We start from the raw sequence: 57,129 nt of genomic DNA on the forward strand, positions 1-57,129 counted from the left end.
AGACGACCAGCAGGATCGCCGTCAGCGCCGGCGACTGCCTGGCGACGGTGAAGGCCAGCGCAACCCACACGAAGGAAAAGGCCGCGCGGGTGAGGTAGAGCTTGCGCAGCCAGGCGGCCGGCTGCAGAGGGGGTTGGATGATGTCGGACATGAAAGGGGGGAGGTAGGAGGAGGGGGCGCGCCTCGCACGAGGCGGGTGCAACGATTCTTCTGCGTTCCCCCGGACCACGGTATCGGTCGAATGACCGACACGCGCCGAACCGACGGCTGTGCGATGCTGTGCGCTCGCCCCCGCGATCCCATGCCCGAAGACACCACCCTCACCGCTTTCGACGCGGCCCGCGCGCTCGCCTTCATCGGCGACCTGAGCATGGGCCAGCCCATCGACCATTCGCTGCGCACCGCCTGGCTGGCCGGCATGATCGCGGCGCAGGCCGGCTGCAACGCGGCGCAGGCCGAGGTCGCGCAACACGTGGCGCTGCTGCGCTGGTCGGGCTGCACGGCGAACGCGCAGGAGTTCGCGGACTTCCTGGAAGACGACGTGCTGGGCCGGCGAGCCCTTCTGGCCTCCGCGCAACCGCGCCTGCGCCAACCCCACCAGGCGTCCATTCCCGGGGCCGTCGTGGCGATGGCCCAGATCCATTGCGAGATTGCCGGCGACATCGCGAACATGCTCGGCCTGGGGCCCGAGGCCGAAGCCGCGCTGCGCGCCGTCTTCGAGGCCTACGACGGCAGCGGCGTCCCCGGCCTGCTGCAGGGCGAGGGCGTGCCGCTGGCCACCTACGTCGTGGCCCTGGCGAGCGACCTCGAAATCTTCTGCCGTCTCTACGGGCTCGACGAAGCCCTCACGCTCGCGCGGGGGCGCGCCGACAGCCTCTACCCCGGTTTCCTGGTCGGTGCCTGCGCACCGCACGCTGCGGCATGGATGACGCGGCTGGATGCGTCGCCCGCGCCGTGGGCCGATGCCGCCGATCCGCCGGTGTCGATGCGCCGGCGCGTCGGGCTGGAACTCGTCGGCGACGTGAGCGACCTCAAGCTGCCCTGGATGACGGGCTACTCGCGGCGCGTGGCCCGGCTGGCGCGCGACTGTGGCGCCCAGCTGGGCATGAGCGAAGCGATGTGCCATCGCATCCACCGGGCCGGCCTGATCCACGGCATCGGGCGGGCCGCGGTGCCCAACGCCATCTGGAATGCGCCCGAGCCGCTGCCGGCCGCGTCGATGGAGCGCCTGCGGCTCGTGCCGTACTGGACGTCCCGCGCGGCGGGGCAGATCGACGGTCTCGCGGCAGAAGCGGAGATCGCCTCGTTCGCCTTCGAGCGGCGCGATGGCTCCGGCTACTTCCGTGGCCGCTCCGGCGCGTCGATGCCGCTCGAAGGGCAGGTCGTCGCGGCGGCCGAGCAGTGGGTGTCGCACCGCACCCGCCGCCCGTGGCGACCCGAACTGACCGACGCCCAGGCGCGCGATCGCATGCAGGCGGACGCCGAGGCCGGCCGCTTCGATGCGGAGGTTGTCGGCGCACTGCTCGCCTGCGCGATCTCGGGCACGCCTGCGAAGCCCGCGATGCCTGCGCAGGACGATGCGTCACTGTCCCAGCGCGAGCTGGACGTCCTGCGCTGCATCAGCCAGGGCGACAACACGAAGCAGGTCGCGCGTGCGCTGGGCATCAGTGCGAGCACGGTGCGCACGCACGTCGAACGCGTGTTTCGCAAACTCGGTTGCTCGACCCGCGCGGCCGCCACGCTGAAGGCCTCTGCCAGAGGCCTGCTGTAGCGGGCCGCGCTATCGTTCAAGCCGCCACTGGTTCTGCTCGGGCGGCCCGTGCAGGCGCTCCAGCATCGAGCTGCCCGCGCAGCATCTCCCACCGCACGCGCGCCGACACGATGCTTTCTTCCTTCACATGCCCGAAGCCGCGGATCTGTTCCGGCAGGCGTGCCAGCGACAGCGCGGTGTCGAAGTCGATGCGCTCGAAGCGCGCGAGCAGGTCTTCGACCATCGCGCGGTAGTCGGCCACGAGCTGGCGCTCCATGCGGCGCTCGGCGGTGCGGCCGAACGGATCGAGCGCCGTGCCGCGCAGGCCGCGCAGCTTCGCGAGCACGCGGAAGGCACCGAGCATCCACGGGCCGAAGCTGGTCTTCACCGCGCGGCCTTCGGCGTCGCGCCGGCCCAGCACCGGCGGTGCCAGGTGAAAGCGCAGCACCGGCTTGCCTTCGAACTGCTCGCCCAACTTCTCCATGAAGCGCGGGTCGGCATACAGGCGCGCCACCTCGTACTCGTCCTTGTAGGCCATGAGCTTGAACAGGCCCGAGGCCACGGCCTTGGCGAGCACCGTGCTGCCGCGCGTGCGCCGTTCGGCGTCGCGCACGCGTTCGACGAGGTCCGCGTAGCTGCGCGCATAGGCCGCGTTCTGGTAGGCCGTGAGGAACGCGGTGCGGTCGGCCACCAGCGCCTCGAAGCTCTGGGGCTTTTGCAGCGACACCACCTGCGCCGGCGCGGCCTGGCGCGTGACGGCCGCGAGGTCAAGCGCCGCCTTGCGGCCCCAGCGGAACGCAGCCTGGTTGGCCTTCACGGCCACGCCGTTGATCTCGATGGCCTTGTCGAGCGCCTGCGCCGACAGCGGCACAAACCCTTTCTGGAACGCGAAGCCCAGCAGGAACAGGTTGGCCGCGATGGCGTCGCCCATGAGGCGCGTGGCCAGTTGCGTGGCGTCGATGAAGTCGGCGCGGCCTTCCACCGATTCCTCGATGAGCGCACGCACCTGCGCGGCCGGGAACTGCCAGTCAGGCTGCTGCGCGAAATGCCCGGTCGGCTGCTCGAAGGTATTGACCAGCGCATAGGTGCGGCCCGGCCGCATGCGCGCAATGGCGTCGGGCGCGCCGGCCGTGAGCATGTCGCAGCCCAGGATCAGGTCGGCCTCGCCGGTGGGAATGCGCTGCGCCTTCAGCTGCGCCGCGTCGCGCGCGATGCGCACGTGCGACGTGACCGAGCCGTTCTTCTGCGACATGCCCGTCATGTCGAGCACGCTCACGCCCTTGCCTTCGAGGTGCGCCGCCATGCCGATCAGCGCGCCGATGGTGATCACGCCCGTGCCGCCGATGCCGGTGATCAGGATGTTGTGCATGCCTTCGAGCGCGAGCGGCACCGGCGCGGGCAGAGCAGGTTCTTCGGCGGCCTTCACGGCCACGGGCGCGTGCTTGCGCGGCTTCACGCCTTCGACCGTCACGAAGCTCGGGCAGAAGCCCTTGATGCACGACTCGTCGGCGTTGCACGCGCTCTGGTCCACGCTGCGCTTCAGGCCCAGGTCGGTTTGCTTCGGTAGCAGGGCGGTGCAGTTCGACTGCTCGCCGCAGTCGCCGCAGCCTTCGCACACCGCGTCGTTGATGAACACGCGCCGCGCGGCGGGCGGGAACTCGCCCTTCTTGCGGCGGCGGCGCTTCTCGGCCGCGCACACCTGGTCGTAGATCAGCACCGACACGCCTTCGAAGCCGCGCAGCTCGCGCTGCACCGCGTCCATGTCGTCGCGGTGGTGCACGCTCAGCGCAAAGAGGCCGTCGCGGTCGGGCGGCAGCAGGCTGCGGTCGGCCCAGCGCGTCGGGTCCTCGGCCACCAGCGCGATGCGCTTCACGCCTTCGGCCGCCACCTGGTGCGCGATGCGCGGCACGGTGATCGGCCCGTCGACCGGCTGCCCGCCCGTCATCGCGACCGCGTCGTTGTAGAGGATCTTGTAGGTGATGTTCACGCCCGCCGCCACGGCCGCGCGAATCGCCAGCGAACCCGAGTGGTAGTAGGTGCCGTCGCCGAGGTTCGCGAACACGTGCTTGCGCTTGGAGAACCACGCCTGCCCGAGCCAGGGCGCGCCTTCGCCGCCCATGTGCGTGGTGGTGCGGTTGTGCTCGGGGTAGATGGCGGTGGCCATCACATGGCAGCCGATGCCCGCGAGCGCCAGGCTGCCTTCGGGCACCTTGGTCGAGGTGTTGTGCGGGCAGCCCGCGCAGTACCAGGCCGGGCGCGAGGGCGTGGCCACGGCCTTGCCGAGCACCACGTCTTTCGCGTCGAGGATCGCCAGCCGCATGCGGATGCGGTCGCTGGTGTGAAAGCGTGCCACGCGCCCCGCGATGACGCGCGCGATCTGCGCCACCGAGAAGTCGGCCGTGGCCGGCAGCAGCCACTGGCCGCGCGGGTGCGCGCCCCATTCGCCCTGCTCGTCGAACTTGCCGATCACGCGCGGGCGCACGTTCTCGCGCCAGTTGTACAGGTGCTCCTTGAGTTGGTACTCGACGATCTGGCGCTTCTCTTCGACCACCAGGATTTCTTCGAGCCCGTCGGCAAACTCGCGGATCGAGTCGGGCTCCAGCGGCCAGGACATCGACACCTTGAACAGCCGGATGCCGATGCGCGCGGCCTCGTCGGCGTCGATGCCCAGTTCTTCCAGCGCTTCGAGCACGTCGCGGTACGACTTGCCCGAGGCCACGATGCCCAGCCGCGCCTGCGGCGAATCGATGGTCACGCGGTTCAGGCGGTTCTCGCGCGCGTAGGCGATGGCGGCGTAGATCTTGTAGTCCTGCATCAGCGCTTCCTGCTTGCGCGCCTGCACGCCGAGCGTGTCGGTCGACAGCCGCGCATGCACGCCGCCGGGCGGGAACGCGAAGTCTTTCGGCAGGCGCGTGTGCACGTCGAGCGCGCCCGCGGCAATGGAGCCCGACGACTCCACCGTGTCCGCCAGCGCCTTGAAGCCCACCGGCAGGCCGGCAAAGCGCGACATCGCAAAGCCGTGCAGGCCCAGCTCGATGTACTCCTCCACGCTCTGCGGGTAGAGCATGGGGATCATCGAGGCGGCGAACAGGTGGTCGCTCTGGTTGGGCAGGGTGGACGACGACGCGCCGTGGTCGTCGCCCGCCACCAGCAGGATGCCGCCCTGGGGCGAGGTGCCCGCGTGGCTCATGTGCTTGAACACGTCGCCGCAGCGGTCCACGCCGGGCGCCTTGCCGTACCACATGGCGAACACGCCATCGACCGCGCTCTCGCCGGTCAGGTGCACCTGCTGCGTGCCCCACACGGCGGTGGCGGCCAGCTCCTCGTTCACGCCGGGCAAAAATTTGACGGCGTTGGCTTCGAGCTGCGGCTGGGCTTTCCACAGCGCTTCGTCCAGGCCGCCGAGCGGCGAGCCGCGGTAGCCCGAGACAAAGCCCGCGGTGTTCAGGCCGGCCTGCTGGTCGCGCCATTTCTGCACGAGCATGAGGCGCACCAGCGCCTGGATGCCGCTCAGGTAGATCCGGCCTTCGGTGGCCGTGTATTTGTCGTCCAGCGCAACGCTGGCGAGTTCGTGGGTTGCCATGAGAAAAAAAGACTCCGGGTAGGACTCGTGGAATGCGGGCGTGGCCCCGGTAGAGGGCCGGCCCGCGAAACGCCTCGCCGGGGTTGCCGCCGAGACAGCGACGATTCTTTCGCACCCCGGCCCGAAAGTGCTTCTTCGTTTCGACGGGGAAACCCGCATTCCGGAAGAACCATCGCCGCCGCCGTCGATTCGCCGAAAGGCCTTCGGCCACGCGTCCACAACCGCGCAGGCCCGACAATGTCCGCCCGATCGACCGAGGACCCGATGAGACCCGACCTGGATTCGCTGGCGCTGTTCCTGCGCGCCATTGAGCACGGCAGCCTGTCCAAGGCGGCCGCCGAGAGCCACATGGTGCTGTCGGCCGCGAGCCGGCGCCTGGCCATCCTCGAGAGCCAGCTCGGCGTGGGGCTGCTCAACCGCACCTCGAAGGGCGTGACGCCCACGGGCGCGGGCGAGTCGCTGGCCATGCATGCGCGCCAGATCCTGCGCGACGTGGACCGCATGCGCGCCGACCTGTCGGACTACGCGCAGGGCGCCACCGGCCGCGTGCGGCTGCATGCCAACGCGTCGGCGATGGGCCAGTTCCTGCCCGACGACGTGGCGAGCTTTCGGCTGCGCTACCCCGAGATCCGCGTGAGCGTGGAAGAGCACCGCAGCGTCTACATCGTGCAAGCGATTCGCGACCGCCAGGCCGACGTGGGCGTGATCACCAGCGAGGCGGTCGACCCGGCGCTGCACTTCATTCCGTACCGCACCGACCGGCTCGTGGCCATCGTGCGCCAGAAGCACCCGTGGCGCGGGCGCGAGGTGTCGTTCGAAGAACTGCTCGACTTCGATTTCGTGGGGCTCGAAGACGACTCGGCCATCTCCCGCACCATGGAAGACGCCGCGATGAGCGCGCGCAAGGTGCTGCGCCTGCGCGTGCGCGTGAAGAGCTTCGAGGCCGTGTGCCGGATGATCGAAGCGGGGATGGGCGTGGGCATCCTGCCCGAGGGGGCGGCGGTGACTTACCGCAAGGAGATGAAGCTGCGCTTCATCAACCTCACCGATGCGTGGGCGTCACGCCGGATGTACCTGTGTACGCGGCAGGAGGCGTTGAGTTTTCCGCAGCGTCGGTTGGTGGATCATCTGCTGGCGCGAGGGATGCCCTGAGCGTCATTCGGGGCGACGCTCCCGCCGATGGGGCACCTTGCTCCGCGAATGTCCCCCGGCCTTCGGCCTCCTCCTTGATTTCGCTGCGCAAGGCACTCCATCGACGTGAGCGTGTTCAGCGCTGCTGCGGATTGGCACGGCGCTCGTAAGGCCCGCGTGCGGCGCATTGCGGAAGCTGCATTTGTTGGCGCTCGTCGGGACTTCGTGCCGCACGAAAGCGCCACTGCGCTGCGCTCTTCTCTAAAGTAGCTGCCCCTGTCACTCAAAACCCCAACAACGGGACTCGGAAGGCGCTACATACACAGCCGTTGAAATGTTGAAAGGCTGCTTGCCTCGCGGCAGGTTGTCGATGCGAAAGCAGCGATGCAAATGCGAGGTATCAAAAGGCGACGGCCGGGGTGTTACGAGCACCCCGACCGTCTAACCAAAGACGTGCAATCACCTTGGAAGGAACGCACAAAAATGGCTACCAAGACTATAGCCCGGCCTCGCACGCCGGTATCCCCCGCCGGAAGCGCCCACGAAGACCCGGCGAACCTCCTCGAAAACACACTCGCCCAACTCGAAGCCCTGCTGTGGGTCTGCCACGGGGAAGACATCGATTGGTGCAGCGGCGAAGGCCCCCGGCAATTGGACAACCTGCTTTGGCTTGCGGCGGAACTGGCGCGCAAGGCGGGGGAGTTGTTTCAGGCGAGTGAGAAGGCGCGGGGCGGAGCGCTTGAGGATGGCCATCGACGCTGACCTCAACACCGTCGAGATTCCCTGCGAGTCGGGCGTCATCAAGTTCGACTGGACGCGTGTCGCTCCACTCGCCAGCCAGCATCCGCTTGCATTTTCAAAGTTGAATGCGCCATGCAGTCGCAGCCGTTCATGGGCGCACTGGCAGCAGAACTCTGCGTGGAAATGCCAGATCGGCCGGCTTCAAATCCAGTACTTTGTCATTACCCAAAGCCATGGCCAATTCCTAATTCTGTTGTAAGTCAGGTTCTGGTCAGCTATCTTCGGCGCCTTGCCAACGAAGAAGAAAGCGCTGCAGAGATGAAATATGTCGATATTTCGGTCGCTCCAACTGCATCCACAGGCAAGCAAGGAAAAACTCAAGGGGGCGATCTGTTCCAGCAGGTCCGGCCCGCACTCAAGACATCGACGCCCCCTGCAGATGGGGCTGCAGGAAGTCAGAAGTCCTCCCCGACAGAGCGCGTGTTGTTCCTGCAGGAAAACTTGCGTCAGATCGGCAACGGCATTGAGGTCGCAGGCATCCGCCGCGCCCATCTCTTCCACGGCCAGCTCGGCATCACGCCGTGGATACTGACCAGCAATTTCTCTCCTCGCCTGCGTGAGAACGAAGCGAGCTTGAAGGACAAAGGGATGCTGCCTTCGGAAACGAAGGTGCTCAATGTCTACGAATGGCTGGTGGACATGAGCTCTCAGGGCTTGCTGACCCCGCTCGCTTCATCACGGCCATCACGTTCACCAGGCAGTTCATCTTCTGCCAGCGCTGCCAAGCCTTCGCTGCGAAAGGTCAGCCACCCCGCAGCCTGGGATTCGACACAGGTCGGATGTGAAGAGTTCGGGCTGGCGAACGGTCAGATCTTGATGCGAAAGACGTTCAAGTCGGGCCGAAGCGGCGCGGATCTTCAGGCCATCGAGTTGCGCGATGCGCAGGGCACTGCGGTCACCCACGCGACCGAGAGCGATTTTGTCTGCGCAATGATGGCCGCCAATCTGGAGGAAGACGTCACCTGGCACTTCCTCGTGGACAAGAACAAGATGTATCGCAAGCTCCGGCAAAGTACGGCGAGCCACCGGTTTCGCCACACTGTGAGCGCCTTCTTGCACAGCACCCATCGGCTTCCCAATGGGCAACTGAAAACCAGCTATCGGCACCTGTTCGAAGATGCGGACTCCTGCGACAGCCTGATCGTTGCCACGGAGGAGCAACATCGGGACTTGCTCGAGTCCGGTATGCCGGCGACGAAGCTGAACGTGATTCCGCACGCGTTGCCTGGTGTGCCCGAGATCGTGGAATCTGCTTCCTTGCAGGAGAAGCGGGTGATCTATCTGGCGCGCTACACGCCGGAGAAGCAGCATGAACTGCTTTTTCAGGTGTTCGAGCGCGTCCTCAAAAGGGTTCCGGACGCACAGTTGCACACCCACGGCGTGGGCCCTTTGCAAGCGACGCTCCAGGCCCGTGTCGACGCCTCCGGTCTGGCGGGGAGCATCCACATCCACGGCTATGCAAATGATGTTGCAACCCTCTTCAAGGAGTCGAGTCTCGGCGTGATGGCGTCCAACGAGGAGGGGTTCTCGTTGTTTGGATTGGAATGCCTGGCCCACGCACGTCCGTTGGTCGCCTTTTCCGTGAAGTACGGCCCGAAGGATTTGCTGGAAGGCAGGAATGCCGGCATCCTGATTCCCCCCGGGCACGTCGACGCGATGGCCGATGCGATCGTCGCGCTGCTGGAGGACCCCGAGAAAGCCTATGACCTTCGCTTCGGCGCTTTGACGTCCGCGGAGCGCTTCACTGCGGACAAGGTGGCGCAGCGATGGTCAAAATGGTGGGCCGATGTCCGTGAGATCGCACGTCATCGTGAAGCGAACACACTCACAGACGCGAGTTTCTGAGCAGTCGAGGCGCAGCAATCAAGTCTTGATGCGATCGACTCATGACGCTGTCAAGCAGCGGGCTTGAGCCGCGCTGATGAGTGCCTGCTTTGGAGATGCTGGAGTGTCTCTTGTGGGCCCATAGCAGAAGTACGCAAACCCACAAACCAGACGTTCGGTGAAGTGGATTTTTTGTGACACAGCCTAAGCCCTCTGTGTTCTCCGAGCGCGTCGCTCTTCAAAATGGCGTATGACGGATTGGACGTCTACTCGACTCTCGAGAAAAATTTTTGCAAATCCAAACGCGTCCTGCCGAAGCTCCGGCGTGCAAAGGAAGAGTACAAAATCGGCTGCATCCACAGTGGAGGCTTCGCCTATCGTCCTGATTTCTCTCAGCTGATGCTCAGTCAGCATCGAAAAAGACACGATTGAGCGTCCCTCTTCTGGGGTTAGCACACGCCCCAGTCTCAGCTGAACCATCTCCTTGGTGCTCTCATAGAAATCCGGCTGGCTGCTCATAATTTTCTGACCTGTCTTGCAAGGTAAAGCTTGCTTCCGGCGAAGCAACCCTTGGAGAGTGAGAGGCTCGTCATAACCACCGACCGCTCTTGGCCGATTCTTGCTAGTGGTTGCCCAACAAGATGCGGCCGCTGGAGCATTTACCAGACATTTTCTAGGGGTTGAAGATGGCCCGTACCTTTGCCGCGACAACATCGTCCTGTATTTCCTGAAGTAGCACCAAATTTCCTCGGTTTGACGCTACCGCCCAAGCTTCTATCAAGGCAAGCCCGAGAGGGAGGATAGTTCCCCCTGGAGGCTGTGAGCTCATCGCCTCAGCCAGAGTTTTCCCCCTTCGAGGATTGCCCTCCTCCACCGCAAATAGGCGCGGTGAGGCCGCCTGGGAGATAGGAATAAACACGCCGCCACGAAACACTGCGACCGAGTTTCGCTCCACCACATACACAGCTAGTTCTGGTCCAAGGTGGTAGACGCCATCCGCGTCCCTCAGCTGCAAGCCGTACTTGCCTGGGAGCAATCCTTGCTCAACGTCTCGCTGCATCCAGGACTCAGCCTTTCTGACCCAAGAGATTTGCTCCGTGAGGTCTACCACCACTGGGACAGGAGCCGCTTGGAGTCGAGCCGCCTCGACAACTTTCACCGACGCTTGCGCAAAGACGTTGGTATGCAATGCCAAGACGAGCACTGTCACTGCGCTGCAAATACTCCGGTTCATTGGTTAACCTCTTGTGAATGCGAAGAGAGCAATTCTCGAATGCGCCATGTGCACTCGCCTTAGCTTCAAGAAATGGACTGCGGAATTGAAAGTCCGGTTGTGGCCGACTGTAGCCGGTCATGCCGAGGCGTACGTTGAAACACGTCATCTCACGGACATGACACCGCCCCGCGTCGTAGACATTTCAGTTCAACAGCCATCTTTCCTGAGGAAGGCACCTGCGGGCGTCTCCGAGTTTCAGTTGCCCCGATATCTCGAACTCGCACACAACCGGAGTTTTTTCAGGCGCTTGGATATAGACGGACCTCACGTCCCCATCTTCCACTCGAACGCGAGCGAATAGCTGACCATTAGAAAACCAAACGCTCCTACATCCAGAGTACTGAGGCGGAACCGTGCTTGGATATATCAGGAGGGTTGTGCCATGAGTTTCTTGGACTTGAGCGTTGCTTGGTGGTGCACTCAACTCGCAGCTTTGTCTCCCGCCGTTGGGACTGGAGCACGCAACTAACAACAGCGCACCGCAAGCCGCCATGAATGCTCTAAGGAACATGTCTCTCCTTATCTGTTCTTTCGCCGTACTCGTCCACGACACTAGATCCCGCTAAGTCTGCTATCGGGCGAATTGAGCGCCACCAGCGAGCGTCCGGTCTTGGCCGACTGAAGCTGGTTGCAGCCGCTTGCCAGATGCGGGCGTCACCTGCTGCTACTCGGCATCCGCCTCATCGTCACGCTGCCACTGCTCGGTCTGCTCAATGCCAGCTTCACCTTCAACAAGAAAGTGATAGGAATGGTCGAATCTGAAGGCGTTCGATTGCTTCGCTGCTCTCCACGCAAGGGGCGAGTCGGCGTACTCAAAAGGAACATCCTCGGGCCGCGCGAGTTGAGCGGTAGCACGGCGAAATATTTTGCCGGTCACCTGAACATTGAATTCAAGCACCGCTCCCAACGTCCTCGGTTCGTAGTAGTCGCCACAAGCAGCAACCGCATCGGCAAAGTCCGCAAACGGGCGCCTCGCAACAATTTCGCGTTTGTCTTGGAAGACAGAAAGAAAGTACATCTTTGACGCGCAAGATCAGAATCAAGCTCACTGTAGTTGGGGGGCCGCGGCGTTAGTGGAGGGCGTTGGCGAAGGTCCGCTGTTGGCCGACTGGAGCCAGCAGCATGCTACCTTCCGGACCGATACGGCTCGTTGGAATCATAGATGGACGTACATCAGCTTCGCCGCCCGCACCGACCCGGTTGGTTGCCCGTTGTCGACGCCGCGCGTTGCACGGGCTGCGGCTGGTGCGTCGCCGCGTGCGACCTTCACCTTCTCAGTCTCGAAGTCGAGCAATGGAAGAAGTTGTCGACGCTTCAGGACGCGGATCGGTGCACGGGCTGCAGCGATTGCGCAGTGACTTGCCCTTTTCATGCGATCACCATGCGAAAGGGCTGAAACGCCCCCGGCGTCCGGCTCGCCGCCCAGGCACTCCGCAGACCCGGGCGCGTGAGCCGGACGGTCGCGGGTGTCACGCCCCGTTCGACCATCCCGAAGAAGTCTCTTCCCGAGGCCTCTCACCCCGGCTCAGCTTTGGGGCTTCGCGAATTCCTCTGCGCTCATCATCTCCAGGCCAACGAACGGAGCGTTGCCTTCGACCCATGCGTCGTGGCCCGGCGGAATGGTGTACGACATGCCTTCCTCGATGACGGTCTGCGAGCCGTCATTCATTTGCACGGTGACCCGGCCGGAAACCGCGTACCCGACGTGAGCCACCTGGCAACTGTCCGTGCCCACGACCGGCTTGATGCACTTCGACCAGCGCCACCCGGGCTCGAACTTGAAGCGTCCGAGCGTGTAGCCCTCGAGGCGGACCACTTCGACCCGGGTCTTCTCGGGCTCCCGAACCTCATCCGGTTCGTCATGGGATTTCGTCTGAAGCTTGCTGACGTTCATCGGGCTTGCCATCGCGACTCTCCTTGCGACACGAGTGAGCAAACAGTCCGCGGCAGTCTCGTGCCGAACCGCACGTGAACGATGGAATGGTAGTCCCGGGCCACGCGTGCAGTGATCTATTTCTTGCACGAAAGCGCCGCTCTTTCGAAGAGCGTCATGTGGCAGTTTGCGTAAGCCGGGTTACAGAAAATCTTCGTCCACCACCAGCGACAGCACGGACCAGCGCAGTCGTTGGGCCCAGTTCGATTCGGGCTCCCGGTGCAGCACCCAGCGACGTCCGTCGCGCAGGAAGCTCCATTGCAGGCCACCTCGCAGAGGTACCTCGCTCACGGTGAAGCTCGCGGGCATGCGCACGCGCTGGATCAGGTCGGCCAGCTCGCTGGCCAGCGCGGGGCTGTCGACGATCAGGCCCAGTTCGGTGTTGCAGTGCGCCGAGCGCCGGTCCATGTTCATCGACCCCACGTAGAACCAGCGCCGGTCGACCACCGCGAGCTTGGCGTGCAGGCGCCCGAGCGAGCCGCGGCCGCTGTCGGTGTCGCTCCAGGCCGGATGCGCTTCGCTGGCCGGCATCAGCTCATACAGCATGGCGCCCATCTGCAAGAGGGCGCTGCGGTAGCGCGCGTAGCCGTAGTGCACGAGCGGTTCGTCGGTGGTGGCGAGCGAATTGGTCATCAGCGACACGCGCGCGCCCTCGCGGCTCGCATGGCTCAGGGCCTCGATCATGCGGGGCATGGGCACGAAGTAGGGCGAGACGACGAGCACCTCGGAGCGCGCGGTCCGGAACAGGTCGAGGTTCGCGGCCATGACCGCGCCCTCGCGGCCTTGGGGCGCTGCGGCTTCTTCGACGTTGCCGCCGGCATCATCAGCGAAGCGGCCTGGCACCGCCGCGTCCGCAACCACGCGCACCTGCGCAGGCACCAGCGCGACGCGCCCCTGCGCCAGCTGCGTGCCGACCGGGCCGCGTCCCAGCGCATCGGGTTCGTCGGCAGGAGGCATGAAGCGCGCGAGGTCGTGCACCAGCGCGGCGAAGCGTTCGCGCGCAGGAGCCGCTGCCGGGGCGCTGTCGGCTGCGATGGCTTCGAAGGGGTACGACAGCGGTCCGTTCCAGAAGGCATCGAAGCTCGCCGACAGCGCGTGCACCGCCGGCCCGGCCAGCAGCGCGTCCATGTCGATGAAGTTCGCCGGCTTGCTGCGCCCGAAGTACTCGTCGGCGATGTTGCGTCCGCCGGTGATGGCGAAGCTGTTGTCGGCAATGAAGAGCTTGTTGTGCATGCGCCGGTTCACGCGGCCGATCTCGTGCAGCGACAGCAGCACGCGCGTGCGCAGGCCGCCGCTGCGCACCGGCAGCGGGTTGAAGACGCGCACCTCGACGTTGGCGTGCGCGGCCAGCCCGGCCAGCATCTCGTCGTCTCCGCCCGTGTACAGGTCGTCGACCAGCAGGCGCACGCGCACGCCGCGCTGCGCCGCGTCGCGCAGCTCGCGCAGGAACTGCCGCCCCGCGCTGTCCTGGGCCACCACGTAGTACTGTGCGTCGACGGTGTGTTGTGCGGCCTGCGCGAGTGCGATGCGTGCGTCGAAGGCCTGGTCGCCGCCCGGCAGCAGGCGCACGCCGGATGCATCGGGCATCGCGCTGTCCAGTGCCGGCAGCGACGCGGCGGCGATGCGCGCCAGGGGGCTGTCCCCGAGGTCGGTGCGCGCGTGCGACACGACACGGGGTACCTCGCCGGGCAATGCAGCGCAGCCCGCGAGCAGCGAGACGGCGAGCATGGCCGCGGCGCACAGCCAGCGGGCGAGCGCCGCATGCTGCAGCGCCAGGATGCACAAGCGGCACGCAAGGGGCTCCCATGCGGCACGCAGCGCGGCAAGAGATTGAGAGGTGTTCATGGCGGACCTCGGTGCATCGGATGCGAAGTGGCGATCGATGCAGGCAGTTTTCCGCGCGGCGCCCGCCGCAACCATTGCGCGCAGCGCCTAGTCCCCGGCGTGGCCATTCGACTAGGCCTTTGGTGTAGGTGCGCACGCTCGCTTCTTGGGGGGCTTTGCGCTAATCTGCATTCAGGACGGGGAGGGTCACCGTAGACGAGAGGCCTGTATGAAGGTTCTGCTGGTCGATGACCACGAGATCGTCTGGAACGGCACGCGCCTCCTGCTGGAGCGCATGGCCGCCGAGATCGAACCCGGCCGTCCCTTCCATTTCGACGCCGTGCGGGACGCCGAGCAGGCCTGCCAGCGCGACCCCACCGGCATCGATCTGCTGCTGCTCGACTACCACCTGCCCCAACTGTCCGGGCTGGCGGCGCTCAAAGCCGTGAAGGCGCATTTCGAGGCCACGCCCGTGTGCATGCAGTCGGCGGAAAGCTCGCCGCAGCGCGTGCGCGAGGTCATCGAGGCCGGCGCGGCCGGCTTCATCCCCAAGTCGTACCGGCTCGAGGACATGGAGGCCGCCCTGCGCGTGGTGTTGCGCCACAAGATCTACCTGCCGGCCGAGTTCGTGCTGGCCGACGACGTGACCCGCGCGCGCGACCCCGACGAGCTGCCGCGCGAGGACCTCGCCGGCTTCCTGCGCGTCGAGCTGTCGCCGCGCCAGCGCGAGGTGCTGGCGCTGGCGATGCGGGGCATGCCGGTCAAGCTGATCGCGCGCCAGCTGCTGATTGCCGAGGGCACCGTGAAGGTGCACCTGTCGATGGTCTACCGGGCGCTGGGCGCGCGCAACCGCACCGATGCCATGTGCCGCGTCTTCGACGCGCAGGCGGCATGGGCGCTCGAGGCTGCGTGAGCATGCCGGCCGCGCTGGACGAACTGGACGAGCGGCGCCTGCAGGTGGTCGCCGAGCAGGCCGTGGGCTTGCGCTGGCAGATCCTGCTCACCGCCGTCGTCGTCGCGGCCATCGTCTGGCGCGACGTGCCGACGCCCTGGGTGCTCGGCTGGTTCGCGGCGGTGATCGCCAGCCGCGAGTGGCGCGCCGCCGCGCTCGCGCGCATGGCCGCCGACCGCGCCCGCCCCATCGCCGCGCGGCTGCGCGCCACCGTGCACTGGAACGTGCTGATCGGCGCCTGCAACGGCTCCGCGGCGCTGTTCATGGCCCGGCTCGACCCGACGCTGGACGCGGTCCTCACGATGATTCTGGTGTCCTGGGGCGCGGGCGCCGTGTCGACCAGCGCGACCGTGATGCCCGCCTTCCTGGCCTACGCAGGGCTGCTCTTCGTGCCCACGGCCGCCATGTGGCTGGTGGCCGGCGGCTGGCTCGGCGGGGGCGTGGCCGCGCTGGTGCTGATGTTCTTCGGCGTGCAGACGCGTTTTGCCCGGCGCAACCTGCAGACCTTCGAGGAGTCGTTCGGCATCCGCGCCGAGAACCAGGCGCTGGCCACCTCGCTGGAGTTCGAGCGCGCGCAGCTGGCCATCGCGCGCGACCAGGCGGTGCGCGCCAACAACGACAAGAGCCGCTTCCTGGCCGGCGCCAGCCACGACCTGCGCCAGCCCCTGCAGGCGATGGCGCTCAACGTAGGGGCGCTGCGCCACGTGGCGATGGCGTCCGATGCGCGCGCGATCGTCGAGGTGGTCGACAGCAGCCTGGAGCAGCTGCGCGCCATGCTCGATGCGCTGCTCGACGTCTCGAAACTCGACGCCGGCGTGGTGGTGGCCCAGCCGCAGCGCGTGCAGATCGACCGGCTGTTGACCGCCGTGATGGCCAGCTTCGGCGCCGCGGCGGCGGCGCGCCGGGTCGGTCTGCACACCGACTGTCCGCCCAGCCTGGCGGTGCGCACCGACCCCGACCTGCTGCGCCGCATGCTGGCCAACCTCGTGGACAACGCGATCAAGTTCTCGCCCGCGGGCGGGCAGGTCGAGGTGCGGGTCCGCACGCAGGACCCATTGGATGCATCGGACGCCGAGGTCGAGCTGACCGTGCAGGACAGCGGCCCCGGCATCGCACCCGAGAACCACCGGCTCGTGTTCGAGGACCTGGTGCAGCTCCAGGCGTCGGGCTCCGGCACCACGCCTGCCGCGGGGCACGGCCTGGGCCTGGGCATCGTGCGGCGCATGGCCGAGCTGCTGGACGTGCCGGTCGAGCTCGAGTCCCGCCTCGGCGCGGGCGCCTGCTTTCGCCTGCGGCTGCCGCGCGCCGCGCCTGTCGGTGCCGACGGCTCCGGGGGGGAGGGCGCCGACGCGACGTGGAGCCTGGCCGGGCGCTGCGTGCTGGTGCTGGAGGACGATCCGATGGTGCGCGGCGCCTACCTCAACGCGCTGGGCGCGATGGGCTGCCGCGTGCTGTCCGCCGCCACGCTCGACGAGGCGCTGGCGCAGGTCGACGAGCCCGATGCGGTGGTGCTCGACTGCCGGCTCGGCGGCGGCGTCTCGGGCTTCGATGCCGCCGGGCGCCTGCGCGCGCAGCGCTCCGCACAGCCGGCGCTGCCCATCGTCATGGTCACGGCCGACACCGACCCGGCGGTGGTCGAGGCGGCGCGGCGTCAGGCGCTGCCGCTGCTGCGCAAACCTGTCGACGACCAGACGCTCGGCCGCGCGCTGGCCGCGGCCATCGAGCATTCCTGAATCCGCGATCCATTCCGCGAGGAGCCGAACATGAACGACGGTGGCCGCGACGATGAGGATGATCCCGGCGACCGCCTGCTCTCGCAGGGCGCCGAGGTGCTGGTGCGCGAGATCGCCGCGGCGCCGCCCGACGCGCTGCACTGCGATGTGCTGGTCATCGGCAGCGGCTACGGCGGCGCGGTGGCCGCGGCACGGCTGGCGGGCGCGCTGTCGCTGGACGCGGCGCCCGGCATTGCACCGGGCGCCGTGCCGATCAAGGTCTATGTGCTGGAGCGCGGCAGCGAATACCTGCCGGGCGAATTTCCGGCCACCTTCGCCGAGCTGCCGGGGCATGTGCGCTTCAGCATGCAGGACGGCCGGCCCGCGCGCGGCAACGCCTCGGGGCTGTTCGATCTGCGCCTGGGCGGCGAGGTGAACGCGCTGCTCGGCAACGGGCTGGGCGGTGGGTCGCTCATCAATGCGGCGGTGATGGAGCGCGCCACGCCCGATGCCTTCGAAGGCGGCGCCTGGCCCGGGGGCCTCGACCTTGCCGCGCTGGCGCAGGGCTACGGCAAGGCCGAGGCCATGCTGGCGCCGGAGCAGATCCCCGAGAGCGTATCGAAGCTCAACTCCCTGCTGAAGGCCGGCGCGCGGCTGCATGCGGCGAGCGGCAAGGCCCATGTCGCCATCGCCTTCGACGACGGCACGTGCACGCCGGCCCAGGTGGCGATGCACCGCTGCCTGCGCTGCGGCGACTGCGTGAGCGGCTGCAACCACCGCGCCAAGAAATCGCTGGACACCAACTACCTGGCGCTGGCCCATGCACGGGGCGCGCGCCTGTTCACCGGCGGCACCGCGCACCGCATCGCGGCCCTGCAGGGAGGCGGCGGCTATGCCGTCGAGTTCTTCTTCACCGACCGGCGCAAGGCGCGCACCGACAACGCCCGGCCCTACGTGGTGCGCGCGCGGCGGGTGGTGGTGGCCGCCGGCACGCTGGGTTCCACCGAGCTGCTGCTGCGCTCCAGGGGCCCGGGCCTGCCCGTCTCGCTGGCGGTGGGCCGCGGCTTCTCGGCCAACGGCGACATGATCGCGGTGGCGGCGGCGCAGAACGACGAAGCGCTGTCCAGCGCGCCCGAAGGCGAGGCGCCGGCACAGCGCGGCATCGGGCCGACCATCACCGGGTTGCTGCGCACCTGCGCGACACAGGGCGAGCGCCCGCTGGTGATCGAGGAGTTCGCCATTCCCGCGCCGCTGCGCCGCCTGCTGGCCGAAGTGGTGACCACCACCGACGCGCTGCAGGCGCTCGCGCACATGGACCTCGACCTGCACGCGCCGGACGAAGGGCGCGATCCGCTGGCCGTGGACGACGACATGCTGCGCCGCACGCCGGTCTACGGAATGATGGGCGACGACGGGGCGGCCGGCCAGGTCCGCTTCGTCGGTCATGACGGCGATGGCGCCGTGCTGGCCGACGCGCAGGTGCGCGTGGCATGGCCGAAGGTGGCCGCGCTGCCCGTGTTCGAGGCGCAGATGCGCGCCCTGCATGCGGCCCACGATGGCGCGGGCGGACTCGGCGGGCGCGTGCTGGCCAACCCGCTGTGGAAGCCGATACCGCCGTTCGGCAGCTTCGCCGACCTGGTCGGCCAGCTGGAGGGCGTGGGCTCGGTGCTGACCGTGCACCCGCTGGGCGGTTGCCGCATGGCCGACGGGTGCGAGCGCGGCGTGGTCGACAGCTGGGGCCGCGTCTACGACGGCGCTGCGGGTGCTTCTGCTGTGCCGTCGCTGCTGCCGGGCCTGGCGGTGCTCGACGGCTCGATCGTGCCGGTGTCGCTCGGCATCAACCCCTCGCTCACCATCGCCGCGCTGGCCGAGCGCGCGGTGCCCGTGCTGGCCGAGGACTGGGGCCTGGCGCTGGCCGGTTCGCCGCAGCCGCCGCCGTCGCAGCGCCCGTTGCGCCGCGACCTGACCCGTCCCCGCGCGCCCGCGCCCACGCGCGTCTCGCTGCGCGAGCGCATGACGGGCCGCGTGCACATCGACGGCCAGGCCTTCGCGCTGAGCGCCGAAGTCGAATTCGAGCCGTTCGACGTGCCGAGCCTGCGCGCGACGCCGCGCGTGCTGTCCCAGCCGGTGGTGGTCCTGCGCTTCGGCAAGGGCGACGACGCGCCCGTCGCGCATTGCACCGGCACCGCATCGATGCTGGTGCGCGAGAAGAGCGACAGCATCGAACGCATCCTGCGCAGCCACGGACTGGCCCGCAAGAAATTGCTGGCGCTGGTGCAAAGCCTGTTGGACGCGCGCGCCGCATCGGCCGGCGGCGCGATCGATGGGGACGATGCCGTCTTCGACGGCCCCGCGATGGCCGACCTGCTGGCGCTGTGCTCGCACCTGGGGCAGGTGCGCCTCATCGAGTACGACTGGACGGTGGCGCGGGTCGCGCACGGCGCGCCACTGAAGGAGGGCGACCGGCTGCGGCTCACCAAGCGCATCGCGTTCGTCGAAGGCGGCAACCCGTGGCGGCAGCTGAGCGAGGGCGAACTGCAGCTGCTCGGCCCCCATGCGCCGAAGCCGCTGGGCCGGCTGGTGCTGGACCCTTCCTACTTCGTCGAGACGCTGCAACCCCTGCTGCGCGTCGAGCACCAGCAGGACATGCCCAACCAGCTGGCGGACCTGGCCGAGCTGGCGCTGTGGGTGCTGCGCATCGTGCTGCAGGTTCACCTGCTGCACTTCGTGCCGCCGCCCGACTCGCCGCAGCGCGACTGGGAGCGCCTGCCGGGCGAGGTGTACGGCGTGCGGCCCGAGCCGGTCGAGCTCGTCACCGCGGCCGGCCCGGGCAGCGCGCCGCCGCGGCTGCTGTCGCGCTACCACCCGCCGGTGCGCCGCGCGGGCACGCGGCCCGTGATGCTGATCCACGGCTATGGCGCAAGCGGTTCCACCTTCGCGCACAGGAGCATTCCCGGCAACCTGGTGCACAGCCTGCTCGCGGCCGGGCGCGAGGTCTGGGTGCTCGACCTGCGCACCAGCATCGGATTTCCGAACCGGCCTCGGCGCTATTGGTCGTTCGACGAGGTGGCCGAGACCGACATTCCGGACGCCTTGCGCACCGTGCAGGCGGCGCATGCGACGCCCGACGAAGCGGCGCCCATCCAGGTCGACGTGGTGGCGCATTGCATCGGCGCCGCCATGTTCAGCGTGGCGGTGCTGCGCCTGCCGGGGCTGCATGCGTCCATCGGCGCGGTGGTGCTGTCGCAGGTGGGGCCACTGCTGCGCGCCACGGCCTTCAACCGCTTCCGGGGCTATGTGGCGGGCTACCTGCAGCAGTTCATCGGCATCGACGAGTTCGACACGCGACCCACGCTCACGCGCATGAAGCGCCTGCTTGTCGACGGCCTGCTGGCGACCTTTCCTTACCCCGATGACGACGGGGAGGCCGAGCGTCTGCGCGAGGTGCCGGGCTTCGCGGCCGTGCGGCATCGGGCCGACGCCATCTTCGGCCAGACCATGCGGCTGCACAACATCGGCAAGGACACGCTCGATGCGCTCGATTCGATCTACGGCTTCGTGAAGGTGCGCGGCCTCGCCCAGGTCGGCAACTATGCCCGCGAAGAGGTGCTGACCGATGCCGGCGGGCAGGGCCATGTGGTGGGCTTCGAGCAGGTCGGCCAGCGCTTCGGCTTTCCCGTGTTCATGCTGCACGGGCAGCGCAACGCGGTGTTCGACTGGCGCGGCTCGTACGACAGCTTCTGGCTGCTCAAGCGCGTGTTCGGCAAGGACGAAGGCCTGCCGCGGGAGCCTCCGCAGCTGCCGGAGCCGTCGGACGCTTCGAAGCCTTCCGGGGGCGACCTGTTCCTTGGTGAAGGTACCCCGCACCAGCTGCTGGTGCTCGGCGACTACGGCCACCAGGACACGCTGATCGGCGAGAAGGCCTGCACCGACGTGTTCCCGCACATCGTGCGGTTTCTCGAGGCCTTCGACCACAAGCCCGGCCGCGGCAACCCGGTGCCGCCCGACTGGCGGGCCAGCCTGCCGTGGACCGGCCCGTGGCTCGGCCTTGCGAGCCGGTCGGCGGACAACGCGGGCCGGCTGCATTGCCGGCTGGCGCTGCGTCCGCCGCCCGCGCATGTGTCGGCGCGCGCCGTGGTCTTCGTGCCCGCGTGGCGTCGCGACGGGCGCTGGTGCTTCGACTTCGCATGGATGGTGGGCCTGGAGACCACGCGCGAAAAGCTCCTGCAGGAGGCGGTGGAGATCGACCTGTTCGACGACCGGCTCGCCGACTACCAGGGCTTCGCGGTGCTGACGGCGCACGACGACCTGCCCATGGCGCGCGGCCCCCTCGAGGTGCTGGGCCGGAGGCTGTCGGCCGGGCTGTTCGCGCAGCCGCAGGACGAACCCATCGAGCCCATCCGCAAACAGGTGATGAAAACACTGGACGCGGCCACCGACGCGCAGCGCGAGCGCGCCGTGGTGCGCCTCGACCCCGCATGGACCGGCGCCGTGCAGCGCGAGGGCGAGCCCGCACAGGCCTCGCTGTGCTTCGTGCTCGCCAGTTGCCAGTACGTGCCGGGCCTGGTCGACCGGGTGCCCGCGCAGGCGTCGTACCGGCGGCTCGCGCAGCGGCTCGAGGTGCTCGCGCCGCCGCACAAGCCGCAACTGCTGGTGCTGGCAGGCGACCAGGTGTATGTCGACCAGACCGCCGGGCTCTTCGTGCCGGCGGGCGGCGACGACGTCGGCCAGGCCTATGCGCTCACCTTCAGGCTGGAGGCGCTGCGCCAGGTGATGGCCTCGCTGCCGACCTGTCCGCTGCTCGACGACCACGAGGTGATGGACGACTGGGAGCCGGGCCCCGACCCCTGTGGAACGCCGGCCGTGCGCGCCGCGCTCGACGGCTACGTCGCGCAGCAGCACAAGCTGGTGCGGGGCATCGGCCCGCAGCGTGACCCGCGTCCCTTCGACTACCGCATGGCGCCGGCCGGTTTTCCGTTCTACATGCTCGACACGCGCAGCACGCGACAGCGGCGGGCGCTGCGCACGGACGCGCAAGCCACGCCGCTGGACCAGGCGGCGATCCGCGCCGAGGCCGGCATGGGCGACCTGAAGAAGTGGCTCGAGGCTGCGCCCGCCGAACTGCCCAAGTTCATCGTGTCGCCGGTGGCGCTGTTCCCGATGCCGCGCGCGGCCGTCTTCGGCGACCCGGCGCAACGCCTGGGGATGGACGACTGGAGTGGCTACCCGGCCTCGCAGCGCGCGCTGCTCGAACTGCTGCGCGACACCACCGCGCGCCACGTGGTGGTGCTGTCGGGCGACCGCCACATGTCGAGCGTGTCGAGCCTCTGGCTGCAGGCGCCGGGCGGGCCGGTGGAGGTGATCTCGGTCGTGTCCTCGGGCCTGTATGCACCCTGGACCTTCGTCAATGCGCGGCCCGACGCGTTCTGGCTCGACGGCCAGGTCGAGCTCGGCGCCGTGCCGGGTGCCTTCGGCGCCACGATGGTCACGGCGGCCGTGGGCACCGGCAACGGCTTCGCCGTGCTGCAGGTGGAGCGCGGCGCCACCGGGCATTGGCGGATCGGCGTCACCCTCGATCTGGACAACGGGCTCACGCAATGCCTTCGCGACCTCGATCCGGCCGGCGGTGGCTGGACGGTGCAGGGGCCGGCGCGCTTCGCACGCAGGCAGCACCTGTGATCCGCGACAGCAGGCAGGCGAAACGGGCCCGCGAAATCGACAAGCCGTTTACAGGCACCGTACGCACGACACAGTGCCATACAAGCCACTGCACAGTTGCCTTCACAGTGCTCTTCCGCCGTCGCCGGCGCCGTTGCCACGGAGTTTGCGTAGGCCACCCACAACGCCCTTCGGCCACCTTGCCGAGGGGCCATCGGAGCACAAGCCGTGTCGTCGCAGAAAAAGAACGCCGCCTTCCTCGTCTCGACCTCGGGCCACCGCCTCCCGGCGTGGCCGTGGCGTGCAGGAAGAAGCAGGCCTCGTTCGCGTACGCCGGCTGGATCTGGCGCGCAGAAAAGTAGCGCTTTTTAGTTAATGCCATGTAACGCCATCGGGCGTTACCGACAGGCCAACCAGGCGCTTGGACGCACGCGCTCGGCTGAGCGCATGCCGACTGCGCGACGTCAGAGGGGCATGTCATGTTCACCCGTTACGCCATCCGCGCGCTGCTGTGCATCGCCGTCGTGCCGGCCATCTCCGAGGAGCCCGCACCCATCCATGGCCGCGTGTTCCTGAGCAAAGCCGAGGTCGAGAGCACCTTGATCGGCAAACCCATCGTCTCGAGCAATCTGTCGACCGGCATGGTCTCGCGCTGGCAGTTCTATACGGATGGCCGCGTCGACTTTGTCAACCAGAGCGGACCGGGCAAGGCGTCGGGCAAATGGGTTCTCAACGCCGACGGCTCGATGTGCGTGACGATGATTTCTCGAACCGGGTGCCGCTACTGGTTCAGGAACGAGAAAGACGGTGCCATTGCGAATGCCAGGACCAGGGAGCCGAATGCGCCGACCGTGGCCGAGATACGGTTCGAGTGATGGTGCGGGGCAGCGCCCTCAACGCCCTCAACGCGCCGGTGATGAAAGCGCACGCATCCAGCGTTCGCGCTCTTCGTCTTCCAGCGCCAGCAGGCTCTCTGGCGAACCGCCGCCGCCGACCACGCGAAGGTCTTGCAGCTGCTTGCGCACCTCGGGCGTGGCAAGCACCTGGGCCACGGCTTCCTGCAAGGTGCGATTGGACGCGACCTCCGAATTCGCGGGCGCCCAGAGGCTGAAGTGGTCGTAGGTCTTGAAACCGGCCAGGGGGGCGCTCGACGCCAGTGTTGGCCACGGCACACCTTCGAAGCTTTGCGGGTGCGCCGGGTCGGCGGTGGTGCCCAGCACACGCAACTGGCCGCGCCGTACGGCGACCGCCACGCCGTTCACGGGCGCGAACAGCAGGTCCACCGCATGCTCCTTGGTAATGACGTCCGAGTCGGGGTACATGCCCTTGAAGACCACGCGCTGCACGTCGACGCCGCTCGTTGCGCGGAACTGGCCGAAGGCGAGGTGGCCCGTCCAGCCGTCGTCGCCCGTGCCGATGCGCAGGCTGCCCGGGTGGGCCCGTGCGTAGGCCAGCAGGTCGTCCGTGCTGCGGATGCCCAGCGTGTCGGCCTTCGTGCTGTCGATGGCCAGCACCAGAGGCTCCGATGCCAGCAGCGTGACGGGGCGAAGGGAATGCATCAGCGCATCGATCGGCGCGGCCTGGTGCACGCCCTCGATGCCTCCGCGCGGCAGCCGCAACGCCGCGAGCAGGACCTTCTCGTTGCCGCCCTCCGTCATCAGCCGGCGATAGTCGGCCTCGGTGGCTGTCGGCACGTGATCGACCTGCACGCTGCGTCCCAGCAGGGTGGGCAAGTGGCTGGCCAGCATCTCGGCATAGTGGCCGCTGCGGCCACCGGGCGGAACCAGCACGGTGACGTGCAGCGCGGGCTGCGGCACGGCGGCAAGCCATTGCCCTGCATCGTTCATCAGGCCATAGCGTAATTCCCACGCGCCGCCCGTGGACGCGTTGCGCACCAGGGCGTCGACCACCCAATGGCGGCCCACGCGGTGGAACTGCCGGATGATCGGCCGTTCGTCCTGCCACCCGGGCGGCCGCCAGTCGTCTGGGAACGCGCCCGAGACGACGGCGTAGCCATGACGGAACCGGCGCGCGGATTCGAACTGCGGCGCGATCGCCCATTGGCCCCGCGCGTTCTGGTAGCCCCATCGGCCGGTGGCCGCGTCCTTGACCGGCCGCAGCGCGGCGCCGGCATCGCCGCTGCCGTGCAGTCGTTGCCAGCGGCACACCTGCGGCGTGCCGGCGTTGCGCTGCAGATCCAGCCCGGTGGCGGTGCACAGCCGGATGCGCCGCTGGGCGGTTGCGTCGGGCCGCTCGCCGAAGATGAACGGAATCACCATGCGTCCTCGCGCGTCGATCAGGCCGGAGCCGGTGGAGCCAGGCGTCACCATCTGCCGCTTGTAGTCCATCCATCGTGCAGTGGTGATGTCCCGCGGCGGGGCGGGGGGGCGCCACTGTCCCCGTGCATCGCGCAGGCCGGGCTGTGCGAACACCGTGTCCACCTGCAGCTCGGAAGGCACGGGCCTGGATCCTTCGGGCATCAGGTACGAGAGGGCCGCGGGGGAGTCGGCGGAGATCGTGTCCTTGCCATCGCAGCTCACGGGCGGAACGGCCCACTGGCCTTGCGCATCGATGCGCCCGTTGGCCGTGGTGGTGCGCAGTCCGCCGCCGGGCTTTCGCTCCACCAGCCACACCCGGTGCAGCGGCTGCAGTGCGGGATTGACGGAGATGTATTCCTGCCGCACGACCTGCCAGCGTCCGTCGCAGAAGCTGCGCGCCGTCGGCGACAGGAAAAGCACGCGCCCGTCGAGGGCGTCGAACAACGCGGGGGCGCGCTCGCTGTGCTTGCCCGGATTCAGGCTCAGCCAACGCGCCCGTTCGATCAGGTTGGGGGCGATGCCGATGGTGAAGGTGAAGATGTCTTCCCACGGTGGCGCCTGTGCATCCACTGGCTGCAGTTGCCAGGTCGGCTGCATCGGCAACGCGCGTTCCGGGTTGGCGTACAGCGCCTGGTAGGTCGGTGGCGCTGCGTGGGCCGGACCGAGAGCGATGCCGAGCCACAGCAGGGCGGCAAAGAGACGCAGCCGCTTCATCGGGCGAGCAAGAAACAAGGGTTCAGCCTCGGGTCGTGGCCGTAGATGGATGCCATTCCATCGCAGGCATCGCGGTTCGCCGAGGCGCTCGCGGTTGAACGCGCGGCGGCTGTCTGCCTGCTTGAACGATCTGCTGGCCCTCGCTCAAACTTCGTATGCATAGATGCAAGTGAGCTCAGCCCCTTTCAGCGCGGATTGAAAGGGCTCAGGCGCATTCTTGAGGATGGCGCCAAAGCTGGCGTTGAGTTTGCCGGCACCCATGCTGCCTTTGTATTTGATGCTCTTGGGCTTGGCTTGAAGCTGGAGTTTGTTCGAACCGGACAGCGCAGCTTCCAACCTGAAGACGCCACGGCGGAAATCGGTGGACTCGGAGGTTTCCGCCTGGGGTGAAACCAGGCGCATGGTTTGCCCGCCGTAGGAGAGCTTCAGATCGACCTCCACGATGGAGGCGGGAACATCACCCACCAAGGTGAGTGCCTGCCCCGCGTGACTGCCCGTGCAGTTCAGTCGTGCGGTATTGGCACCTGCGAGGGCCTGACCCGAGAGGGCGGACAGCAACACGAGGGTGCAGAGAGGAAAGATTTTTCTCATAGGTTTTCCAAGGCACTGACGCGATGTGTCCCGCACGACCTGCGAGACAGGCTGGGCAGCGCGAACATGCCGGTCACGGGCTCCTCCACAAAAACGTTTCTGATCATAGGCGGAGCCATTCGCCGCGGATGCTCCGCTTCTCATCGCTTTCCGCGCCCCCACTGGTCCGCCCAGGCTGACAACGGCTTCAGCGCCTTCGAAAGCCGCCGCCCTTCGTCCGTCAGCCGATAGCCACCCTCGGCATGTTCGACCAGATCGACCTCCCTCAGTTCGGTGAGCCGCGTGTTGAGCAATCGGGTGTTCGTCTCGCACGCGTCCTGCAGCGCTCTGAAGGTCAGCGAGCCCTCCCGAAGTTCCCAGAGCACGCGCAGCGCCGTGCGCCGGCCCAGCAGGTCCAGGGCGACCATGAGGGGGCGGCCGGTGGTGGAACCGCGAACTGGGTGGCCGATGCGAGGTGTCGTCATGCTTTACTTTATACAGCAACGGACCTACGATGGCGTGGCCCTTGAATCAGGAGTCTGCATGCCCGCACGCATCGAGCCAGCAACGCCGCCATTTGGTGAAGACATTTCCAGGTCACTCGACAGGGTGATGAAGGGACAGCCCCCCTTGCGGCTGTTCACGACCTTGGCACGCGACCCTCGTCTGTTTCAGAAGTTCTTTGCCGGCGGGTTGCTGGACAAAGGCCACTTGAGCATCCGACAGCGCGAGATCGTGATTCACCGCACGACGGCATTGTGCAAGTCCGAATACGAATGGGGCATCCACGTCACGATCTTCTCGAGGCTCGCTGGCCTGACGCCAGAGCAGGTTCAGGCGAGTGTCACGGCTTCGGCGAACGATGCCTGCTGGTCGGCCGAGGATCAGGTGCTTCTGCGCCTGTGCGACTCCTTGCACGCGCACGCCGACATCGACGATGGCCTGTGGGACGCGTTGCGAACGTACTTCAGCGAAGAAGCCATCATCGAATTGCTGATGCTGGCTGGCTTCTATCGCACCGTCAGCTACCTCACGAACGGGCTGCGCCTGCCCTTGGAAGCGTCGGGCGCGCGATTCCCCGCTTGAGGCGATCAACCAGCGTGCAACCCCCAGGAGAAATCTCGATGATCAAGGTCAGTGTCATGTACCCCTACGCCGCAGGCGCGCGCTTCGACCACGCGTACTACCGCGAGAGGCACATGCCCATGATGAAACGACTGCTCGGCGCAGCGTGCCTGTACTACATGGTGGACAAGGGCATCTCCGGGCGTGGTGTGGGCACCGACCCTGCGTACATCGCCAAGTGCGACTTCGTCTGCACTTCCGTCGACGCTTACCGGGCAGCCTCTGCCCAGCACCAGGAGGAGATCCGGGGCGACATCGCCAACTACACGGACATTCAACCCCTGGTGCAGATCAGCGAGGTGGTCGTGGAGCGTTCGGAGGCCTGAGTTCCCTCCGAGCGCGGGGCGTCGGCATGGAGGACAAGCCAATGAGTACGGACAGCCGCATCATCGTTTCGCTCGACTTCCCTGCCGCCGCATTGGCGGCGGACCTCGTGAAGCAACTGGGCGCGGCGACCACGCACTACAAGGTCGGCCTGCAGCTGCTGACAGCGGCAGGACCTTCGGTCGTCCGCGAGCTCGTTGATGCCGGGAAGCGTGTCTTCCTCGACCTCAAGCTGCTGGAAATTCCCAGCTCGGTGGCGGGTGCAGTCACCGCAGCCGGACATCTGGGTGCGTCGATGGTGACGGTGCACGCCTCAGGCGGTTCCGCCGTGCTTCGCTCGGCCGTCCAGGCCGCGAGCCAGTTCCCTCAACTGAAGGTGCTTGCGATCACCGTCATCACCAGCATGGGTGACCAGGACTTGGAAGAGGTGGGCGTCGCCTCGACGGTTCCAGAGCAGGTCGCACGGCTGGGCCGTCTGGCAGCCGCGGCCGGTTGCCATGGCGTTGTTTCGTCGCCGTTGGAGGTGAGGCTGCTTCGCGAGATCCTGCCGCCCGATGCCCTGATCGTGACGCCAGGCACGCAGCTTCCAGGCGATGAAAAGAATGACCACGCGCGGGCTGCGACGCCCTCGCAGGCCATCGGGGCTGGCGCGACGCACGTGGTCATCGGCCGCCCGATATCGCGTGCCCCAGATCCTGCCGCCGTGTTCGCCGCCGTGCGCGCAGAACTGGCTACCGCCATCCAACAACACTGAAGCGGTCAGGCGGGTTGGGGCTGGCACTTCGCCGCAGTGCCTGAACAGCCAGCACCACAGCCACGCTCATCGTGCGCAGGACACTGGGTGCTTCCCGCAGCGAAATCAAGGAGGAGGCCGCAGGCCGGGGGACATTCGCGGAGGGAAGTACCCGGTGGCCTGTGCACGCGCCCTGAAGAGTTTCAGCGCAGCGCTTCGACCAGATCGAGCACCATGCGATCCGGCCCGAAGACCTCGACCCCGTGCGCCAGCAAGGCATCCACAGCCTGCGCGATGCCATGGCTCGAAGACGACTGTTCCGCCATGTCGTTGTAGTACCCCAGGTCCTTCTTCGCATTCGCCATCGAAAACTTCAGCGAATCGGTGCTGCCCGTCAGCAGCTTGGGCTTGAGGCGTTCCAGCGCCACGCCGTTGCCGCCGCCCTTGGCGAGCACGTCCACGAACACCTCGGGCTTCACGCCGGCGCGCTGCGCGCAGGCCGCGGCCTCGCACAGCAGCGCCACGGTGCCCAGCGACACGAAGTTGTGCAGCAGCTTCATCGCATGGCCCGCGCCCACATCGCCGACGTGCGTGACGTTCTCGGCAAAGCAGCGCAGCAGCGGCAGGCACGAGGCCAGCACGTCGGCGTCGCCACCCACCAGCAGGTTCAGGCGGCCTTCGGCGGCCTCCTTGGCGGTGCGGGTCATCGGCGTGTCGAGGAAGAGGCCGCCCTTGGCGTGCACAGCACGCGCCACCTTGGCGGTGGAGGCGGGCACGGCGGTGGAGCAGTCGATCACCACGGTGCCGGGGCGCAGCGTGCTCAGCGCGCCGTTGTCGCCCAGCATCACGGCCTCGACCTGCGGCGTGCCGGTCACGCACAGGATCAGCACATCGACCTGCGTGGCCAGCGTGGCCACGTCTTTGACCGACGTGGCGCCGGCCTTCAGCAGGTCATCGATCGGCTGGTTGCCCGCGTGCTCCAGCACCGTGAGCTGGTGGCCGTGCTTGACGATGTTGCTGGCGATGCCGTGGCCCATCAGGCCGACGCCGACGAGGCCGACTTTGCGCGAGGTTTGTGGTTGCTGTTCAGTGGTGGTCATGAATTCATCCGTGCTTGATGGCGATGGTCTTGAGGGTCGTGAAGCCGAGCAGGGCCTCGAAGCCCTTCTCGCGGCCGAAGCCACTCGATTTCACGCCGCCGAAGGGCAGTTCTACACCACCCGCCGCCCCGTAATTGTTCACGAACACCTGGCCGCAATGCAGCTTGTGCGCCATGCGCAGCTGGCGCGCGCCGTCGCGCGTCCACACGCCGGCCACCAGGCCGAAGTCCGTGCCGTTGGCCAGGCGCACCGCCTCGGCCTCGTCGGCAAACGGCATCACGGCCAGCACCGGGCCGAAGACCTCGCGCTGGGCCAGGTCGCTGTCATGCGGCACGTCGCGGAACAGCACGGCCTCCTGGTAGTAGCCGGTGGACGGCGCCTGCGGCGACACGGTGCCGCGCGCCGCCACCTTCATGCCGCTGGCCTCGGCGGTCGCGACCATGTCGCGCACCTGGCGGAACTGCTTCTCGTTGATCAGCGGACCCATGTCCAGGTCTTCGGCGGGCGTGCCCGCGCGCACGGCCGTGAAGCGCTTCGCGAGGCGCTGCACGACTTCTTCATAGATCGACTGTTCGACCAGCACGCGACTGCCCGCCGAGCAGGTCTGGCCCGCGTTCTGGATGATGGCGTTGAGCAGCACGGGCTCGGCCGCGTCGAGGTCGGCGTCGGCGAACACGATCTGCGGCGACTTGCCGCCCAGCTCCAGCGTCACCGGGCAGTGGCGCTCGGCCGCGGCCAGGCCCACGCTGCGGCCGGTCATGGTCGAGCCGGTGAACGAGATGTGGTCGATGCCCGGGTGCGCGCACAGCGCGGCGCCGGCTTCCTTGCCGTAGCCCGTCACCACGTTGAGCGCGCCGGCCGGAAAACCGACGTCGGTCGCGATCTCGGCCAGGCGCAGCAGCGACAGGCTCGCGTCTTCCGCCGGCTTGACCACGCAGGCGTTGCCCGCGGCGAGCGAGGCGCCCACGCTGCGGCCCGCGATCTGCATCGGGTAGTTCCAGGGAATGATGTGGCCCGTCACGCCATGCGGAATGCGCACGGTGAGCACGGTGTAGCCGCGCTCGTAGGGCAGGGTGTCGCCGTGCAGCTTGTCGCAGGCGCCGGCGTAGTACTCGAAGTAGCGCGCCAGCGCGGTCGCGTCGTTGCGCGCCACGCGCAGCGCCTTGCCGGTGTCGCGCGCCTCGAGCTGGGCCAGCTCTTCGTGGTGCTGCATCACGGCGGCGCCGAGCTTGGCGAGCAACCGGCCGCGCTCCAGCGCAGTGGTGGCGCCCCAGGGGCCGTCGAAATGCTCGCCCATGGCCTGGCGCGCGGCGCGCACGGCGGCGTCGATGTCGGCAGCGGTGCCGCGTGCGATCTCGCCGAATTTCTGGCCGTCGCTCGGGTCGATCACGTCGATGGTGGCATTGCCTTCGGACGCCACGCGGCGGCCGTCGATGTAGTGGGTGGCGTTCATGGAAGGTGTGTCTCCGTGTGGCGGATCAGGTCGGATCAGATGGGTTCCGGCCAGGGTTTCTGGGCGTCGCGAATCTGTTCGAAGGCGCGGCTGAACTGCAGCACGCCCAGGTCGTCGAAGCGGCGGCCGGCCACCTGCAGGCCGATGGGCAGGCCTTCGGTCGAGTAGCCGCAGTTGACCGACGCCGCCGGCTGCTCCGACATGTTGTAGGGCACCGTGAAGCCGATGTGTTCCAGCGGCCGCATCGGGTCGTTGGTGGGCGAGGCATGGTCCGCGGGCGCGGGCATGTTGGGCGACACCGGCGAGATCACGAAGTCGTAGGCCTTGGTGGCGGCGACCGTGGCCGCGCGCGTGGCGACGAACTGGCTGTAGCCGTCGAAGACGTGCGCGCCCGAGAAACCGGCCGCGCTCTCGGCCCATTCGCGGATGTACGGCAGGATCTTCGCGCGCTGCTCGGCGCTCATCGCCTGCATGTCGAGGCAGGAGCGCATGCGCCAGAAGTGGTCCATGCCCTGCAGCATCTGCGGCGTCATGAAGGCCGGAATTTCCTCGACGTGCGCGCCGGCCGCCTCGATGCGCTTGGCGGCATCGCGAACGGCCTGCGCGATCTGCGGATCGAGCGGCAGGCCGCAGCCCGCGTCCATGTGCAGCGCCACGCGCTTGCCCTTGAGGAACGACGGATCGACCTCGAAGGCGTTCCAGTCGATCACGGGCGGCGGCAGTTCCGAATAGTCGCGGTCGTCGGGCTGCGCAACGGAGGCCATCATCAGCGCCGCGTCGGCCACGGTGCGCGTCATCGGGCCGGCGCAGCGGCCCATGTAGGGCGAGCTCAGCGGAATGCGACCGAAGCTGGGCTTGAGCGTGAAGATGCCGCACCAGCTGGCCGGCAGGCGCAGCGAGCCGCCGATGTCGGTGCCCACGTGCAGCGGGCCGTAGCCGGCAGCGGCGGCGGCGCCCGCGCCGGCGCTGGAGCCGCCCGGTGTGCGCGAGGTGTCCCACGGGTTGCGCGAGAGGTCATGAAAGCTCGACAGGCCCGACGACAGCATGCCCAGGTCGGGCATCGTGGTCTTGGCGACCATCACCGTGCCGTCGGCCTTCAGGCGCGCGGCGGGCGGCGAGTCGTAGGTCATCGGCACGAGCTCGTAGGCGGCGGTGCCCAGCGGCATCGGGTCGCCCTCGGTCGCGAGGTTTTCCTTGATGGTCACGGGCACGCCGTCGAGCGCGCCGCGCGGTGTGCCGGCGCGCCAGCGCGCCTCGGAAGCGCGCGCCTGCTCGAGCGCGGCTTCGGGGCGGAACAGCCAGGTGGCGCGCAGCTGCGACTCGCAGGCCGCAATGCGTTCGTTGACCGCGCGGGTCACCTCGACCGGCGAGAGTTCCTTGGCAGCGTAGGCGGCGTGCAGTTCCTGCACGCCCAGGGCGTAAAGAGGCTTCGTCATGGCCGCATCAACCCCACGAGATGGCAGCCAGGTCGTTCGCGACGATCGGCATGTTCGGCCACAGGCCCTTCACTTCCTTGCGCGCAACCGTGGGGAACACGGCCTGGAACAGGAAGCCGTTGACGGCATCGTTCGCGAGCATCTTCTGCGCCTCGCCGAGCAGCGCGTTGCGCTTCTTCTCGTCGGGTTCGCTCTGCACCGAGGCGTACAGGTCGCGGAACTTCTTCGAGTCGTAGCCCCAGTAGTAGTCGGGCTCGGTGTACTTCACGAGGTCGAAGGGCTCCACGTGCGCGACGATGCTCAGGTCGAAGTCGTGCCCGCCGCCGAAGGTGCCGCTGAGCCACTGGGCCCACTCGACGTTCTGGATCTTCACGTTGATGCCGATGGCCGCGAGCTGGGCCGCGATCACCTCGCCGCCCTGGCGTGCGTACGAAGGCGGCGGCAGCGTCATGCGCAGCTCCAGCGGCGTCTTCACGCCCGCGTCGGCCAGCAGCTTCTTCGCCTTGGCGATGTCGAAGGGGTTGATGCCGGTGGTGTCGACATAGCCCGGCGCGCCGATCGGGTAGTGGCTGCCGATGGCCTTGCCGAAACCGTCGGCCGCGCCCTGGATCACCACGTTGCGGTCCACCGCGGCCAGGATGGCGCGGCGCACGCGCACGTCGTCCAGCGGCTTGCGCTTGTTGTTGATCGCCAGGATCACCTTGCTGCGCGTGCCCACTTCGAGCACACGGAAGCGCGGGTTGGCGCGGAACTGGCCCACGCTGCGTGTGCCGGCACGCGGGAAGATGTCGATGTCGCCGGCCATCAGCGCCGCGGTCTGCGCGGCCGAGTCGGACATGAACTTGAAGACGAACTTGTTGACCTTGGCCAGCGCCGGGTTGCGGTACGTCGGCGACTTCACGAGCGAACAGGCCGAGCCGCGCTGCCAGCTGTCGAGCTTGTAGGGGCCGGTGCCCACGGGCTTGGTGGCGTTGGTGTCGGCGCTCTTGGGCTCGACGATGCAGGCGGTGGCCTGGCCGAGCATGAAGAGCAGGTCGGGGTTGGGCTGCGCGGTGGTGATGACCACCGTGTCGGCGTCGGGCGTCTTCAGGCTGATCTCGCTGAAGAAGCGCTTGTCCTTGTTGGTGCTCTTCTCGCCGGCCGCGCGCTCGAAACTGAACTTGACGGCGGCGGCGTCGAAGGCCTCGCCGTTCTCGAACGTCACGCCCTTGCGCAGCTTGAAGGTGTGGGTCTTGAGGTCGGGCGACACAGTCCAGCTCTCGGCCAGCAGCGGCGTCACGCTGCCGTCGGCGTTGATCTTGGTCAGCGTCTCGAAGATGTTGTAGTGCGCGATCTCGGCAATGGCCGAGGCGGCAGCGGTCGTCGGGTCCAGGCCCGGCGGTTCCAGCGGCATGCCGATGGTCAGCATGTTCTTGCCGGTCTGGGCCTGCGCGAACAGCGGAAAGGCGCCGGGGATCGCGGCGGCGATGGCGGTGCCCATGAGGGTGCGTCGCTTCAACATTCGGGGGTTCTCCTGGAAGAAAAGAGGGGCTGCCGGTTCGACCCGTTCGGGCCTACCGCGATGGCGTGTGCAGCACGGCCGACAGCAAGGTGCGTGTGTATGGGTGTTGCGCGTGGGCAAAAAGTTCGGCGGGCTGGCCGCGTTCCACGATCTGGCCCTTGAACACCACGCACACTTCGTCGCACAGGTGGTTGACCACGGCGAGGTCGTGGCTGATGAGCAGGTAGCTGATGCCGAACTGCTGCTGCAGGTCCTGCATGAGGTTGAGCACCTGGGCCTGCACGGACACGTCGAGCGCGCTCACGGGCTCGTCGGCGACGATGAGCTTGGGGCGCGTGATGAGCGCGCGCGCGATCGCGATGCGCTGGCGCTGGCCGCCGGAGAACTCGTGCGGGTACTTGTCGAGGTCGGTGGTGCGCAGGCCCACGGCGGCAAGCGCTTCGGCGGCGCGCTCGCGCTGCTCGGTGCGGCGCGTTTCGGCCAGCGCTTCGAGCGGCTCGGCGACGATGCGTGCGACGGTCTGGCGCGGATCGAGCGAACCGTAGGGGTCCTGGAAGACCATCTGGAAGTCGCGCCGCGCGGTGCGCAGCTCGGCCTTCGAGAGCGCGTGCAGGTTGCGGCCTTCGAGCGCGACGCTGCCCGAGGTGGGCGTGTCCAGCGCCATCACCAGACGCGCGATGGTCGACTTGCCCGAGCCCGATTCGCCGACGATGCCCACGCTCTTGCCGGCCTGCACCTCGAAGCTCACGCCGTTGAGGGCCTTCACGGTGGGGGGCGGGCCGAAGAGTTTTTCGCGCGGCAATGCGTAGTGCCGCACGAGGTCGGTCACCTGCAGCAGCGGGGTCGAAGAGGAAGACGTCGAAGTCATCGGGGTGCTCATGCGGCGGCCAGCGTGGCGTGCGCGGCGACGGCGTCGAGGTGCAGGCAGCTCACCGCATGGCCGTTGGGTTGGCGGGCCACCGGCGGCTTCGTGGTGTGGCAGGCGTCGGTCGTGAAGTCGCAGCGGCCCGCGAAGCCGCAACCGCGCGGAATGTCGACCAGCTCGGGCACGCTGCCGCGGATGGTGGGCAGCCGGCCTGCGCGCACGGCGCCGAGCGCGGGGCGCGCGGCGAACAGGCCGCGCGTGTAGGGGTGGGCGCGGTCGGCAAAGACTGCGTCGGTCGGGCCGCTTTCCACGGCGCTGCCGCCGTACATCACGAGCATGCGCTGCACGCTGCTGGCGATCACGCCGAGGTCGTGCGAGATGAGGATCAGCGCCATGCCCATTTCGGCGACCAGGCCCTGGATCAGGTCGAGCACCTGCTTCTGTATCGTCACGTCGAGCGCGGTGGTGGGCTCGTCGGCGATCAGCAGGTCGGGGCCGCAGGCCAGCGCCATGGCGATGCCGATGCGTTGGCGCTGCCCGCCGGAGAACTGGTGCGGGTAGGCGTCGAGGCGCGAGGCCGCATCGGGAATGCCGACGCGGTCGAGCAGGTCGAGCGCTTCCTTGCGCGCCTGCGCCTTGGTGAGGCCGCGGTGCAGCATCAGCGGCTCGCCGACCTGGCGCGCGATGGTGTGCACGGGGTTCAGGGCCGTCATCGGCTCCTGGAAGATCATGCCGATGCGGTTGCCGCGCAGCTGGCACAGCTGCTTCTCGGGCAGGCCGACCAGTTCCTGGCCGTCGAGCTTGATGCTGCCCGTGACCTTGGCGGTGGACGGCAGCAGGCCCATGAGCGACATGACGGTGATCGACTTGCCGCAGCCCGACTCGCCGACGATGCCCAGCGTTTCGCCGCGCTCCAGCGAGAAGGAAATGCCGCGCACGGCTTCGGCGGGGCCGCGCTGTGTCTGCAGGCCGATGTGGAGGTCGTTGACTTCGAGAAGGGGCATGGCGGTCTACCTTGCGCGGGCCAGGCGCGGATCGAGCAGGTCGCGCAGACCGTCGCCCAGCAGGTTCAGGCCGAGCACCGCGAAGGCGATGGCCATGCCGGGGAAGACGGCCAGCAGCGGCTGCTGGAACATGAGGGTCTGGGCTTCGCTGAGCATGCGGCCCCAGGAGGGCTGCGGCGGTTGCGTGCCGAGGCCGAGGTACGACAGCGCAGCTTCGGCCAGGATCGCGATGGCGAAGCGGATGGTGATCTGCACGATGAGCACGGCCGAGATGTTCGGCAGCACGTGCTGCATGGTGATCGCGAAGCTGCCCTTGCCGCAGGCGCGTGCAGCAGCCACGTACTCGCGCGACCAGATCGCGTTGGCCGAAGCGCGCGTGATGCGCGCGAAGGTCGGGATGTTGTAGATGCCGATGGCGATGATGGCGTTGACGATGCCGGCGCCGAACACGGCGGTCATCATGATGGCCGAGAGGATGGCGGGGAAGGCGAGCGTGAAGTCCGACAGGCGCATCACCGCCTCTTCGACCCAGCCGCGTCTCGCAGCAGCGAGCAGTCCCAGCGCGGTGCCGACCACGAGGCCGATGCCCACGGCGATCACGCCGACGAGGATGGACGCACGCGCGCCCACGAGCAGCAGCGAGGCCACGTCGCGCCCGAAGGCATCGGTGCCGAGCCAGTGCGTGGCCGAGGGGCCCTGCATCTTGTTCGCCATGTCCATCGCGTAGGGCGACCACGGCGTCCAGACGAAGGAGATCAGTGCCGCCAGTAACAGCAGCAGCGCGAACACGCCGCCGATGACGAAGCTGCGGTGCTTGACCGCGCGGCGCCAGAAGCCGGGCGCGAGGGGCGCGGCAGATGCGGGCACGGAAGGGGAGAGGATGGCGCTCATATGTCGCTCGCCTTGATGCGCGGGTCGATCACGGCATAGAGCACGTCGACCACGAAGTTCACGATGACGACCATGGCCGCGAGCAGCATCACGCAGTTGCGCACCACGATCAGGTCGCGGTTGCTGATGGCCTGGAAGATCAGGCGGCCCAGGCCCGGCAGGTAGAACACGTTCTCCACCACGATGGTGCCGGCCAGCAGCTCGGAGAATTGCATGCCCATGACGGTGATGACGGGGATCATCGCGTTGCGCAGCACGTGGGTCCACAGCACCATGCGCTGCGACACGCCCTTGGCGCGCGCGGTGCGAACGAAGTCTTCGCGCATCACCTCGAGCACGGCCGAGCGCGTGATGCGCGCGAGGATCGCCGCTTGCACCACTGCGAGTGACAAGGCTGGCAGCAGCAGCGATTTCAATCCCGCGAAGATGCCTTCGCCCCAGCCCTCGAAGCCGCCCGCGGAGAACCACTGCAGCTGCACCGAGAACACGAGGATCAGCAGGATCGCGAACCAGAAGTTGGGAATGGCGATGCCGACCTGGGCCATGCCCATGAGGCCGACGTCGCCGAGCTTGTTGTGGCGCGCCGCAGCCGTCACGCCGACCAGCAATGCAATGACGACGGTGAAGGCCATCGCCATCACGGCCAGCGGCACGGTGAGGGCCAGGCGCTCGAGGATCAGGTCGATGACGGGCGAGCTGTAGGCGTAGCTGTCACCGAGGTTGCCGGTGAGCAGGCCACCGATCCAGTGCCAGTAGCGCGTCCACGCGGGCTGGTCCAGGCCGAGCTTGGTGGCCAGGGCCGCGACGGCGTCGGGCGAGGCGTCGGGGCCCATGAGCATCTGCGCGGCGTTGCCGGGGAGAATTTCGAGCACCAGGAACACGATGACGGACGCGCCGATCAGCGTGCCGATGAGCGTCAAGGTGCGCTTGAGCAGGAACAGGCCCATGGTTCAGTGGCTCCGTTGTTTGTCGCTGTTCAGGGCGTGTGCCCAGGCCACCGGGTACTTCCCTCCGCGAATGTCCCCCGGCCTTCGGCCTCCTCCTTTATTTCGCTGCGGGAAGCACCCAGTGCCCTGGGCACCGGGACGCAGCGCGTTTTTTCCAACGCGACAAGGAAGGCCGGGAGGCGTCATGCCGAAGCGATGCACTCGGCAATCGCGCGGCCCACGTCCACCGTGTTGGCGGTGCCGCCCATGTCGCGCGTGCGCGGGCCTTCGCTGAGCACGGTCTCGATCGCCGAGAGCACTGCCGCCGAGGCCTGTGCGTACACGGGGTCGTTGTCGCCCAGGTGGTCGAGCATGAGCGCGGCCGACCAGATCTGGCCGATGGGGTTGGCGATGCCCTTGCCTGCGATGTCGGGCGCCGAGCCGTGCACGGGCTCGAAGAGCGACGGGAACTTGCGTTCGGGGTTCAGGTTGGCCGAGGGCGCGATGCCGATGGTGCCGGTGCAGGCCGGGCCCAGGTCGGAGAGGATGTCGCCGAACAGGTTGGAGGCCACGACCACGTCGAACCAGTCGGGGTGCTGCACGAAGTGCGCGCACAGGATGTCGATGTGGTACTTGCTCGTGGCCACGTCGGGGTAGCGCGTGGCGATCTCGGCCAGGCGCTCGTCCCAGTAGGGCATGGTGATCGAGATGCCGTTCGACTTGGTGGCGGCCACCAGGTTCTTGCGCTTGCGGCGGTTGGCGAGCTGGAACGCGTAGTCGATGATGCGGTCCACGCCCACGCGGGTGAACACGGCTTCCTGGATCGCCATCTCGCGCGGCGTGCCTTCGAACAGGCGCCCACCCACCGAGGTGTATTCGCCTTCGGTGTTCTCGCGCACCACGAGGAAGTCGATGTCGCCGGGCTTGCGGTGCGCCAGCGGGCCGGGCACGCCGGGCATCAGGCGCACGGGGCGCAGGTTGACGTACTGGTCGAAGTCGCGGCGGATCTTGATGAGCAGGCCCCACACGGCGATGTGGTCGGGCACCTTGGCGGGGTCGCCCACGGCGCCGAAGTAGATGGCGTCGTGGCCCTGGATCTTGTCGGCCCAGTCGGCCGGCATCATCAGGCCGGTGCGCACGTAGTGGTCGGAACCCCAGTCGAAATGGTCGTACGCGAAATCGATGCCGAAGCGCCGACTGACCGCGTCGAGCACGCGAAGGCCCTCGGGCATGACTTCGACGCCGATGCCGTCTCCGGGAATGACGGCAATCCTGTGCTTTTGCTTCTGCTGCATTGACTCAACCTGTTCCTGAACCGTTTCGATAAGAGCGCCGACGCTTGTGACACCGGGCCGTCAAAAAATTCTAGGAGCGGGTGGGGCGCGCGCGATGGGGGTTGGCACCCACCAGGCATTGACAAAAAGCGAAGGCCAAAACGCCAGAACAAGGCGGAAGATAAGCAATTGATGGTCATCGAACTGACTTGGGCTTCGAAAAATTAGAAGGCGTCGGGGGCGGAAAACCCGCACCCGGGCACCCGCCGTGAGGGCCTGAGTAGCATGGGCGCCATGCGAACACTTTCACTCCCCACCGGCGGCGAGATGCCGGTTCTTGGTCTCGGCACCTGGCGCATGGGCGAAGACGCCACCCGCCGCGCGGCCGAGGTGGCCGCGGTGCGCGAGGCCATCGGCCTGGGCTACCGCCTGATCGACACGGCCGAGATGTACGGCGAGGGCGGCGCCGAGACCGTGGTCGGCCAGGCCGTGGCCGAGGCGCTGCGCGCGGGCGATGTGCAGCGCGAAGACCTCTTCATCGTCAGCAAGGTCTACCCGCACAACGCCAGCCGCCGCGGCACGGGCCAGGCCTGCGAGCGCAGCCTGGCGCGGCTGGGGCTGGAGCGCATCGACCTGTACCTGCTGCACTGGCGCGGCAACCACCCGCTGGCGTACACGGTCGAGGCGATGCACGAACTGGTGGAGGCCGGCCGCATCGGTCATTGGGGCGTGAGCAACTTCGACACCGACGACATGCAGGAGTTGGCGCAGGTCATCGGCCAAGGCCCGGCCTGCGCGGCGAACCAGGTGTACCTGTCGCTCGGCGAGCGCGGCCCCGAGTTCGATCTGCTGCCCTGGCAGCGCGAACGCGGCATGCCGCTGATGGCCTACAGCCCGATCGACCAGGGCGCGCTGGCGGGCGACGAGGCGTTGGGCCGGCTGGCGGCGGACCTCGGCGTGAGCGCCGCGCAACTGGCGCTGGCCGCGGTCATCGCGCGCCCGGGCGTGGCGGCGATTCCGAAGGCGGTGCGCAGCGCCCACCTGAAAGAAAACAGGGCCGCCGCCGAGCTGCAGCTCGATGCGACGACCCTGGCGGCGCTGGACCGGATCTATCCGGTGCCGAAGCGCAAGACGCCGTTGGCGATGATCTAGTTAAAGCACGGTTCGGCTCAGTGCGCGTCGGCGTGCTTGGCCGCCGCGATCACCGCCTCTTCGTCGTGCTTCGCACCGTTGAGGAACAGGTTCAGCAGCACGGCGGTGATCGACGCCAGCAGGATGCCCGACTCGATCAGCGAGTGGATCGAGTGCGGCATCCACTGCTTGAAGTTGGGGGCGATCAGCGGAATCATGCCGACGCCGATGGCCACGGCGACGATCATGGCGTTGTGGCGGTTGGTCTTGAAGTCCACGCCCGACAGGATGCGGATGCCGGTGGCGGCCACCATGCCGAACATCACGAGGCCCGCACCGCCGAGCACCACGGTGGGCAGCGACTCGACCAGCGCGGCCATCTTCGGCAGCAGGCCCAGCACGATCAGGATCACGCCGCCGGCCACGCAGACATAGCGGCTCTTGATGCCGGTGACGGCCACAAGGCCCACGTTCTGCGAGAAGCTGGTGTACGGGAAGGTGTTGAAGATGCCGCCGATGAGCGTGCCCAGGCCGTCGGTGCGCAGGCCCTTGGCCAGGTCTTGCTGGCTGATCTTGCGGTCCGTCATTTCGCCCAGCGCGAGGAACATGCCGGTCGATTCGATCATCACGACGATCATGATGAGCGTCATCGTGAGGATCAGGATCGGGTCGAACAGCGGCATGCCGAAATGGAAGGGCAGCACGATGTCGACCCAGGCGGCCTTGCCGACCTTCTCGTAGGTCATGAGGCCGGTGAGCGAGGCCACCACCGCGCCGATCACGATGCCCAGCAGCACCGAGATGTTGGCGATGAAGCCCTTGGCGTACTTCACGATCAGGAGGATCGACACCAGCACCAGCGCGGCCACGCCGAAGCCCGACAGATCGGCGTACTTGGGGTTGGGCACGGTGGGCATGATCGCGAAGCCCTTGGGCACCGCGGGGATCGAGCTGCCCGGCGAGGTGACCTCGGCCAGCCACTTGGCGTACACCGGGTCGACCAGCGCGGGCGCCGTCGGGCCCACGGGGTTGCCGAAGATCCAGTTGATGCCCACGCGCATCAGGCTGATGCCGATGACCGCGATGATCGTGCCCGTCACCACCGGCGGGAAGAACCGCAGCATGCGGCTCACCAGCGGCGCGATCAGTATCGATATCACCCCCGCGCCGATGATGGCGCCGAACAGCAGCTGCGCTCCGTTCTGCCCGGGGTTGGCGTTGGCGATGGCGACCATGGGCGCCACCGAGGCGAAGGTCACGCCCATCATCACGGGCAGCTTGATGCCGAACCACTGCGTGGCGCCCAGTGCCTGGATCAGCGTGGCGATGCCGCAGCAGAACAGGTCGGCCGAGATCAGCAGCGCGACCTCGTCGGGCGAGAGCTTGAGCGCACGGCCCACGATGAGCGGCACCGCGACGGCGCCCGCATACATCACGAGCACGTGCTGCAGGCCGAGGGCCGCGAGCTTGCCCGAAGGCAGGCGCTGGTCCACGGGATGGACATTGCTGGAAAGGGAATCTGCCGTCATCGTTGTCTCCTGGCGCGGCGAGGGGAACGGAGCAGTGATGCGCGTCGCAGAGCCGTCGCGCACACCAGTTGTGTACGCGAAACTGTATACAATTTATGCGGCAATCCGGATTCAGGTAAACCCGAATCCGGCGAAGAAGCGCTGTGGGAGGCGCGCGCCGGGGCATCCGGCGGTTCGGCCGGCGCTCAGGTATTGGGAGTGGGGCGCGTCAGCGACGCGGGTTCAGGCCAGCAGTGCCTTGACCAGGTCGAGCTGGCGATCAGGCTTCTCGGTGCCCAGTTCGAGGCTGGCCTCGATGCGTTCGAGGTGCTCGATCATGCAGGTCACGGCCGCTTCCACGTCGCCCTTGCGGCACAGGCGCAGGAAGTCGGAATGCTCGTCGGACGAGCAGTGCGGGTCGTTCGAGGAGTGGTAGAGCATCGCGATCAGCGAGCTGCGCGCCACCAGCTCGCGCACCATCTCGGCCAGCGTGTGGTTGCCGGTGGCTTCGGCCAGCGCCACATGAAAGTCGCCCAGCAATTTCTCGCGCACCGTGCCCATGGTGGTGCTCTGGCGCAGCGCGGTGCGTTCGAACTTGATGTGCTGCTCGAGCGTCTGGTAGTCGCGCGGTCGGGCGTTGGCGATGAACAGGCGCACCACCTCGCGTTCGAGGATGCGGCGCACGGCGAACACCTCGCGCGCCTCGTCCACCGTGGGCTGGCAGACGAAGGCGCCCTTGTCGGGAATCATCTCGATGAGCTTGTCCTTCGACAGCATCAGCAGCGCCGCGCGCACCTTGGTGCGGCTCACCGAATAGACGCGGCCCAGCGCCTCTTCGCGCAGCCAGGTGCCGGGCGGCAGACGCTTCTCGACGATCGCGGTGGCGATGTCGTTGGCGATGCTTTCGATGGAACTGTTCTTGTCGGCCGGCGCCGCGCCGTTCTCGGCCGGTGCGGCAACGGGGGCGGCGGAAGGGACGGAGGTTTTGGAACTGGCGCGGGGCATCCGTCGATTGTGGCTCAGCGCGTGAGGGTGAAGGCCTCGAGCGCGCCGATCATGGGCTTGGGCAAGGGCCTTGCCAGCTCGCCGCGCTTGCTGGTGCGCAGCTTCAGCGCCACCAGCGATTCGATGAGTTTGGTGGCCGCGGCCACGCCGTCGATCACCGGCACGCCGAGCACCTGCTCGATGTGCGCGCACAGGTCGGTCATGCCGGCGCAGCCGAGCACGATGCAGTCGGCGCCGTCTTCTTCCAGCGCGCGCCGGCATTCGTCGACGATGCGCTCGCGGGCGTTGGAGCCCGGCTCTTCCAGCTCGAGCACCGGCAGCTCGCAGGCGCGCACGTTGGCACAGAAGCGTTCCATGCCGTAGATCTCGGCCAGGTGCCAGGCCTGGCCCATGGTGCGCCCCAGCGTGGTCACCACGCTGAAGCGGCTGCCGATCATGCTGGCCAGGTGCATCGCCGCCTCGGCGATGCCCACCACGGGGCCGCGCGCCAGCTCGCGCGCCGCCTTCAGGCCCGGATCGCCGAAGCAGGCGATCACGTAGCCGTCGATGCCGTCGCGCTCGCCCGCCGCGATCTCCTGCAGCAACCCCGGCACGGCCAGCGCCTCGTCGTAGTGGCTTTCGATGGAGACCGGCCCCATGGCCGGGCTCACGGCCACGATCTCGGTGCCGGCGTGCGCCACCGCGCGGGCGCAGGCACCGATCTTCTCGGTCATGCTCCAGGTGGTGTTGGGGTTGATGATCTTGATGCGCACGGCGCGGTCCCTTCTTCGGTCAGTTTTTCAAGTCTTGTTGTTGCGGTTCAAGAGCACGTAGAGCACGAAGCCCAGGCCCATGCCGATGAACCACGCATAGTTGGCGGCGCCGCGCAGCGTCGGCACCATCACGCACAGGATGGGCACGAGGGCCGACGGCACCAGCGCCTGGATCGCCTTCGGGTTGTAGCCGCCGCTGTACCAGTACTTGCCCTGCTTGCTCATGGTGTAGAGCGAGTCGACGTCGATCTGCTGCTTGCGCACGATGTAGTAATCGGCAATCAGAATGCCGAACAGCGGCCCGATGAACGAGCCCAGCACGTCCAGCGTGTAGTGGATGACCTCGGGGCTGTTGTAAAGGTTCCAGGGCGTGAGAAACACCGAACCCACCGCGGCGATCATGCCGCCCGTGCGCCAGCTGATGTGCTGCGGCGCCACGTTCGAGAAGTCGAAGGCCGGCGACACGAAGTTGGCCACGATGTTGATGCCGATGGTGGCGATCATGAAGGTCAGCGCGCCCAGCACCACGGCCGTGGTGCTGTCGATCTTGCCCACGGTGTGCACCGGGTCGGTGATCAGTTCACCAAAAACGGGCAGCGTGGCCGCCGTGGTGATCACGGTGAGCAGCGAGAAGAACACGAAGTTGACCGGCAGGCCCCAGAAGTTGCCCTTCTTCACCGCGTCGAAGCTCTTGCCGTAGCGCGAGAAGTCGCCGAAGTTCAGCATCGGGCCGCTGAAGTAGCTCACCACCAGCGCGATGGCCGAGAGCATCACCGGCAGCGCGTCCCAGCCCTGGAACTTGATGCCGCCCAGGTTCAGGTCGATGTTGCTCCAGCCGGCCTTCCACACCAGCCAGCCGCACAGCACCGCCATCACCACGTACACCGCCGGGCCGGCCCAGTCGATGAACTTGCGAATGGCTTCCATGCCGTGCCAGAACACGAAGGCCTGCAGCACCCACATGACCATGAACGCCACCCAGCCCAGGGCCGAGAGGCCGACGAAGCCGTACTGCGCCACGTCGGCATACGGCGCCAGGCCCGGCGCCATGTGCAGCGCCAGCACCATGAAGGCCGCCGACGCCAGGTAGGTCTGCACGCCGTACCAGGCCACCGCGATCAGCCCGCGGATGATGGCCGGGATGTTGGCGCCCAGCACCCCGAAAGAGGCGCGGCACACCACGGGGTAGGGCACGCCCGTCACCTGGCTGGGCTTGGCCACCAGGTTGCAGAAGACCTGCACGATCACGATGCCCACCAGCAGCGCCACCAGCACCTGCCAGCTCGACAGGCCCAGCGCGAACAGGCTGCCGGCCGTGATGTAGCCGCCCACGCTGTGCACGTCGGACATCCAGAACGCAAAGATGTTGTATTGCCCCCAGGTCTGCTTCTTCAGCGGGGCGAGGTCCTCGTTGGTCAGGCGCGGGTCGTAGCCCGGCTTGATGAGGGCATTCGATTCCGCGTGCGGCGCGATGCCGGCTTCGCTGGCCCCGGCGGGGGCATGGCTGGCGACTGTGCTCATGGTCTTTCCTCGTACTTGGTTGGGATGAGGGACTTTTTGACGCAAATTTCGCGCCGTCTTTATGGGTGCGTTATTTGTATACAAAAATTGAACCCAATCAAGACCATGCGGGGAATCATATATCCGTAGATTCCCTGATGCGGAAGGGTAGGGGCAAAGAAAAAGCGCCGTGCCCCGCGAGGGACATGGCGCCTTGGAGGCCGGGGGCGAGGGCGCCGCCTACTGTGTCGCCACCTTCACGAACACCGGATTCGAATAGAACCACAGGTCGTTGTAGTTGCGCGCATTGATCGCATTGAAGCGCGTGACCGGGTCGTCGCCGGCCGGCGTGGGCGTGCGTGCATCGAACAGCGGCTCGCCGCCCGCCGTTTCGTTCGGCACGTCGGTGCCCAGGTTGGTGCCGCGCAGGCGGAAGTACTGGTTGTTGCCGGCCTTCACGGTGTAGGTCACCGCGAAGTAGCCTTCGGTGTCGAGTGTCCAGTCGGCGCGGGTGAAGCGCTTGACCACGCGGGTCGTCGGGTTGGTGTCGCGTGCATAGCCGGGGGTGCCCGGGAGTTCGCGGCCGGTCACGTCGCCGGCGATGAGGTCGATGTGGTCGACCACCGGCTTCACGTTGGCGTACACGCCGCTGCCGAGCTGGTACTCGAAGTTGTTGCGCTCGGGGCTCTTGAAGCGGATGGTGATCTTCAGGTCTTCGCCGGGCTTGGCGCTCACTTCGGCGCCCATCTCGCCCGCGCCGCTGGCGCTTTGCACCTTGAAGTCGAGCGCGTCGATCAGGCTGCCGTTGACCGCGAAGAGCTTGCCCGAGCGCATCGCAGTGAGCAGCGACTTCGGGTCCTTGATGTCGCCCCAGAGGTGGTTCCTGGCGTACTCGCCGGGCGCGTAGCCGCTGCTGTACAGGCCCTTGGAGGTCGTGAAGTGGTAGTCGGAATCGGCCGTGTTCCAGATGCGGCGTCCTTCGGACAGCAGGGCGTCCCAGGTGCCGCCGAGCTTGGCGACGAGGTAGTCGACGCCGCCGTAGGTGCGCGAGGGCAGGTTGGCCGGCGTGTAGGCGCTCTCGTAGCCGCCGCGGTCGGGCTCCATCTGGTTGCCGACCATGCCCTCGAGAGAGAACACGATGTCGGGCGCGGCGTCGTTCATCTCGCGCAGCTGGGTGGCGGTGTATTTGCCGGGGCTGCGCGAGGGGTGGTTGATCTGCAGGTAGCTGGAGTCGGGGTAGTTCTTCTTCAGCCAGGCGATGGCCTTGAGCACGTCTTCGTGCGTGGTGAAGGCGCGTGCGTCCTTGGCGCTCCACGCGGCCACGTCGGCGGCCGGGAACAGCGCGGGGTCGCGGTTGGTGAACAGGTATTCGAACTGGCTCACGGCCTTGAGCGCCGCGTCGGACATGGGGCTGTCGGTCAGGATGCCGACGTTGCCGTGGTCGTGCGTGGCCATGTCCCACTCGAAGGACGCGAAGATCGTCTTGTCGGTGTACTTGCCGCCGGCCTGCAGTGCCTTGATGCGCGGCACCTGATAGAGGGCCATGCCTCGCGAGAACGGAATCGCTGGGTCCAGCTTGCGGCCGTCGTTGTCATAGGAAGACATGCGCAGGTGGTCCGACAGCGCGACCCAGTCGAGGCCGAAGGTGTCGAAGGCTTTGACGAGCACCTGGTCGAGCGTGGAAATCTGCTGCGTGTCTTCCGACTGGATGGTGTGGACATGCAGGTCGCCCACGGTCCAGCGGCCGGCCGGCGCGGCCGGTGGTGGCGTGGCGGGCGAGGGCGCCGGTGCAGGGGCCGGCGGTGCGATGGGCAGGCCGGCGAACGGCGCACCGCCGCCGGAGCCGCCGCCGCACGCGGTCAGCAGGGCCGCGCCGAGCGCGAGGGAAGAGAAAAGCGTGGTGCGAAAGCGGGGTGCGGGAGACAGGGTTTTCATGGCGACACAAGCAGCAACGGCCAGCGCATGGCTGGCCGTCGCATCGGGATTTCAACGAGGCGGATGGCGTGAAAGCGCAACCGCCGGAGAACCCCGGAGTCTGAAATCCTGTCGTGACGCTTCGATGAAACTGCGATGAAAGTTCACGCCCGAAGGCATGCGCTTTCAGCCGCAGTTCAGGGCGCTCAGGCCAGCAGGTCGCTCAGCGTGCGCGCCACCACCTTGGTCGCGCGACGCAGGTCTTCGAGCACCACGCGCTCGTCGCTGCGCTTGGCGTGCGACTCGAGCACGGTGCGCGGGCCGGCGCCGTAGATCACGCCCGGAATGCCGGCTTCGACGTACAGGCGCACGTCGGTGTACAGCGGCGTGCCCATGGCCTTGATGGGTTCGCCGAACAGTTCGCCGCCGTGCTTCTGGATTGCGTCGACCAGCGGCTTGTTGCCGGCCAGCGGCTTCATCGAGTTGGCGAGCAGCATGCGCTTGATCTCGACCGTGATGCCCGCGCTTTCGGCGGCGGCATCGGCGATCACCTGGCGGATGTTGGCTTCGACCTCGACCGGGTTCTCTTCGGGGATCATGCGGCGGTCGAGCTTGAACACGACCTTGCCGGGCACGACGTTGGTGTTGGTGCCGCCCTCGATGCGGCCCACGTTCAGGTACGGGTGCGTGATGCCCTCGACCTTCGAGGTGACCTTCTGGTAGAGCGTGTTCTGCGCATACAGCGCGTTCAGGATCTTGGTGGCGCCCTGCAGCGCGTCGATGCCGGTGGTGGGCACGGCGGCGTGGGCCATCTTGCCGTGCACGGTCACTTCCATCTGCAGGCAGCCGTTGTGCGCGGTGACCACTTCGTAGCTGAAGCCGGCCGCGATCATCAGGTCGGGCTTGGTCAGGCCCTTCTCGAGCAGCCAGCCCGGGCCGAGGATGCCGCCGAACTCTTCGTCGTAGGTGAAGTGCAGCTCGATGCTGCCCTGGGTGGGCTTGGCCACGGCCTCGAGCGCGCGCAGCGCGAAGGTGAAGCTGGCGAAGTCGCTCTTGCTGACGGCGGCGGCGCGGCCGTACAGGCTGCCATCGACGATCTCGCCGCCGTACGGATCGTGCGTCCAGCCTTCGCCGGGCGGCACCACGTCGCCGTGGGCGTTGAGCGCCACGGTGCGTCCGCCGTTGCCGTACTTGCGGCGCACGATCAGGTTGGTGATCGATTCGAGGCCGTAGTCCTTCACCTCTTGCGCGGGCACGGCGTGCTTCTCGGCGTCGAGGCCGAAGTCCTTCAGCAGCTCGGCGGTGCGCTCGGCGTGCGGCGCGTTGTTGCCGGGCGGCGTGTCGGTGGGCACCTGCACCAGTTGCTTCAGGAATTGCACTTCCTCGTCGAAGTGGGCGTCGATCCAGGCGTCGAGTTTGGCGTAGTCGGTCATGGTGGTTGTTCTTGTGGGGTCGGTCAGTGGGCTTGTTCGGCGGCGAGGTTGTCCAGCAGCAGCTGGAACGCCTGCACGGCCAATTGAATGTCGTCGTTGGTGCTCGACTCGAGCGGGTTGTGGCTGATGCCCGAGTTGATGCCACGCACGAAGAGCATGGCCTGCGGCATCACCTCGTGCAGCTTCATCGCGTCGTGGCCGGCGCCGCTGGGCATGCGGAAGAGCGGAATGCCCAGTGCGTCGACGGCCTGTTCCCAGCGCTGCTGCCAGGCCGGTGCGCTCGGCGCGGCGGCGGCGCGCATGGTTTCCTCGAGCTCGTAGCGCACGCCGCGGCGTTCGCAGATGTCCTTCAGTGCAGCGACCACGTCGTTGGCCAGTGCGTCGCGCTGCGCGTTGTTCGGCGCGCGCAGGTCGAGGCTGAACTTGCAGCGGCCGGGCACGACGTTGATCGAGCCGCTGGGCACTTCGAGCATGCCCACGGTGCCGACCGAGTCGCCGTCTTTCGCGGCGCGCTGCTCGGTGTAGAGAATGAGCTCGGCCACGGCGGCGGCAGCGTCGCGGCGGCGGTCCATGGGCGTGGTGCCGGCGTGGCTGGCCATGCCGATGACTTCGCCCACGTAGCGCACGCTGCCGTTGATGGAGGTGACGATGCCCAGCGGCAGGTCGAGCTCGGTGAGCACGGGGCCCTGTTCGATGTGCACCTCGACGAAGCCGAGGTAGCGCGCCGGGTCGCGCTGGATCTTCGGAATGTCTTCTTCCTTCAGGCCGGCGTGCTGCATGGCCTCGCGCATGGTGATGCCGTCGGCATCTTTCTGGTCGAGCCAGCGCGGGTCGAAGTGGCCGATGAGCGCGCCCGAGCCGAGGAAGGTGGCCTTGTAGCGCTGGCCTTCTTCTTCGGCGAAGCCGACGACTTCGAAGGCGAAGGGCAGGCGGCGGTTCTGGCGCTTGAGTTCGCGCACGCAGGCCATGGGCACGAAGATGCCCAGGCGGCCGTCGTACTTGCCGCCGTTGCGCACGGTGTCGTAGTGCGAGCCGGTGAGCAGGGTCTTGGCGTCGGGCGTGGCGCCTTCGTAGCGGCCGACCACGTTGCCCACGGCATCGATGTGCACGGAGTCGAAGCCGCAGTCGCGCATCCAGCCCGAGATGTTCGCGGCGCAGGCGCGGTGCGCGTCGGTCAGGTAGGTGACGGTGAGCTGGCCCTTCTCGGCATAGCCGGGGTCGGTGTGCACCGACAGCTGCTCCTGCCAGTCCCACACGTCGTTGCCCAGCGTGATGTCGGCGCCGAACTTGTCGTTCAGGCGGATCTCGGCGATGCGGTGGATGTTGCGCAGCGCTTCGCCGAGCTCGAAGCTCGGGTGGTTGTGCAGCCGGCGCGCAAAGGTCTCGATGATCTCGCGCTTGGCCAGGCCCGTGCCGCGCGGGCCGCGCACGGCCAGGATGAACGGGAAGCCGAACTTCGCGTTGTAGTCGGCGTTGAGCTTCTGGATCTGCGCGAACTCTTCGGGCGTGCAGTCGGTCAGGCCGGCCTTGTTCTGCTCGTTGGTCGACTCGGCGGTGAGCGTCTTGCTGACCATGGCCTTGCCGGCGAGCTCGGGGTGGGCGCGGATGAGGCCGATCTGTTCGTCGGCCGACGACGCGGCCAGTGCCTGCACCAGCGCGTGCTTGAGGTGCGCGAGCGAACGGAAGGGGCGCTGCACCAGCGCGCGCTGCGCGATCCAGGGCGAGTGTTCGTACACGCCGTCGAGCATGGCGACGGCAGAGGCCGGCCCGGCGGCGTTGAGTTGGGCAAGGGTGAGGAGAGGGGTGCTCATGATGCGGCTCCGGCTTCGAAGGGGTGCGCCTGCTTCCAGTGGCGTGCGATGTCGACGCGGCGGCAGACCCAGACCTTGTCGTGCGTGGCGATGTGATCGAGAAAGCGCTGCAGCGCCGTGATGCGGCCGGGGCGGCCGAGCAGGCGGCAGTGCATGCCGATGCTCATCATCTTGGGACTGTCGTCGCCGTTCGGATCGCCTTCGGCGTACAGCGCGTCGAAGGTGTCCTTCATGTACTGGAAGAACGGGTCGGCGTGCGAGTAGCCCTGCGGCAGCGCAAAGCGCATGTCGTTGCAGTCCAGCGTGTAGGGCACGATGAGCTGGGGCACGACGCTGCCGTCGGTCTTTTGCACCTTCATCCAGAAGGGCAGGTCGTCGCCGTAGTAGTCGCTGTCGTACTCGAAGCCGCCGTAGTCGGCCACGAGGCGGCGCGTGCGCGGGCTGTCGCGGCCGGTGTACCAGCCGAGCGCGCGCTCGCCGGTGAGCTTTTCGATGGCTTCCATGCCCAGGCGCATGTGCTCGCGCTCGGTGGCTTCATCGAGGTTCTGGTAATGAATCCAGCGCCAGCCGTGGCAGGCGATCTCGTGGCCGAGTTCCTTGAAGGCGGCCGTGAGTTCGGGGTAGCGCTGCAGCGCCATGCCCACGCCGAACACGGTGAGCGGCAGGCCGCGCTTTTCGAACTCGCGCAGGATGCGCCACACGCCGGCGCGCGAGCCGTACTCGTAGATGCCTTCCATGCTGATGTGCCGGTCGGGGAAGCTCGCCGGGTTGAACATCTCGGACAGGAACTGCTCGGAGCCCGCGTCGCCGTGCAGCGTGGCGTTCTCGCCGCCTTCTTCGTAATTGAGGACGAACTGCACCGCCACGCGCGCACCGCCGGGCCAGCGGGCATGGGGCGGGTTGCGGCCGTAGCCGATCAGGTCGCGCGGGTAGGGCAGGGTGGTGTCGTAGACGGTCATGGTGTGGATCAGGACAGCGCGAGGGAGATGTCGTTGGTCGGGACCTTGCGGTCGAAGGTGAGGTTGGCCTCGACGTGTTCCAGGTGCTCGGTCATGAGGCGCACGGCGAGTTCCTCGTCGCGCGCGGCCAGCGCTTTCACGATGTCGGCGTGCTCGTCGTTGGAGTGCTCGGCGGCGCTGGTGCTCTGGTACATGAGCGTGATGAGGGCGCAGCGCGAGATCAGCTCGCCCAATATTTGCGCCAGCACCTGGTTGCCCATGAGCTCGGCCATGCGCACGTGGAAGTCGCCCAAGAGCTCGGTGCGGCCCGACACGTCTTCGCCGCCGACGGCCGATTTCTCGAGCGCCACGTGCTCCTTGAGCGCCTTGATCTTGGCGGGCGTGACGCTGCGCACGAAGGCGCGGGTCATCTCGGCCTCGAGCATGCGGCGCACGGCGAACACCTGCTTGGCCTCGTCGACGGCGGGTGCGGCCACGAAGGCGCCGCGCGCCGGCTCGAGCCGGATCAGCTTGTTCTGCGAGAGCTGGAACAGCGCCTGGCGCACCAAGGTGCGCGACACGCCGAAGTGATCGGCCAGCTTCTGCTCGGCGAGCTTGGTGCCGGGCTGAAGGCGGTGCTCGACGATGGCCTTCGTGAGGGCATCGACGATCGAACGGGTGGTGGAGGACTCCATGTTTTTCATGATAGACCCAAAGCCGGTAACTGTATACACTTTTGTCCACCGGAATTTCCCGCACCCCGATCTCACCGATTCGACACCCTTTGAAGGAGGCCCCATGGGCTTGAGCACTCACGTACTGGACACGATGCACGGCGGCCCCGCGGCCGGCATGGAGGTGGCGCTGTACACCACCGACGGCGACGCCGCGACGCTGGTGAAGCGCTTCACGCTGAATTCGGACGGCCGCAGCGACGGCCCGCTGTACGACAACAACTCGCTGAAAGTCGGCACCTACCGGCTGGTGTTCGACGTGGCGGGTTACTTCAAGGCCCGCGGCGTGACGCTGCCGGAGCCGAACTTCCTGAACAAGGTGGCGCTGGACTTCGGCGTGGCGCACACCGACCAGCACTACCACGTGCCTTTGCTCGTGAGCCCGTGGAGCTACTCCACCTATCGCGGCTCCTGAGGTCAGTCGCCTTGTTGCTGCCCTTCGGTCAGGGTGTCGAGCTGGAAGCGCCCGCTCTTGTCCCACAGCCAGGTGTCGGTCCACGTGACCGCGCCCAGGCGCTGGGCGGGCGGGAAGGGCGCGGCCTGCAGCACGGCGCGCTCGATCTCGGCGATCACCTCGGGCGCGTGCTTGGGCGCGCGCAGCCAGTGCATCGAGACCACCTTGCCGCCTGTGTCGAGGTTCACCTGCAAGGTGCCGACCGCGTACAGCAGGGGCGGCATCTGGCCCTTGTAGATGCGCGAGGCGTTGGCGTTGTAGATGTGACGTGCGGCGTCGCGGCGGTACTCGCGCGCGGTAGCCGCACTGGAGGCACGCGGCGCGGGGCCGCTGCCCTGTGCGCTGCTGGCACCGCTCAGCTGGCCGGGCACCGAGCCCGTCGAGCCGCAGCCGGCGAGCCACAAGGCGGAAAGAACAGTGGCGGCCCAGGCGAGGCGGCGCGGCGTAAGCTGGCGGTTCGTCATCATCGCCGGGGTTATACCGTGAGTTGTTGCAGCCTCGGCAACCGAAGGTTTCGGTCATGAACGGTGCGGTCGATCAATTGCTGGCGCGTCTTCAACAGGAGGACGCGGTTCTGGTGCGCGTCGAATCGACGCAGGGCTCGGCCCCGCGCGAGGCCGGCACCTGGATGGCTGTCTGGGCCGACGGCCTCACCGCCACCATCGGCGGCGGGCAGCTCGAGTTCCAGGCCACGCAGGAAGCGCGCGAGATCCTGGCCGGCACGCGCAGCCTCGAGGGCGTGCAGCGCTACCCGCTGGGCCCGAGCCTGGGCCAGTGCTGCGGCGGCGTGATGTTCCTGACCTACCGGCGCATCGGCGCGGCCGACGCGCCCGCGCTGCAGAAAGAACTGGTCGCGCAGCTCGAACCCGTGGCGTTGTTCGGCGGCGGCCACGTGGGCGCCGCGCTGGCGCGCCTGCTGGCCGTGCTGCCGTTCTCGGTGCGCTGGATCGACAGCCGCGACGGCGTGTTCCCCGACGCACTGCCCGCGCAGATCGACACCGAGCACTCCGAACCCGTGCAGGACGCGGTCGCCGCGCTCGCGCCCGGCAGCCGCGTGCTGATCATGAGCTTCAGCCACGCCGAAGACCTGGACATCGTCATCGCCTGCCTGAAGCGCCTGCGCACGCGCAACGACCTGCCCTACATCGGCCTCATCGGCAGCAAGACCAAATGGGCCACCTTCCGCCACCGGCTGGAGGCGCGCGGCTTCACGGCCGACGAGCTGGCGCGCGTCACCTGCCCGATCGGCGTGCCCGGCATCACGGGCAAGGAACCCGAGGTGATCGCGGTCGCCGTGGCGGCACAGTTGTTGCAATCGCTGGGCTGAACAGGGTTTTCCCTTGGCGGTGACGCCGCAAATAGCATCCCGCCTCGTGCCAAAACTGTATACACTTTCGGTCCACAACAAGCCGCAGCGGAGCGAGGTCGTTTTCAACGGACCTGCGTTCGCGGCACTTTCTCTGCTTACAGCGCCCGCGGTGGTGAGCAGGCTGAAACCCCTCCTTGGCGCCCCACGCGCCAACAGGGTTGAGAGAGCGCTATATGGAAAGCTACTACCTCGACTGGGCCAACCTGCTGCTGCGCTGGGTCCACGTCATCACCGCCATCGCCTGGATCGGCGCCTCCTTCTACTTCGTGATGCTGGACAACAGCCTCGAGAAGCCGCAGGACCAGGAATCGCTCGACAAGGGCGTGGGCGGCGAGCAATGGGCCGTGCACGGCGGCGGCTTCTACAACAGCCAGAAGTACGCGCTGGCGCCCAAGAAGCTGCCCGACCACCTGCACTGGTCGTACTGGGAGAGCTATTCGACCTGGCTCACGGGCTTTGCGCTGTTCACCATGTCGTACCTGTGGAACGCGAGCACGTACCTCATCGACAAGAGCAAGATGGACTGGCAGCCCGGCGCCGCCATTGCCGTGGCGCTGGCCTTCTTCGTCGTGTTCTGGATGGTCTACGACGGCATCTGCCAGATCTTCGGGCGCCGCAAGAACGGCGACACCATCGTCGGCGTGCTGATCGCGGTCTTCATCGTCTTCGCGACCTGGCTGGCTTGCCAGTGGTTCGCGGGCCGCGCGGCCTTCCTGCTGGTGGGCGCCATGATGGCCACCACCATGAGCGGCAACGTGTTCTTCTGGATCATCCCGGGCCAGCGCAAGAACGTGAAGGCGCTGCGCGAAGGCCGGCCGGTCGACCCGGTGCACGGCCAGCGCGGCAAGCAGCGCAGCGTGCACAACACCTACTTCACGCTGCCGGTGCTGTTCGCGATGCTGAGCAACCACTACAGCTTCACCTACACGCACAAGTACAACTGGATCGTGCTGCTGCTGATCATGCTCGGCGGCGCGGCCATCCGGCAGTTCTTCGTGGTGCGCCACCGCTTCAAGCTGGGCAACGCGGGCAACCCGCTGCCCTACGCCATGGTCGGCATCGCGGTGCTGGGCCTGACCATCGTGTGGATGAAGCCCGAGCCGGCCGCGCCCGTGGCGGCCACCGCCGCCCAGGCCGTGCCCGCCGTGGCCTACCAGGACGTGCAGAAGGTTTTGGAGCAGCGCTGCTTCATGTGCCACGGCGCGGCCGTGCAGATGAAGAACGTGCGCGTCGACACGCCCGACCAGGTGACGGCGCATGCGCAGGCGATCTACCAGCAGGTCGTGGTGACCAAGATCATGCCGATGAACAACGCGACCAACATCACCGACGAAGAGCGGGCGTTGATCAGCCGCTGGTTCCAGGCCGGCGCCAAGACGAACTAGAGGCGCAGCGGCCTGCAAGGGCGGGCCGCCGGTCGTCGCACAATCGCCGAATGGAGACAACACGCAAGCCATGACCGCATCGACCTCGCCCTCTGCAACAGCTCCCGATCCGCGCGAAGCCCCGCGCGCCTTCCTCGAACACCTGTACCGCGTGGCGGTGGACCGCGCACTGCCGCTGTCCACGCTGGGTGCGCATCTGCCCCAGCCGCCCAAGGGTCGCACCGTGGTGCTGGGCGCCGGCAAGGCCGGCGGCTCGATGGTGCAGGCGCTCGAGGCACTGTGGCCGGCCGACGCCCCGCTGTCGGGCCTGGTCGTCACGCGCTATGACCACATTCCGCCGCGCCCCGAAGGCGTGCCGCAGCGCATCGAGCTCGTCGAGGCCGCGCACCCCGTGCCCGACGCGGCCGGCCAGCAGGCGGCCGAGCGCATCCTCGCGCTCACGCAGGGCCTCACGGCAGACGACCTGGTGCTGTGCCTCATCTCCGGCGGCGGCTCGTCGCTGCTGGTGCTGCCGGCCGAAGGCCTCACGCTGGCCGACAAGCAGCGCATCAACAAGCAGCTGCTCGACAGCGGCGCTCACATCGGCGAAATGAACTGCGTGCGCAAGCACCTGTCGCGCATCAAGGGCGGCCGGCTCGCGGCGGCCTGCGCGCCGGCGCGCGTGGTCACGCTCACCATCAGCGATGTACCCGGCGACGACCCGGCCGTGATCGCCAGCGGCCCCACCGTGCCCGACGCCACCACCTGCGCCGACGCGCTGGCCATCCTCGACCGCTACGGCATCGAGGTGCCGGCGCCCGTGCGCGCGCAGCTCGAAAGCGGCGCGCTCGAAACCCCCAAGCCCGACGACGCCGCGTTCGCCGGCCACAGCACCCACCTCATCGCCACGCCGCAGCAGTCGCTCGAAGCCGCCGCCGCGGCGGCGCGCGCCGCCGGCATCGGCGTGCACGTGCTGAGCGACGAAATGGAAGGCGAATCGCGCGAAGTCGGCAAGGTGCATGCGGCGCTCGCCCGCGCCGTGGCCCTGCGCGGCGAGCCCTTCGCCCGGCCCTGCGTCATCCTGTCGGGCGGCGAAACCACCGTCACCATCCGTCCGCGCCAGCCCGGCCAGGCCAGGGGCCGCGGTGGGCGGGCCGGCGAGTTCTGCATGGGCCTGGCCGGCGCGCTCATGGGCCAGCCGCAGGTGTGGGCGCTGGCCGCCGACACCGACGGCATCGACGGCGTGGAAGACAACGCCGGCGCCTTCGTCACGCCCGACACCCTGGCGCGCGCCACGGCGCAGGGCAGGAAGCTGTCCGACCACCTCGACCGCAACGACGCCTACGGCTATTTCGACGCCATCGGCGATCTGTTCGTGACCGGTCCGACGAACACCAACGTCAACGACTTCCGCGCGATCCTCGTGCTGTAGGCGCGCCGCGGCCCCTGGCGGGGGCCGCCGGCAAGCTTTGTGAACTCAGGTTAATCTACGGCCCCGGCGGCGCTTGGCCGCCGTTGTCGCATGCGCACCCCCACGGGGTGCCGCGCCGCGCGCCCGATTTCCCGTTTCGTTTTCACCATCCAGTCCTCGAAGGAAAGAGTTCGCCATGACCGCCACCTACACCGACACCCGCCTGCTGATCGACGGCCAATGGGTCGACGCCGCCGACGGCAAGACGCTCGACGTGCTGAACCCCGCCACCGGCAAGGCCATCGGCAAGGTGGCGCACGCCAGCATCGTCGACCTCGACCGTGCCCTGGCCGCCGCCCAGCGCGGCTTCGAAGCCTGGCGCGACACGCCCGCCAACGAGCGCGCCGCCGTGATGCGCCGCGCCGCCGGCCTGATCCGCGAACGCGCCCTGGACATCGCCAAGCTGCTGACGCAGGAACAAGGCAAGCCGCTGGGCGAGGCCAAGGTCGAAATGATGGCCGCCGCCGACATCATCGAGTGGTTCGCCGACGAAGGCCGCCGCGTGTACGGCCGCATCGTGCCCTCGCGCAACCTGGCCGCGCAGCAGCTGGTGATCAAGGAGCCGGTCGGCCCCGTCGCGGCCTTCACGCCGTGGAACTTCCCCGTCAACCAGATCGTGCGCAAGCTCGGCGCCGCGCTGGCCACCGGCTGCTCCTTCCTGGTGAAGGCGCCCGAGGAAACCCCGGCCTCGCCGGCCGCGCTGCTCAAGGCGTTCGTCGACGCCGGCATTCCGGGCGGCGTCGTGGGCCTGGTGTTCGGCAACCCGGGCGAGATCTCGAGCTACCTCATTGCGCACCCGATCATCCGCAAGGTCACCTTCACCGGCTCGACCCCGGTCGGCAAGCAACTGGCCGCGCTGGCCGGTTCGCACATGAAGCGCGTCACGATGGAACTGGGCGGCCACGCCCCGGTGATCGTGGCCGAAGACGCCGACGTGGCGCTGGCCGTCAAGGCCGCCGGTGCTGCCAAGTTCCGCAACGCGGGCCAGGTCTGCATCTCGCCGACCCGCTTCCTGGTGCACAACAGCCTGCGCCACGAGTTCGCGAGCCTGCTGGTCAAGCACGCCG

45 protein-coding genes (2 of these 45 only partly in view) are annotated in these 57,129 nt (G+C 67.8%); 18 read left to right on the plus strand and 27 right to left on the minus strand.

Features of this window, described 5'->3' with window-relative positions:
- Window positions 1-151: the start of a DUF308 domain-containing protein gene (locus AC07SQ_RS12510; protein WP_495271030.1), read on the minus strand. The gene continues 464 nt to the left of window position 1, outside the view; the window shows 151 of its 615 coding nt (coding positions 1-151); its start codon is at window positions 149-151; its stop codon lies off the left edge, out of view.
- A gap of 150 nt (window positions 152-301) precedes the next feature.
- Here AC07SQ_RS12510 and AC07SQ_RS12515 point away from each other — a divergent pair, with 150 nt between their 5' ends.
- Window positions 302-1,771, plus strand: coding sequence for an HD domain-containing phosphohydrolase (locus AC07SQ_RS12515; RefSeq protein ID WP_495271029.1), 1,470 nt, complete (start codon window positions 302-304; stop codon window positions 1,769-1,771).
- A 16-nt stretch (window positions 1,772-1,787) separates the two neighbouring features.
- On the opposite strand, the gene AC07SQ_RS12520 is transcribed toward AC07SQ_RS12515, so the two are convergent.
- Complete coding sequence (locus AC07SQ_RS12520; RefSeq protein WP_495271027.1) at window positions 1,788-5,333, minus strand: indolepyruvate ferredoxin oxidoreductase family protein; 3,546 nt, start codon at window positions 5,331-5,333, stop codon at window positions 1,788-1,790.
- A gap of 264 nt (window positions 5,334-5,597) precedes the next feature.
- On the opposite strand from AC07SQ_RS12520, the gene AC07SQ_RS12525 reads away from it, so the two are divergent.
- The 3 genes from AC07SQ_RS12525 (at window position 5,598) to AC07SQ_RS12535 (ending at window position 9,110) form a co-directional block, all read left to right on the plus strand.
- Complete coding sequence (locus tag AC07SQ_RS12525; protein WP_062472076.1) at window positions 5,598-6,485, plus strand: LysR family transcriptional regulator; 888 nt, start codon at window positions 5,598-5,600, stop codon at window positions 6,483-6,485.
- Window positions 6,486-6,947: 462 nt separating this feature from the next.
- Window positions 6,948-7,226: a hypothetical protein gene (locus AC07SQ_RS12530; RefSeq protein WP_495271026.1), complete on the plus strand. Its 279-nt coding sequence runs from the start codon at window positions 6,948-6,950 to the stop codon at window positions 7,224-7,226.
- 111 nt (window positions 7,227-7,337) lie between these two features.
- Window positions 7,338-9,110 (plus strand): glycosyltransferase, encoded by a 1,773-nt coding sequence (locus tag AC07SQ_RS12535; protein ID WP_495271025.1) that lies wholly within the window; start codon window positions 7,338-7,340, stop codon window positions 9,108-9,110.
- A gap of 1,919 nt (window positions 9,111-11,029) precedes the next feature.
- On the opposite strand, the gene AC07SQ_RS12540 is transcribed toward AC07SQ_RS12535, so the two are convergent.
- Window positions 11,030-11,383, minus strand: a complete 354-nt coding sequence (locus tag AC07SQ_RS12540; protein WP_492728999.1) for a hypothetical protein — start codon at window positions 11,381-11,383, stop codon at window positions 11,030-11,032.
- Window positions 11,384-11,527: 144 nt separating this feature from the next.
- Here AC07SQ_RS12540 and AC07SQ_RS12545 point away from each other — a divergent pair, with 144 nt between their 5' ends.
- Window positions 11,528-11,761: an ATP-binding protein gene (locus AC07SQ_RS12545; protein WP_095744159.1), complete on the plus strand. Its 234-nt coding sequence runs from the start codon at window positions 11,528-11,530 to the stop codon at window positions 11,759-11,761.
- 129 nt (window positions 11,762-11,890) lie between these two features.
- Here the strand turns inward: AC07SQ_RS12545 and AC07SQ_RS12550 are convergent, their stop codons facing one another.
- Window positions 11,891-12,271, minus strand: a complete 381-nt coding sequence (locus AC07SQ_RS12550; RefSeq protein ID WP_307590715.1) for a cupin domain-containing protein — start codon at window positions 12,269-12,271, stop codon at window positions 11,891-11,893.
- A gap of 168 nt (window positions 12,272-12,439) precedes the next feature.
- The gene (locus AC07SQ_RS12555) at window positions 12,440-14,143 is read right to left on the minus strand and encodes a phospholipase D-like domain-containing protein (RefSeq protein WP_495271024.1); all 1,704 of its coding nucleotides are present in this window, start codon (window positions 14,141-14,143) and stop codon (window positions 12,440-12,442) included.
- A gap of 208 nt (window positions 14,144-14,351) precedes the next feature.
- Here AC07SQ_RS12555 and AC07SQ_RS12560 point away from each other — a divergent pair, with 208 nt between their 5' ends.
- The 4 genes from AC07SQ_RS12560 (at window position 14,352) to AC07SQ_RS12575 (ending at window position 23,319) form a co-directional block, all read left to right on the plus strand.
- Window positions 14,352-15,035, plus strand: a complete 684-nt coding sequence (locus tag AC07SQ_RS12560) for a response regulator (protein WP_062472054.1) — start codon at window positions 14,352-14,354, stop codon at window positions 15,033-15,035.
- Between the two features lie 2 nt (window positions 15,036-15,037).
- The gene (locus AC07SQ_RS12565) at window positions 15,038-16,807 is read left to right on the plus strand and encodes a hybrid sensor histidine kinase/response regulator (protein ID WP_495271232.1); all 1,770 of its coding nucleotides are present in this window, start codon (window positions 15,038-15,040) and stop codon (window positions 16,805-16,807) included.
- A 30-nt stretch (window positions 16,808-16,837) separates the two neighbouring features.
- Window positions 16,838-22,465 carry an alkaline phosphatase D family protein gene (locus AC07SQ_RS12570; RefSeq protein WP_495271023.1) on the plus strand — a complete coding sequence of 1,876 codons (5,628 nt, stop codon included), beginning with the start codon at window positions 16,838-16,840 and terminating at the stop codon, window positions 22,463-22,465.
- 458 nt (window positions 22,466-22,923) lie between these two features.
- On the plus strand, window positions 22,924-23,319 hold the full coding sequence (locus AC07SQ_RS12575; RefSeq protein ID WP_062479336.1) for a hypothetical protein: 396 nt from the start codon (window positions 22,924-22,926) through the stop codon (window positions 23,317-23,319).
- A gap of 27 nt (window positions 23,320-23,346) precedes the next feature.
- Here the strand turns inward: AC07SQ_RS12575 and AC07SQ_RS12580 are convergent, their stop codons facing one another.
- The 3 genes from AC07SQ_RS12580 to AC07SQ_RS12590 all read right to left on the minus strand — a co-directional run bounded on the left by AC07SQ_RS12580 (window position 23,347) and on the right by AC07SQ_RS12590 (window position 26,474).
- Entirely contained in the window at window positions 23,347-25,476 is a 2,130-nt protein-coding gene (locus AC07SQ_RS12580) for a tripartite tricarboxylate transporter substrate-binding protein (RefSeq protein ID WP_495271022.1), read from the minus strand.
- A 144-nt stretch (window positions 25,477-25,620) separates the two neighbouring features.
- Window positions 25,621-26,067 carry a hypothetical protein gene (locus AC07SQ_RS12585; protein WP_495271021.1) on the minus strand — a complete coding sequence of 149 codons (447 nt, stop codon included), beginning with the start codon at window positions 26,065-26,067 and terminating at the stop codon, window positions 25,621-25,623.
- Window positions 26,068-26,207: 140 nt separating this feature from the next.
- A complete protein-coding gene (locus AC07SQ_RS12590) occupies window positions 26,208-26,474 on the minus strand; it encodes a winged helix-turn-helix transcriptional regulator (RefSeq protein WP_206167852.1) in 267 nt (88 codons plus the stop codon).
- Window positions 26,475-26,589: 115 nt separating this feature from the next.
- Between AC07SQ_RS12590 and AC07SQ_RS12595 the strand changes: the two genes are divergently transcribed.
- Genes AC07SQ_RS12595 through pyrF form a run of 3 tightly spaced genes read left to right on the plus strand, consistent with a single transcriptional unit; the run spans window position 26,590 to window position 28,249 of the window.
- Window positions 26,590-27,132 (plus strand): carboxymuconolactone decarboxylase family protein, encoded by a 543-nt coding sequence (locus AC07SQ_RS12595; RefSeq protein ID WP_495271020.1) that lies wholly within the window; start codon window positions 26,590-26,592, stop codon window positions 27,130-27,132.
- Window positions 27,133-27,170: 38 nt separating this feature from the next.
- Window positions 27,171-27,497 carry an EthD family reductase gene (locus tag AC07SQ_RS12600; RefSeq protein WP_495271019.1) on the plus strand — a complete coding sequence of 109 codons (327 nt, stop codon included), beginning with the start codon at window positions 27,171-27,173 and terminating at the stop codon, window positions 27,495-27,497.
- A 41-nt stretch (window positions 27,498-27,538) separates the two neighbouring features.
- The gene (pyrF, locus tag AC07SQ_RS12605) at window positions 27,539-28,249 is read left to right on the plus strand and encodes an orotidine-5'-phosphate decarboxylase (protein ID WP_495271018.1); all 711 of its coding nucleotides are present in this window, start codon (window positions 27,539-27,541) and stop codon (window positions 28,247-28,249) included.
- A 182-nt stretch (window positions 28,250-28,431) separates the two neighbouring features.
- Here the strand turns inward: pyrF and AC07SQ_RS12610 are convergent, their stop codons facing one another.
- The 9 genes from AC07SQ_RS12610 to AC07SQ_RS12650 all read right to left on the minus strand — a co-directional run bounded on the left by AC07SQ_RS12610 (window position 28,432) and on the right by AC07SQ_RS12650 (window position 38,699).
- Entirely contained in the window at window positions 28,432-29,328 is an 897-nt protein-coding gene (locus AC07SQ_RS12610) for an NAD(P)-dependent oxidoreductase (RefSeq protein ID WP_495271017.1), read from the minus strand.
- Window positions 29,329-29,332: 4 nt separating this feature from the next.
- Entirely contained in the window at window positions 29,333-30,781 is a 1,449-nt protein-coding gene (locus AC07SQ_RS12615) for an aldehyde dehydrogenase family protein (protein WP_495271016.1), read from the minus strand.
- A 35-nt stretch (window positions 30,782-30,816) separates the two neighbouring features.
- Window positions 30,817-32,217 (minus strand): amidase, encoded by a 1,401-nt coding sequence (locus AC07SQ_RS12620; protein ID WP_495271015.1) that lies wholly within the window; start codon window positions 32,215-32,217, stop codon window positions 30,817-30,819.
- A 7-nt stretch (window positions 32,218-32,224) separates the two neighbouring features.
- Window positions 32,225-33,718 (minus strand): ABC transporter substrate-binding protein, encoded by a 1,494-nt coding sequence (locus AC07SQ_RS12625; protein WP_495271014.1) that lies wholly within the window; start codon window positions 33,716-33,718, stop codon window positions 32,225-32,227.
- 52 nt (window positions 33,719-33,770) lie between these two features.
- The gene (locus tag AC07SQ_RS12630; protein WP_495271013.1) at window positions 33,771-34,586 is read right to left on the minus strand and encodes an ATP-binding cassette domain-containing protein; all 816 of its coding nucleotides are present in this window, start codon (window positions 34,584-34,586) and stop codon (window positions 33,771-33,773) included.
- An 8-nt stretch (window positions 34,587-34,594) separates the two neighbouring features.
- Complete coding sequence (locus AC07SQ_RS12635; RefSeq protein WP_495271012.1) at window positions 34,595-35,587, minus strand: ABC transporter ATP-binding protein; 993 nt, start codon at window positions 35,585-35,587, stop codon at window positions 34,595-34,597.
- Between the two features lie 6 nt (window positions 35,588-35,593).
- Window positions 35,594-36,478: an ABC transporter permease gene (locus AC07SQ_RS12640; protein WP_159274476.1), complete on the minus strand. Its 885-nt coding sequence runs from the start codon at window positions 36,476-36,478 to the stop codon at window positions 35,594-35,596.
- Window positions 36,475-37,425: an ABC transporter permease gene (locus AC07SQ_RS12645; protein ID WP_495271011.1), complete on the minus strand. Its 951-nt coding sequence runs from the start codon at window positions 37,423-37,425 to the stop codon at window positions 36,475-36,477. The genes AC07SQ_RS12640 and AC07SQ_RS12645 overlap by 4 nt, the downstream gene beginning before the upstream one ends.
- 182 nt (window positions 37,426-37,607) lie before the next feature.
- Window positions 37,608-38,699 carry a tartrate dehydrogenase gene (locus tag AC07SQ_RS12650; RefSeq protein ID WP_070061680.1) on the minus strand — a complete coding sequence of 364 codons (1,092 nt, stop codon included), beginning with the start codon at window positions 38,697-38,699 and terminating at the stop codon, window positions 37,608-37,610.
- 273 nt (window positions 38,700-38,972) lie between these two features.
- Here AC07SQ_RS12650 and AC07SQ_RS12655 point away from each other — a divergent pair, with 273 nt between their 5' ends.
- On the plus strand, window positions 38,973-39,830 hold the full coding sequence (locus tag AC07SQ_RS12655; RefSeq protein WP_495271010.1) for an aldo/keto reductase: 858 nt from the start codon (window positions 38,973-38,975) through the stop codon (window positions 39,828-39,830).
- Window positions 39,831-39,847: 17 nt separating this feature from the next.
- Here AC07SQ_RS12655 and AC07SQ_RS12660 read toward each other — a convergent pair whose 3' ends face one another.
- The 9 genes from AC07SQ_RS12660 to AC07SQ_RS12700 form a co-directional block, all read right to left on the minus strand.
- Window positions 39,848-41,338 carry a nucleobase:cation symporter-2 family protein gene (locus AC07SQ_RS12660; protein ID WP_495271009.1) on the minus strand — a complete coding sequence of 497 codons (1,491 nt, stop codon included), beginning with the start codon at window positions 41,336-41,338 and terminating at the stop codon, window positions 39,848-39,850.
- A 222-nt stretch (window positions 41,339-41,560) separates the two neighbouring features.
- Window positions 41,561-42,322, minus strand: coding sequence for a GntR family transcriptional regulator (locus tag AC07SQ_RS12665; RefSeq protein ID WP_095744177.1), 762 nt, complete (start codon window positions 42,320-42,322; stop codon window positions 41,561-41,563).
- A gap of 14 nt (window positions 42,323-42,336) precedes the next feature.
- Entirely contained in the window at window positions 42,337-43,074 is a 738-nt protein-coding gene (locus AC07SQ_RS12670; RefSeq protein WP_495271008.1) for an aspartate/glutamate racemase family protein, read from the minus strand.
- 27 nt (window positions 43,075-43,101) lie between these two features.
- Window positions 43,102-44,595, minus strand: coding sequence for an NCS1 family nucleobase:cation symporter-1 (locus AC07SQ_RS12675; RefSeq protein WP_307694551.1), 1,494 nt, complete (start codon window positions 44,593-44,595; stop codon window positions 43,102-43,104).
- Between the two features lie 219 nt (window positions 44,596-44,814).
- Complete coding sequence (locus AC07SQ_RS12680) at window positions 44,815-46,509, minus strand: CehA/McbA family metallohydrolase domain-containing protein (protein WP_495271007.1); 1,695 nt, start codon at window positions 46,507-46,509, stop codon at window positions 44,815-44,817.
- 185 nt (window positions 46,510-46,694) lie between these two features.
- The gene (locus tag AC07SQ_RS12685; protein ID WP_492694416.1) at window positions 46,695-47,921 is read right to left on the minus strand and encodes a M20 family metallopeptidase; all 1,227 of its coding nucleotides are present in this window, start codon (window positions 47,919-47,921) and stop codon (window positions 46,695-46,697) included.
- Between the two features lie 23 nt (window positions 47,922-47,944).
- Entirely contained in the window at window positions 47,945-49,732 is a 1,788-nt protein-coding gene (gene uraD / locus AC07SQ_RS12690; protein ID WP_495271006.1) for a 2-oxo-4-hydroxy-4-carboxy-5-ureidoimidazoline decarboxylase, read from the minus strand.
- A complete protein-coding gene (gene puuE, locus AC07SQ_RS12695; protein ID WP_062480836.1) occupies window positions 49,729-50,691 on the minus strand; it encodes an allantoinase PuuE in 963 nt (320 codons plus the stop codon). The genes uraD and puuE overlap by 4 nt, the downstream gene beginning before the upstream one ends.
- An 8-nt stretch (window positions 50,692-50,699) precedes the next feature.
- Window positions 50,700-51,374, minus strand: coding sequence for a GntR family transcriptional regulator (locus tag AC07SQ_RS12700; RefSeq protein WP_056574067.1), 675 nt, complete (start codon window positions 51,372-51,374; stop codon window positions 50,700-50,702).
- 94 nt (window positions 51,375-51,468) lie between these two features.
- Between AC07SQ_RS12700 and uraH the strand changes: the two genes are divergently transcribed.
- Complete coding sequence (gene uraH, locus AC07SQ_RS12705) at window positions 51,469-51,819, plus strand: hydroxyisourate hydrolase (protein ID WP_139702710.1); 351 nt, start codon at window positions 51,469-51,471, stop codon at window positions 51,817-51,819.
- A 2-nt stretch (window positions 51,820-51,821) separates the two neighbouring features.
- Here the strand turns inward: uraH and AC07SQ_RS12710 are convergent, their stop codons facing one another.
- Entirely contained in the window at window positions 51,822-52,325 is a 504-nt protein-coding gene (locus AC07SQ_RS12710; RefSeq protein ID WP_307584594.1) for a hypothetical protein, read from the minus strand.
- Window positions 52,326-52,378: 53 nt separating this feature from the next.
- Here AC07SQ_RS12710 and xdhC point away from each other — a divergent pair, with 53 nt between their 5' ends.
- From xdhC to AC07SQ_RS12730, 4 genes are all read left to right on the plus strand, one after another.
- Complete coding sequence (gene xdhC / locus AC07SQ_RS12715) at window positions 52,379-53,185, plus strand: xanthine dehydrogenase accessory protein XdhC (protein WP_495271005.1); 807 nt, start codon at window positions 52,379-52,381, stop codon at window positions 53,183-53,185.
- 215 nt (window positions 53,186-53,400) lie between these two features.
- Window positions 53,401-54,612: a urate hydroxylase PuuD gene (locus tag AC07SQ_RS12720; RefSeq protein WP_495265215.1), complete on the plus strand. Its 1,212-nt coding sequence runs from the start codon at window positions 53,401-53,403 to the stop codon at window positions 54,610-54,612.
- 70 nt (window positions 54,613-54,682) lie between these two features.
- A complete protein-coding gene (locus AC07SQ_RS12725; protein WP_495271004.1) occupies window positions 54,683-56,023 on the plus strand; it encodes a glycerate kinase type-2 family protein in 1,341 nt (446 codons plus the stop codon).
- A 175-nt stretch (window positions 56,024-56,198) separates the two neighbouring features.
- On the plus strand, window positions 56,199-57,129 hold the 5' portion of the coding sequence (locus AC07SQ_RS12730) for an NAD-dependent succinate-semialdehyde dehydrogenase (protein WP_307584601.1). 512 nt of this gene lie beyond the right edge of the window; the window shows 931 of its 1,443 coding nt (coding positions 1-931); it begins with the start codon at window positions 56,199-56,201; its stop codon lies beyond the right edge, outside the window.

The sequence above is a fragment of the Variovorax sp. GW821-FHT06D12 genome (genome assembly GCF_059419205.1).

Bases quoted from the DNA above. Each gene is read 5' to 3' on its own strand.
- AC07SQ_RS12570 (WP_495271023.1), top strand. From the start codon at position 16,838: ATGAACGACGGTGGCCGCGACGATGAGGATGATCCCGGCGACCGCCTG.
- AC07SQ_RS12600 (WP_495271019.1), top strand. From the start codon at position 27,171: ATGATCAAGGTCAGTGTCATGTACCCCTACGCCGCAGGCGCGCGCTTC.
- AC07SQ_RS12520 (WP_495271027.1), bottom strand. From the start codon at position 5,333: ATGGCAACCCACGAACTCGCCAGCGTTGCGCTGGACGACAAATACACG.
- AC07SQ_RS12685 (WP_492694416.1), bottom strand. From the start codon at position 47,921: ATGACCGACTACGCCAAACTCGACGCCTGGATCGACGCCCACTTCGAC.
- AC07SQ_RS12665 (WP_095744177.1), bottom strand. From the start codon at position 42,322: ATGCCCCGCGCCAGTTCCAAAACCTCCGTCCCTTCCGCCGCCCCCGTT.
- AC07SQ_RS12565 (WP_495271232.1), top strand. From the start codon at position 15,038: ATGCCGGCCGCGCTGGACGAACTGGACGAGCGGCGCCTGCAGGTGGTC.
- AC07SQ_RS12700 (WP_056574067.1), bottom strand. From the start codon at position 51,374: ATGAAAAACATGGAGTCCTCCACCACCCGTTCGATCGTCGATGCCCTC.
- puuE (WP_062480836.1), bottom strand. From the start codon at position 50,691: ATGACCGTCTACGACACCACCCTGCCCTACCCGCGCGACCTGATCGGC.
- AC07SQ_RS12650 (WP_070061680.1), bottom strand. From the start codon at position 38,699: ATGCAGCAGAAGCAAAAGCACAGGATTGCCGTCATTCCCGGAGACGGC.
- AC07SQ_RS12580 (WP_495271022.1), bottom strand. From the start codon at position 25,476: ATGAAGCGGCTGCGTCTCTTTGCCGCCCTGCTGTGGCTCGGCATCGCT.
- AC07SQ_RS12655 (WP_495271010.1), top strand. From the start codon at position 38,973: ATGCGAACACTTTCACTCCCCACCGGCGGCGAGATGCCGGTTCTTGGT.
- AC07SQ_RS12645 (WP_495271011.1), bottom strand. From the start codon at position 37,425: ATGGGCCTGTTCCTGCTCAAGCGCACCTTGACGCTCATCGGCACGCTG.
- AC07SQ_RS12595 (WP_495271020.1), top strand. From the start codon at position 26,590: ATGCCCGCACGCATCGAGCCAGCAACGCCGCCATTTGGTGAAGACATT.
- AC07SQ_RS12530 (WP_495271026.1), top strand. From the start codon at position 6,948: ATGGCTACCAAGACTATAGCCCGGCCTCGCACGCCGGTATCCCCCGCC.
- AC07SQ_RS12525 (WP_062472076.1), top strand. From the start codon at position 5,598: ATGAGACCCGACCTGGATTCGCTGGCGCTGTTCCTGCGCGCCATTGAG.
- AC07SQ_RS12560 (WP_062472054.1), top strand. From the start codon at position 14,352: ATGAAGGTTCTGCTGGTCGATGACCACGAGATCGTCTGGAACGGCACG.
- pyrF (WP_495271018.1), top strand. From the start codon at position 27,539: ATGAGTACGGACAGCCGCATCATCGTTTCGCTCGACTTCCCTGCCGCC.
- AC07SQ_RS12635 (WP_495271012.1), bottom strand. From the start codon at position 35,587: ATGCCCCTTCTCGAAGTCAACGACCTCCACATCGGCCTGCAGACACAG.
- AC07SQ_RS12710 (WP_307584594.1), bottom strand. From the start codon at position 52,325: ATGATGACGAACCGCCAGCTTACGCCGCGCCGCCTCGCCTGGGCCGCC.
- AC07SQ_RS12515 (WP_495271029.1), top strand. From the start codon at position 302: ATGCCCGAAGACACCACCCTCACCGCTTTCGACGCGGCCCGCGCGCTC.
- uraD (WP_495271006.1), bottom strand. From the start codon at position 49,732: ATGAGCACCCCTCTCCTCACCCTTGCCCAACTCAACGCCGCCGGGCCG.
- AC07SQ_RS12550 (WP_307590715.1), bottom strand. From the start codon at position 12,271: ATGGCAAGCCCGATGAACGTCAGCAAGCTTCAGACGAAATCCCATGAC.
- AC07SQ_RS12540 (WP_492728999.1), bottom strand. From the start codon at position 11,383: ATGTACTTTCTTTCTGTCTTCCAAGACAAACGCGAAATTGTTGCGAGG.
- AC07SQ_RS12660 (WP_495271009.1), bottom strand. From the start codon at position 41,338: ATGACGGCAGATTCCCTTTCCAGCAATGTCCATCCCGTGGACCAGCGC.
- AC07SQ_RS12625 (WP_495271014.1), bottom strand. From the start codon at position 33,718: ATGTTGAAGCGACGCACCCTCATGGGCACCGCCATCGCCGCCGCGATC.
- AC07SQ_RS12620 (WP_495271015.1), bottom strand. From the start codon at position 32,217: ATGACGAAGCCTCTTTACGCCCTGGGCGTGCAGGAACTGCACGCCGCC.
- AC07SQ_RS12675 (WP_307694551.1), bottom strand. From the start codon at position 44,595: ATGAGCACAGTCGCCAGCCATGCCCCCGCCGGGGCCAGCGAAGCCGGC.
- AC07SQ_RS12555 (WP_495271024.1), bottom strand. From the start codon at position 14,143: ATGAACACCTCTCAATCTCTTGCCGCGCTGCGTGCCGCATGGGAGCCC.
- AC07SQ_RS12630 (WP_495271013.1), bottom strand. From the start codon at position 34,586: ATGACTTCGACGTCTTCCTCTTCGACCCCGCTGCTGCAGGTGACCGAC.
- xdhC (WP_495271005.1), top strand. From the start codon at position 52,379: ATGAACGGTGCGGTCGATCAATTGCTGGCGCGTCTTCAACAGGAGGAC.
- AC07SQ_RS12590 (WP_206167852.1), bottom strand. From the start codon at position 26,474: ATGGTCGCCCTGGACCTGCTGGGCCGGCGCACGGCGCTGCGCGTGCTC.
- AC07SQ_RS12545 (WP_095744159.1), top strand. From the start codon at position 11,528: ATGGACGTACATCAGCTTCGCCGCCCGCACCGACCCGGTTGGTTGCCC.
- AC07SQ_RS12725 (WP_495271004.1), top strand. From the start codon at position 54,683: ATGACCGCATCGACCTCGCCCTCTGCAACAGCTCCCGATCCGCGCGAA.
- AC07SQ_RS12610 (WP_495271017.1), bottom strand. From the start codon at position 29,328: ATGACCACCACTGAACAGCAACCACAAACCTCGCGCAAAGTCGGCCTC.
- AC07SQ_RS12720 (WP_495265215.1), top strand. From the start codon at position 53,401: ATGGAAAGCTACTACCTCGACTGGGCCAACCTGCTGCTGCGCTGGGTC.
- AC07SQ_RS12535 (WP_495271025.1), top strand. From the start codon at position 7,338: ATGCAGTCGCAGCCGTTCATGGGCGCACTGGCAGCAGAACTCTGCGTG.
- AC07SQ_RS12680 (WP_495271007.1), bottom strand. From the start codon at position 46,509: ATGAAAACCCTGTCTCCCGCACCCCGCTTTCGCACCACGCTTTTCTCT.
- uraH (WP_139702710.1), top strand. From the start codon at position 51,469: ATGGGCTTGAGCACTCACGTACTGGACACGATGCACGGCGGCCCCGCG.
- AC07SQ_RS12640 (WP_159274476.1), bottom strand. From the start codon at position 36,478: ATGAGCGCCATCCTCTCCCCTTCCGTGCCCGCATCTGCCGCGCCCCTC.
- AC07SQ_RS12615 (WP_495271016.1), bottom strand. From the start codon at position 30,781: ATGAACGCCACCCACTACATCGACGGCCGCCGCGTGGCGTCCGAAGGC.
- AC07SQ_RS12575 (WP_062479336.1), top strand. From the start codon at position 22,924: ATGTTCACCCGTTACGCCATCCGCGCGCTGCTGTGCATCGCCGTCGTG.
- AC07SQ_RS12585 (WP_495271021.1), bottom strand. From the start codon at position 26,067: ATGAGAAAAATCTTTCCTCTCTGCACCCTCGTGTTGCTGTCCGCCCTC.